Source organism: Rhodococcus sp. NPDC003382 (assembly GCF_053589135.1).
In genome coordinates this window covers 1-56,375 of record NZ_JBSFRH010000038.1, presented here as the reverse complement: position 1 = coordinate 56,375, position 56,375 = coordinate 1, and the positions used below count along the sequence as shown (strand labels likewise).

The 56,375-nt window shown below is 69.5% G+C and carries 52 protein-coding genes, 1 tRNA gene, 1 other RNA gene and 3 pseudogenes; 19 read left to right on the top strand and 38 right to left on the bottom strand.

Going from position 1 to position 56,375, the window contains the following annotated elements; genetic code table 11:
- Positions 1-22: 22 nt before the first annotated feature.
- From pgm to ACWDUD_RS22645, 6 genes are all read right to left on the bottom strand, one after another.
- Positions 23-1,651 carry a phosphoglucomutase (alpha-D-glucose-1,6-bisphosphate-dependent) gene (pgm, locus tag ACWDUD_RS22670; protein ID WP_450110746.1) on the bottom strand — a complete coding sequence of 543 codons (1,629 nt, stop codon included), beginning with the start codon at positions 1,649-1,651 and terminating at the stop codon, positions 23-25.
- Positions 1,652-1,754: 103 nt separating this feature from the next.
- Positions 1,755-2,102, bottom strand: a complete 348-nt coding sequence (gene crcB / locus ACWDUD_RS22665; RefSeq protein WP_450110745.1) for a fluoride efflux transporter CrcB — start codon at positions 2,100-2,102, stop codon at positions 1,755-1,757.
- On the bottom strand, positions 2,099-2,467 hold the full coding sequence (locus ACWDUD_RS22660; RefSeq protein WP_450110744.1) for a fluoride efflux transporter FluC: 369 nt from the start codon (positions 2,465-2,467) through the stop codon (positions 2,099-2,101). The genes crcB and ACWDUD_RS22660 overlap by 4 nt, the downstream gene beginning before the upstream one ends.
- 28 nt (positions 2,468-2,495) lie before the next feature.
- Positions 2,496-2,948, bottom strand: coding sequence for an SRPBCC family protein (locus tag ACWDUD_RS22655; protein WP_450110743.1), 453 nt, complete (start codon positions 2,946-2,948; stop codon positions 2,496-2,498).
- A gap of 64 nt (positions 2,949-3,012) precedes the next feature.
- A complete protein-coding gene (locus tag ACWDUD_RS22650) occupies positions 3,013-3,726 on the bottom strand; it encodes a hemerythrin domain-containing protein (protein WP_197254348.1) in 714 nt (237 codons plus the stop codon).
- 41 nt (positions 3,727-3,767) lie between these two features.
- A complete protein-coding gene (locus tag ACWDUD_RS22645) occupies positions 3,768-4,451 on the bottom strand; it encodes a TetR/AcrR family transcriptional regulator (protein ID WP_231611143.1) in 684 nt (227 codons plus the stop codon).
- A gap of 92 nt (positions 4,452-4,543) precedes the next feature.
- Between ACWDUD_RS22645 and ACWDUD_RS22640 the strand changes: the two genes are divergently transcribed.
- Together ACWDUD_RS22640 and ACWDUD_RS22635 are read left to right on the top strand one after the other, a co-directional pair.
- Entirely contained in the window at positions 4,544-4,672 is a 129-nt protein-coding gene (locus ACWDUD_RS22640; protein ID WP_269437665.1) for a hypothetical protein, read from the top strand.
- A 192-nt stretch (positions 4,673-4,864) separates the two neighbouring features.
- Positions 4,865-5,239, top strand: coding sequence for a hypothetical protein (locus ACWDUD_RS22635; RefSeq protein WP_450110742.1), 375 nt, complete (start codon positions 4,865-4,867; stop codon positions 5,237-5,239).
- 67 nt (positions 5,240-5,306) lie between these two features.
- On the opposite strand, the gene ssrA is transcribed toward ACWDUD_RS22635, so the two are convergent.
- Positions 5,307-5,678: a transfer-messenger RNA gene (gene ssrA, locus ACWDUD_RS22630) on the bottom strand.
- 109 nt (positions 5,679-5,787) lie between these two features.
- Positions 5,788-6,723 carry an NAD(P)/FAD-dependent oxidoreductase gene (locus tag ACWDUD_RS22625; RefSeq protein WP_450110741.1) on the bottom strand — a complete coding sequence of 312 codons (936 nt, stop codon included), beginning with the start codon at positions 6,721-6,723 and terminating at the stop codon, positions 5,788-5,790.
- 76 nt (positions 6,724-6,799) lie between these two features.
- Here ACWDUD_RS22625 and ACWDUD_RS22620 point away from each other — a divergent pair, with 76 nt between their 5' ends.
- Positions 6,800-7,384 (top strand): helix-turn-helix domain-containing protein, encoded by a 585-nt coding sequence (locus ACWDUD_RS22620; protein ID WP_197254345.1) that lies wholly within the window; start codon positions 6,800-6,802, stop codon positions 7,382-7,384.
- Between the two features lie 13 nt (positions 7,385-7,397).
- Here ACWDUD_RS22620 and ACWDUD_RS22615 read toward each other — a convergent pair whose 3' ends face one another.
- The 7 genes from ACWDUD_RS22615 to prfB form a co-directional block, all read right to left on the bottom strand.
- Positions 7,398-8,240 (bottom strand): EamA family transporter, encoded by an 843-nt coding sequence (locus ACWDUD_RS22615; RefSeq protein ID WP_450110750.1) that lies wholly within the window; start codon positions 8,238-8,240, stop codon positions 7,398-7,400.
- A gap of 8 nt (positions 8,241-8,248) precedes the next feature.
- The gene (smpB, locus tag ACWDUD_RS22610) at positions 8,249-8,725 is read right to left on the bottom strand and encodes an SsrA-binding protein SmpB (RefSeq protein ID WP_450110740.1); all 477 of its coding nucleotides are present in this window, start codon (positions 8,723-8,725) and stop codon (positions 8,249-8,251) included.
- A 69-nt stretch (positions 8,726-8,794) separates the two neighbouring features.
- Positions 8,795-9,700: a permease-like cell division protein FtsX gene (ftsX, locus tag ACWDUD_RS22605; RefSeq protein WP_197254343.1), complete on the bottom strand. Its 906-nt coding sequence runs from the start codon at positions 9,698-9,700 to the stop codon at positions 8,795-8,797.
- A 54-nt stretch (positions 9,701-9,754) separates the two neighbouring features.
- The gene (ftsE, locus tag ACWDUD_RS22600; protein WP_450110739.1) at positions 9,755-10,444 is read right to left on the bottom strand and encodes a cell division ATP-binding protein FtsE; all 690 of its coding nucleotides are present in this window, start codon (positions 10,442-10,444) and stop codon (positions 9,755-9,757) included.
- A gap of 35 nt (positions 10,445-10,479) precedes the next feature.
- On the bottom strand, positions 10,480-11,022 hold the full coding sequence (locus ACWDUD_RS22595) for a hypothetical protein (RefSeq protein ID WP_450110738.1): 543 nt from the start codon (positions 11,020-11,022) through the stop codon (positions 10,480-10,482).
- Positions 11,019-11,876, bottom strand: a complete 858-nt coding sequence (locus tag ACWDUD_RS22590; RefSeq protein WP_231611151.1) for a mechanosensitive ion channel family protein — start codon at positions 11,874-11,876, stop codon at positions 11,019-11,021. The genes ACWDUD_RS22595 and ACWDUD_RS22590 overlap by 4 nt, the downstream gene beginning before the upstream one ends.
- 87 nt (positions 11,877-11,963) lie before the next feature.
- Entirely contained in the window at positions 11,964-13,082 is a 1,119-nt protein-coding gene (gene prfB, locus ACWDUD_RS22585; protein ID WP_248673365.1) for a peptide chain release factor 2, read from the bottom strand.
- Between the two features lie 32 nt (positions 13,083-13,114).
- Between prfB and hisN the strand changes: the two genes are divergently transcribed.
- From hisN to ACWDUD_RS22570, 3 genes are all read left to right on the top strand, one after another.
- A complete protein-coding gene (gene hisN, locus ACWDUD_RS22580; protein ID WP_450110737.1) occupies positions 13,115-13,909 on the top strand; it encodes a histidinol-phosphatase in 795 nt (264 codons plus the stop codon).
- A gap of 101 nt (positions 13,910-14,010) precedes the next feature.
- Positions 14,011-15,426 carry an acyl-CoA dehydrogenase family protein gene (locus ACWDUD_RS22575; RefSeq protein WP_248673381.1) on the top strand — a complete coding sequence of 472 codons (1,416 nt, stop codon included), beginning with the start codon at positions 14,011-14,013 and terminating at the stop codon, positions 15,424-15,426.
- 29 nt (positions 15,427-15,455) lie between these two features.
- A complete protein-coding gene (locus ACWDUD_RS22570; protein WP_248673367.1) occupies positions 15,456-16,667 on the top strand; it encodes an acyl-CoA dehydrogenase family protein in 1,212 nt (403 codons plus the stop codon).
- A gap of 72 nt (positions 16,668-16,739) precedes the next feature.
- On the opposite strand, the gene ACWDUD_RS22565 is transcribed toward ACWDUD_RS22570, so the two are convergent.
- From ACWDUD_RS22565 to ACWDUD_RS22555, 3 genes are read right to left on the bottom strand one after another with little or no spacing between them, the layout of a single operon-like run.
- A complete protein-coding gene (locus tag ACWDUD_RS22565) occupies positions 16,740-17,150 on the bottom strand; it encodes a hypothetical protein (RefSeq protein ID WP_450110736.1) in 411 nt (136 codons plus the stop codon).
- Positions 17,151-17,192: 42 nt separating this feature from the next.
- Positions 17,193-18,008 (bottom strand): TspO/MBR family protein, encoded by an 816-nt coding sequence (locus ACWDUD_RS22560; RefSeq protein ID WP_450110749.1) that lies wholly within the window; start codon positions 18,006-18,008, stop codon positions 17,193-17,195.
- 47 nt (positions 18,009-18,055) lie between these two features.
- On the bottom strand, positions 18,056-19,270 hold the full coding sequence (locus ACWDUD_RS22555; RefSeq protein ID WP_450110735.1) for a winged helix-turn-helix domain-containing protein: 1,215 nt from the start codon (positions 19,268-19,270) through the stop codon (positions 18,056-18,058).
- A 136-nt stretch (positions 19,271-19,406) separates the two neighbouring features.
- Between ACWDUD_RS22555 and ACWDUD_RS22550 the strand changes: the two genes are divergently transcribed.
- A complete protein-coding gene (locus ACWDUD_RS22550; protein ID WP_450110734.1) occupies positions 19,407-21,029 on the top strand; it encodes an acyl-CoA synthetase in 1,623 nt (540 codons plus the stop codon).
- Between the two features lie 129 nt (positions 21,030-21,158).
- Here ACWDUD_RS22550 and ACWDUD_RS22545 read toward each other — a convergent pair.
- Positions 21,159-21,235: transfer RNA gene (locus ACWDUD_RS22545), tRNA-Met, on the bottom strand.
- Positions 21,236-21,744: 509 nt separating this feature from the next.
- Between ACWDUD_RS22545 and ACWDUD_RS22540 the strand changes: the two genes are divergently transcribed.
- Positions 21,745-22,263 (top strand): transglycosylase family protein, encoded by a 519-nt coding sequence (locus tag ACWDUD_RS22540; protein WP_450110733.1) that lies wholly within the window; start codon positions 21,745-21,747, stop codon positions 22,261-22,263.
- Between the two features lie 65 nt (positions 22,264-22,328).
- On the opposite strand, the gene ACWDUD_RS22535 is transcribed toward ACWDUD_RS22540, so the two are convergent.
- Positions 22,329-25,319 (bottom strand): UPF0182 family protein, encoded by a 2,991-nt coding sequence (locus ACWDUD_RS22535; protein WP_450110732.1) that lies wholly within the window; start codon positions 25,317-25,319, stop codon positions 22,329-22,331.
- A gap of 206 nt (positions 25,320-25,525) precedes the next feature.
- Between ACWDUD_RS22535 and ACWDUD_RS22530 the strand changes: the two genes are divergently transcribed.
- Entirely contained in the window at positions 25,526-26,125 is a 600-nt protein-coding gene (locus tag ACWDUD_RS22530) for a PPA1309 family protein (RefSeq protein WP_450110731.1), read from the top strand.
- A 10-nt stretch (positions 26,126-26,135) separates the two neighbouring features.
- Here ACWDUD_RS22530 and ACWDUD_RS22525 read toward each other — a convergent pair whose 3' ends face one another.
- Positions 26,136-27,161, bottom strand: coding sequence for a YlbL family protein (locus ACWDUD_RS22525; protein ID WP_450110730.1), 1,026 nt, complete (start codon positions 27,159-27,161; stop codon positions 26,136-26,138).
- A gap of 87 nt (positions 27,162-27,248) precedes the next feature.
- On the opposite strand from ACWDUD_RS22525, the gene ACWDUD_RS22520 reads away from it, so the two are divergent.
- The 3 genes from ACWDUD_RS22520 (at position 27,249) to ACWDUD_RS22510 (ending at position 31,052) form a co-directional block, all read left to right on the top strand.
- Entirely contained in the window at positions 27,249-28,736 is a 1,488-nt protein-coding gene (locus ACWDUD_RS22520; protein ID WP_450110729.1) for a zinc-dependent metalloprotease, read from the top strand.
- Between the two features lie 94 nt (positions 28,737-28,830).
- Positions 28,831-29,712 carry a TOMM precursor leader peptide-binding protein gene (locus ACWDUD_RS22515; protein WP_450110728.1) on the top strand — a complete coding sequence of 294 codons (882 nt, stop codon included), beginning with the start codon at positions 28,831-28,833 and terminating at the stop codon, positions 29,710-29,712.
- Positions 29,709-31,052 carry an ABC1 kinase family protein gene (locus ACWDUD_RS22510; protein ID WP_450110727.1) on the top strand — a complete coding sequence of 448 codons (1,344 nt, stop codon included), beginning with the start codon at positions 29,709-29,711 and terminating at the stop codon, positions 31,050-31,052. The genes ACWDUD_RS22515 and ACWDUD_RS22510 overlap by 4 nt, the downstream gene beginning before the upstream one ends.
- A gap of 47 nt (positions 31,053-31,099) precedes the next feature.
- Here ACWDUD_RS22510 and ACWDUD_RS22505 read toward each other — a convergent pair whose 3' ends face one another.
- The 3 genes from ACWDUD_RS22505 to ACWDUD_RS22495 form a co-directional block, all read right to left on the bottom strand.
- Positions 31,100-31,384 carry a WhiB family transcriptional regulator gene (locus ACWDUD_RS22505; protein ID WP_307846392.1) on the bottom strand — a complete coding sequence of 95 codons (285 nt, stop codon included), beginning with the start codon at positions 31,382-31,384 and terminating at the stop codon, positions 31,100-31,102.
- A 146-nt stretch (positions 31,385-31,530) separates the two neighbouring features.
- Positions 31,531-31,674, bottom strand: a complete 144-nt coding sequence (locus tag ACWDUD_RS22500; protein ID WP_450110726.1) for a hypothetical protein — start codon at positions 31,672-31,674, stop codon at positions 31,531-31,533.
- Positions 31,675-31,818: 144 nt separating this feature from the next.
- Positions 31,819-33,951: an ATP-dependent DNA helicase UvrD2 gene (locus tag ACWDUD_RS22495; RefSeq protein WP_197254313.1), complete on the bottom strand. Its 2,133-nt coding sequence runs from the start codon at positions 33,949-33,951 to the stop codon at positions 31,819-31,821.
- A 123-nt stretch (positions 33,952-34,074) separates the two neighbouring features.
- On the opposite strand from ACWDUD_RS22495, the gene mrx1 reads away from it, so the two are divergent.
- Positions 34,075-34,326: a mycoredoxin Mrx1 gene (gene mrx1, locus ACWDUD_RS22490; RefSeq protein ID WP_450110725.1), complete on the top strand. Its 252-nt coding sequence runs from the start codon at positions 34,075-34,077 to the stop codon at positions 34,324-34,326.
- A gap of 94 nt (positions 34,327-34,420) precedes the next feature.
- Here the strand turns inward: mrx1 and nudC are convergent, their stop codons facing one another.
- Entirely contained in the window at positions 34,421-35,320 is a 900-nt protein-coding gene (nudC, locus tag ACWDUD_RS22485; protein ID WP_450110724.1) for an NAD(+) diphosphatase, read from the bottom strand.
- 34 nt (positions 35,321-35,354) lie between these two features.
- Positions 35,355-36,422, bottom strand: coding sequence for a potassium channel family protein (locus ACWDUD_RS22480; protein ID WP_450110723.1), 1,068 nt, complete (start codon positions 36,420-36,422; stop codon positions 35,355-35,357).
- 93 nt (positions 36,423-36,515) lie between these two features.
- On the opposite strand from ACWDUD_RS22480, the gene ACWDUD_RS22475 reads away from it, so the two are divergent.
- Positions 36,516-36,926, top strand: coding sequence for a DoxX family protein (locus tag ACWDUD_RS22475; protein WP_197254309.1), 411 nt, complete (start codon positions 36,516-36,518; stop codon positions 36,924-36,926).
- Here ACWDUD_RS22475 and ACWDUD_RS22470 read toward each other — a convergent pair.
- The 3 genes and pseudogenes from ACWDUD_RS22470 to ACWDUD_RS22460 all read right to left on the bottom strand — a co-directional run bounded on the left by ACWDUD_RS22470 (position 36,905) and on the right by ACWDUD_RS22460 (position 39,084).
- Positions 36,905-37,759, bottom strand: coding sequence for an ABC transporter permease (locus ACWDUD_RS22470; protein WP_197254308.1), 855 nt, complete (start codon positions 37,757-37,759; stop codon positions 36,905-36,907). The genes ACWDUD_RS22475 and ACWDUD_RS22470 overlap by 22 nt on opposite strands.
- 17 nt (positions 37,760-37,776) lie before the next feature.
- Positions 37,777-38,517 (bottom strand): annotated as a pseudogene (locus ACWDUD_RS22465) (ABC transporter ATP-binding protein); the annotation flags it as partial.
- 48 nt (positions 38,518-38,565) lie between these two features.
- The gene (locus ACWDUD_RS22460) at positions 38,566-39,084 is read right to left on the bottom strand and encodes an EXLDI protein (RefSeq protein ID WP_197254298.1); all 519 of its coding nucleotides are present in this window, start codon (positions 39,082-39,084) and stop codon (positions 38,566-38,568) included.
- Between the two features lie 114 nt (positions 39,085-39,198).
- Between ACWDUD_RS22460 and ACWDUD_RS22455 the strand changes: the two are divergent.
- Positions 39,199-39,560 (top strand): annotated as a pseudogene (locus tag ACWDUD_RS22455) (GNAT family N-acetyltransferase); the annotation flags it as partial.
- Positions 39,561-39,609: 49 nt separating this feature from the next.
- Here ACWDUD_RS22455 and ACWDUD_RS22450 read toward each other — a convergent pair.
- The 7 genes from ACWDUD_RS22450 to ACWDUD_RS22420 form a co-directional block, all read right to left on the bottom strand.
- Positions 39,610-43,011 carry an ATP-dependent helicase gene (locus ACWDUD_RS22450; protein WP_450110722.1) on the bottom strand — a complete coding sequence of 1,134 codons (3,402 nt, stop codon included), beginning with the start codon at positions 43,009-43,011 and terminating at the stop codon, positions 39,610-39,612.
- Positions 43,008-46,340 carry an ATP-dependent helicase gene (locus ACWDUD_RS22445; protein WP_450110721.1) on the bottom strand — a complete coding sequence of 1,111 codons (3,333 nt, stop codon included), beginning with the start codon at positions 46,338-46,340 and terminating at the stop codon, positions 43,008-43,010. Before ACWDUD_RS22445 ends, ACWDUD_RS22450 begins: the two co-directional genes overlap by 4 nt.
- 104 nt (positions 46,341-46,444) lie before the next feature.
- Positions 46,445-47,251 carry an ATP-binding cassette domain-containing protein gene (locus tag ACWDUD_RS22440; protein WP_450110720.1) on the bottom strand — a complete coding sequence of 269 codons (807 nt, stop codon included), beginning with the start codon at positions 47,249-47,251 and terminating at the stop codon, positions 46,445-46,447.
- Entirely contained in the window at positions 47,248-48,297 is a 1,050-nt protein-coding gene (locus ACWDUD_RS22435; protein ID WP_450110719.1) for an ABC transporter ATP-binding protein, read from the bottom strand. The genes ACWDUD_RS22440 and ACWDUD_RS22435 overlap by 4 nt, the downstream gene beginning before the upstream one ends.
- A complete protein-coding gene (locus ACWDUD_RS22430) occupies positions 48,284-49,174 on the bottom strand; it encodes an ABC transporter permease (RefSeq protein ID WP_450110718.1) in 891 nt (296 codons plus the stop codon). The genes ACWDUD_RS22435 and ACWDUD_RS22430 overlap by 14 nt, the downstream gene beginning before the upstream one ends.
- Positions 49,171-50,112 (bottom strand): ABC transporter permease, encoded by a 942-nt coding sequence (locus ACWDUD_RS22425; protein ID WP_450110717.1) that lies wholly within the window; start codon positions 50,110-50,112, stop codon positions 49,171-49,173. The genes ACWDUD_RS22430 and ACWDUD_RS22425 overlap by 4 nt, the downstream gene beginning before the upstream one ends.
- Positions 50,113-50,156: 44 nt before the next feature.
- Complete coding sequence (locus ACWDUD_RS22420) at positions 50,157-51,731, bottom strand: ABC transporter substrate-binding protein (protein WP_450110716.1); 1,575 nt, start codon at positions 51,729-51,731, stop codon at positions 50,157-50,159.
- A gap of 724 nt (positions 51,732-52,455) precedes the next feature.
- Here ACWDUD_RS22420 and ACWDUD_RS22415 point away from each other — a divergent pair.
- The 3 genes from ACWDUD_RS22415 to ACWDUD_RS22405 all read left to right on the top strand — a co-directional run bounded on the left by ACWDUD_RS22415 (position 52,456) and on the right by ACWDUD_RS22405 (position 54,386).
- A complete protein-coding gene (locus ACWDUD_RS22415) occupies positions 52,456-53,193 on the top strand; it encodes an IclR family transcriptional regulator (RefSeq protein ID WP_450110715.1) in 738 nt (245 codons plus the stop codon).
- A 107-nt stretch (positions 53,194-53,300) separates the two neighbouring features.
- On the top strand, positions 53,301-54,089 hold the full coding sequence (locus ACWDUD_RS22410) for an alpha/beta fold hydrolase (RefSeq protein ID WP_450110714.1): 789 nt from the start codon (positions 53,301-53,303) through the stop codon (positions 54,087-54,089).
- Positions 54,090-54,386: an MGMT family protein gene (locus ACWDUD_RS22405; RefSeq protein WP_450110713.1), complete on the top strand. Its 297-nt coding sequence runs from the start codon at positions 54,090-54,092 to the stop codon at positions 54,384-54,386.
- 7 nt (positions 54,387-54,393) lie between these two features.
- Here ACWDUD_RS22405 and ACWDUD_RS22400 read toward each other — a convergent pair whose 3' ends face one another.
- The gene (locus ACWDUD_RS22400; RefSeq protein WP_450110748.1) at positions 54,394-54,987 is read right to left on the bottom strand and encodes a DedA family protein; all 594 of its coding nucleotides are present in this window, start codon (positions 54,985-54,987) and stop codon (positions 54,394-54,396) included.
- A 99-nt stretch (positions 54,988-55,086) separates the two neighbouring features.
- Positions 55,087-55,227, bottom strand: coding sequence for a hypothetical protein (locus tag ACWDUD_RS22395; RefSeq protein ID WP_450110712.1), 141 nt, complete (start codon positions 55,225-55,227; stop codon positions 55,087-55,089).
- Between the two features lie 294 nt (positions 55,228-55,521).
- Here ACWDUD_RS22395 and ACWDUD_RS22390 point away from each other — a divergent pair.
- A pseudogene (locus ACWDUD_RS22390) lies at positions 55,522-56,375 on the top strand (transposase); the annotation flags it as partial.

The following is a 56,375-nucleotide window of genomic DNA, read 5'->3' as shown; positions in this document are numbered from 1 at the left end:
TCGAGCACGACCGGCGTACGGGTCAGCCGAGCACGCTCGACACCAGTTCGCGCGCGGCGTCCTGCACCTGCTTCAGATGGTCGGCGCCGAGGAACGATTCCGCATAGATCTTGTAGACGTCCTCGGTGCCGGACGGCCGGGCCGCGAACCACGCGTTCTCCGTGGTGACCTTGAGTCCGCCGATCGCGGCGCCGTTGCCCGGCGCCTCGGTCAACGTCGCTGTGATCGGCTCCCCGGCCAGCTCGGTGGCACCGACCTGGTCCGCGGACAGCTTCGCGAGCACCGCCTTCTGGGCGCGGTCCGCCGGGGCGTCGACGCGCGCGTACGCGGGGCTTCCGTAGCGGGCCGCCAGATCCGCGTACCGCTGCGACGGGGTCTGCCCGGTCACCGCGATGATCTCGGAGGCCAGCAGCGCCAGCAGGATGCCGTCCTTGTCGGTGGTCCACACCGAGCCGTCCTTGCGGAGGAACGACGCGCCGGCGCTCTCCTCCCCACCGAACCCGAGGCTGCCGTCGAGCAGACCCGGCACGAACCATTTGAACCCGACGGGCACCTCGAGCAGGTCGCGGCCCAGACCGGCGGCGACCCGGTCGATCATCGAGGAACTGACCAGCGTCTTGCCGACCTTCGCGTCGGTCGGCCACCCGGGCCGGTGCCCGTAGAGGTAGTCGATGGCGACGGCGAGGTAGTGATTGGGGTTGAGCAGGCCACCGTCGGGGGTGACGATGCCGTGCCGGTCGGCGTCCGCGTCGTTGCCCGTCGCGACGTCGAACTTCGCGCGCGCACCGATCAGCGACGCCATCGCGTTCGGCGACGAGCAATCCATCCGGATCTTGCCGTCCGTGTCCAGGGTCATGAACCGCCAGGTCGCGTCGACGAGCGGGTTGACGACCGTCAGGTCCAGGCGGTGCCGTTCGGCGATCGCGGCCCAGTAGTCGACGCTCGCGCCGCCGAGCGGATCGGCGCCGATCCGCACCCCGGCCTCGCGCACCGCGTCGAGATCGACGACGTTCGGCAGGTCGTCGATGTACGCGGCGAGGAAGTCGTGCCGGCCCGCGGCCGCGAGGGCGCGCGTGGCGGGCACCCGGCGGACCCCGTCGATGCCCCCTGCGAGCAGCTCGTTGGCGCGGGCCGCGATGACGGAGGTGGCGTCGGTGTCGGCGGGACCCCCGTGCGGCGGGTTGTACTTGAAGCCGCCGTCGCGCGGCGGATTGTGCGAGGGCGTCACGACGATGCCGTCGGCGCGCGGCCCGGTGCCGGCGTTGTGCTGCAGGATCGCGTGGCTCACCGCGGGGGTCGGGGTGTAGCGGTCGCGGGCGTCGACGACGACCTCGACGCCGCCCGCGACGAGCACCTCGAGCGCGGTCGTCCATGCCGGCTCGGACAATGCGTGGGTGTCGCGCCCGAGGAACAACGGCCCGGTGATGCCTTGCGCGGCACGATATTCGACGATCGCCTGCGTGGTCGCGAGGATGTGCTGTTCGTTGAACGCGCCGTCGAGGCTCGATCCCCGATGCCCGGAGGTGCCGAACACGACCTGCTGCAGCGGATCCTGCGGATCGGGCTGCACGGTGTAATAGGCGGTGACCAGATGCGCGAGGTCCTCGAGGTCGCCGGGTTCTGCCGGTTGTCCTGCTCGTTCGTGCACCATGGGGTCCTCCTCGTCGACGGCGGTGTCGCTCTGTTCCCGGCCGCTCTCATCGTGGTCGCTCTCATCTTGCACGGGGCCGACCGGCCGCGCGCGACAACACGGATCAGGCAGTGAGGGTGTACCCACCCCACGCCGCGGCAAGCCCGGCGACGACGCTGACGACGACGTAACCGATGCCGGTGAGCGGGCGCCGGATCCGGGTGAGGCCGACGGCTTCGACCGCGAACGTCGAATACGTCGTGAGGCCACCGCAGAAGCCGGAACCGAGCAGCGCGAACAGATCCAGGGACAGTGCGGCGGCCCCGGCCAACGCCCCGAGCAGGGCGCACCCGAACACGTTCACCGCGAGCGTCGCGAGCGGAACACTGCGGTACGACCGGATGTACCGTCCCGCCAGGTAGCGGACCACGGCCCCGGCCCCGCCGCCCAGCGCGACGAACAACACGGTCACCGTGCCGCCCTTCGCCGGTGCAACCGCTCGCCGACGGCCATTCCGCACCGCGCCGCGATCAGGGCTCCGGTGAGCGTGCTCGCCACGTAGGCGGCCGTGATTGCCGGATTGCGGACCGCGTCGACCGCGAAGGTCGAGAACGTGGTGAAGCCGCCGAGCACACCGATTCCGAGGAACAACCGCAGCAACCGGTCCGGGCCGACCATCGCGGCGAGAATGCCGAGCAGCAGCGAGCCGACGATGTTGATCGCGGCGATCGTCCACACGCCGGGGAACGCCGTGGACAGGCCGTAGCGCGCGACCGCGCCGAGTGCTCCCCCGGCCGCGACCACCGCGACCGCTCGGGGACTTGGGGACAGGGGCACAAGTCAGGGACGTTACCCCGCCGGCCGGTTATCGCACGCCGGGACGCCGCGCGTGGGTGCTGCTGGGATGCCGCACACCCGACCGTGCGACCTCCCCGAGCCGAACCAGGTCCGCGGCCAGGTCTTCCGAGCGGTCGCGGTGCGGCGGAATCAGATTGACGACGATCAGCTCGAGCACACGCGGCATCACCAGGAGCCGGTACGACATCGTGATGCGGGTCCTCCGGTCGCCGACCGGTTCGAGATGCAGGATCCAGGCCGTCGAGTCGCGGAAGATCGCGCCGCGGGTCCGGTACGCGAGCACGCGGGGCGCGGCGGCCTCGGTGATCGTGCACACGCGCGTCCAGCGGATCGGGCCGACCCGATTGCGGCCGCGGAACTTCGCTCCGAGCCTCGGACTCGTTGCGCCGTCCAGCCACTCGGCGCCGCGGCATTCGCTGCTCCACTCGCCGATGCGGGTGACGTCGCGAGCACCGCCCAAATTTGTTCGGGGGTCGCATCCACCACGGTGTCGACACTGCCGCCGGGCGGGATCCGTGCCGTGCTCACGGCAGCCGTCCCGGGGTGCGGGTGATCGGCTGGGACGGGACGGCCGCCGCGTCGGTTCCGGACCAGATCGCGGCGAAGTGGCGGCGATTCGCGATACCGAGGACGTGGAGCAGGAAGAACCGCGGGATCGCCGACACGAGGTGGACGACGTGGTCGCGGTCGTCGGCTCCGAGTCCGTCGATGAGCCAGATCCCTTCCTTGCCCAGGGTCACCATGCTCTTGGGGGCGATGTTGGCGTCCTCGTCCCAGGTGCGCCATTGCGCGTCGGTGAGGGTTTCCGACACGACCGGCATCATGTCGAGTTCTTCCCGTTCGAGGTGTGGCAGCAGCACGTCGGTCAGTGCTGTCAGGGCGGCACTCAGCCTCGCCTGCGAATCGCTGTCGGGGTAGGTGAAAAGTGATGCCGCCGATTCGAGTTCGGTAATTGCGGGCTCGATCCTGCGGTGGTCGTCGTCCATGCTGTGGACGAGGGCCGCGGCGTCGGGGTTGAGGCGGACGACGAGCGGATAGAGCGCGGTGTCCTCCCCTTCGTGATGGTGGCGCAGAAAGTCCATCATCCACAGGATGTGGTCCGCGAGCGGGCCGCGGCGGTTGTCTGGGACGGGTCCTGCTTCCAGGACCGTGCGTGTGCGGAGCAGGTCGCGCCTGAGCGCGGAGTGGACGATGCCCATGATCCGGGTGTCGGCGGGGCCTGCGGGGTCGGAGATCATGACTTCTCCTGTATTCGAGGAGGATCAGTGTTCGAGGAGGATCAACCGGGATCCGCCGGAGCGTCGACGACGGTGCGCGGGTCCGGTCCGAGCAGTCGGATGATCGCGTCGGCAATCCAGTCGCGGTATCGCTGCGGCGTCCACCCGGAGTTCTCGACGAGGAGCAGGTAGACGTCGGGGCTGCCGACGGCCCAGAGACCGTCGACCTGGTCGGGTTCGGGATCCCGGCCGAGAACGAGTGCGGCCGCCTGCCGGAAATTGACGCGGCGACGTTCGTGCAGTGCGCGCTGCCGAGCGGCGAGATCGGCGTCTGCGGCGGCAGCGTGCGCGAAGGTGCGTTCGAGCGGGGCGACCCTGCCGTACTGGGCTGTCAGCAGGTCGGCGGCGGCGCCCGCGCGTTCCGCGAGAGTGCCGACGCCCAGTGCCAGGAACTCGGGGCGCTCGGCCACCGGGATCGGTTCGTCGTCCCCCGCCACCGCCACGTCGATCACCCGCAACAACAGGTCGGTCTTGGTTCCTGCGGTGGCATAGACGGTTTCGACGGCCACGCGGGCACGGCGTGCGATGTCGCGCATGCCGGTCGCGGACCAGCCTCGTGTGGCGAACAACTCCGCCGCCGCGTCGAGCACGGCCTGCCGGGTGTCCGCCGCGTTCGCGCGGCGGCGGGGCGAGTTGTACGCCCGTCGCGGTGAGGCCGGGGGTGCCGACGATTCCGACTTCGGCATGCACCCATTCTGGAACAGCCATGAATTCAATACAAGGCTGTTCCAGTGCCAAAACGCTGCGAAACCGGCCGACCGGCCCGTTTCATGGATGTATGGACAAGGCGAATTGGGATTCCGAGACCCCGCTGTTCACGGAAGAGTGTGCAGCCGGCGGAGCCACCCTCGCGATCGGGCTCGGGGTGGTCGTCACCCTGTTGTTGTTGGTGTTCCTCGTTCCCTGAATCGAAAAGTTGCACCCCGCTTCTCCGGGTACAGGGGTCGGAAAAGCGGGGCGCGAAAGTGGCCGCGGCGAGCGTGTCGGGGGCGCGTCTCCACGACCACGACAGTTGAATCGACAACCACGGATCGAGCGTTACGCCCGTTTCCCACTTTTCTTTTTTCGTATGTCACGGACCGAATGGCATGATCCGGGCGTGAAAATTCGCGCACTCGCCCTGGCCCCTCTGCTGCTTCTCGCCGTCGCCTGCGGATCCTCCGACCCGGATCCCGCACCGTCGACGCCGGACGCAACCCCCTCGACGACGAGCTCGGCTCCAGCGGCCGATGCCACCGGCACGGCAAGCAACGTGGTGACGATCGACGGCGACGCCGCGGAACCGAAGACCGCCGAGGCGATGTGCGCCGAGCTCCTCCCGATGTTCGAGACCCTGCGACAGACCCCCGGATACAACGTCGAGACCGCGGCCGAGCAGTTCCTCACGGCGACGATGAACGGCGAGAGCCTCCCCGAGGATCAGCGGGAGAACTACCGCGAAGCAGTCCGGGCCGCCGCGACGGGTGAGTGCTGACCGCTCTTCCCCCGGACGAAAAAAATACCCCAGGTGAGAGACCGTATTCGGTCTCTCACCTGGGGTTTGGTGGAGCTGCCGGGAATCGAACCCGGGTCCTCCGCCGCCTCACCAGGGCTTCTCCGTGTGCAGTTCGCTAAGCCTCTACTTGGATCTCCCGGTCTCGCGAACAAGCCGAGATGACGATCCCAGTCACTGTTTGATGTCCCGCCCGACTCCGTGACCGAGTCGAACGGTAGAGCTCCCTAGTCGATGCCAGTATCCGGGTCGAGAGCAAACCCGGGCTGACAGAGACGCGATCGCTGATCAGGCAGCGAGGGCGTACTCGCGCTGAGTAGACTCGGCGCTTAATTGGTTGCAATGACGCTTACGGTGGTCTCTTGCCTGCACCGACACGCTTCCCCTAGTTGAACGTACGCAGTCGAAACCGTTCAGCCCCGTACGTACCTGCGACCTTCGCAGGACTACCGACTATAACGTCCGATTCGGGTGCTGTCATTCCCATTTTTCGGTGCGTTCACATGACGCGCCTCACAGCAGCGCGCGCCTCACAACAGTTGGAGCGCCTCCCGGCAGTCGGCTTCGACCAGCTCCATGTTCAGCGCGGCGGCGACGCTCGCTCCGGCCGCGGCGCTGACGATCAGATTCGCCATCGGATCGACGACGTTGCCGGCCGCCCGCACACCCGGAACGCTGGTGGCACCCTGCGCGTCGACCGCCACGTAACTGCCGGCCGGGGTGTCGGTCCGCGCGCACCCCAGTTGCCGCAGCACCGCGTCCCGCGGGGTGAACACGAGCGCCCCGCCCACGAACAACCGTGCCCGCTCGAGCACCCGGCCGCCGGACAGGGTGACCTCGATGTCGTCGGCGCCTCCGGCGACCGAGAGCACCGGGCCGTCGACGACCACGACGCTGCGGGCCTCGAGCCGTTCGAGTTGTTCGCCGGTGAGATCGGTCTCGGTGCGGTCCCAGCCGCGGACCAGCGTCACGTCGTCGGACCACTGCCGCAGAAGGAGCCCCTGGTGGGCCGCCATGTCCGGGGTGTTCGCCAGGACCGCGACGGGTCGGCCCTGCACCTCCGAACCGTGGCAGTAGGGACAGTGCACGACCGTGCTGCCCCACCGCTGCGCGAGTCCGGGAATGTCGGGCAGTTCGTCGGCGAGTCCGGTCGCGACGAGCAGCCGCCGGGCGGTGACGGCGCCACCGTCGTGGTCGACGACGAAGCCGTCGTCACCGGCTCGGACGCCGCGCACCCGGGCGTGTTCGATGCGGCCGCCGTAGCGCCGGACCTCGTCGCGGCCCGTCGCGAGCAACTCCGCCGGCGACCGGCCGTCGAATCCGAGATAGCCGTGCAGGTGCGCGGCGGGCGCGTTGCGCGGCGTGCCGTCGTCGAGGACCAGCACCGACCGGCGGGCCTGTGCGAGGACGAGTGCGGCATTGAGACCGGCGGCGCCGCCGCCGAGGACGATCACGTCGAATTCCATCCACCCAGACTCCCAGCGGCCAACGAATCCGGCAATGTTCTTTGCCGTATCGGCAACGGGAGGTCATGCTGGACGCATGGATCTCACCGCCCGCCTCGCCGCGATCGGACCGCGCCTGAAGGCGTTGCGCCAGGACCGGGACATCACGTTGCAGGACCTGTCGGACGACACCGGCATCTCCGTGAGCACCCTCTCCCGGCTCGAGTCGGGGCTCCGGCGGGCGACGCTCGACCTGCTGCTGCCCATCGCCATCGCCTACCGGGTCACGCTCGACGAGCTGGTCGGACCGGAGGTCGGGGATCCGCGGGTGACGGCCCGGCCGCGCACCGTCGGTTCGATGACGGTCATCCCCCTGACGAGGCAGCCCGGCAATCTGCAGGCCTACAAGATGATCCTCACCCCCGACGACGCACTACCCGAGCCGCGCACGCACGAGGGTTTCGAGTGGTTCTACGTGCTCTCGGGGCGTCTGCGGCTGATCCTCGGCGACCGCGAGCTCACCATGAGGGCCGGGGAGGCGGCCGAGTTCGACACTCGCATCCCGCATTGGCTGGGCCCGGCCGACGACCGCCCAGTCGAACTGCTCACGCTGTTCGGTAAGCAGGGCGAACGCATCCACCTGCGGGCCAGCAGCCGCGGTGCCGGTTCCACGCGAAGCTAGTGCGCAGCGACGTTCAGCTCGCGAATGTGATCATCGCGACCGCAGCGACCGCCAGCACCATGCCGATCCGTCGATCGGGGCCGACGCGCTCGCCGAGAACCGTCGTCGCCAGCAGCACCGTCGCCGCGGGGTAGAGCGCGCCGATCACGCTGACCATCGACAGCATGCCGTGCTGGAACGCGAACATCAGCGCCGCATTGGCGACGACGTCGAGCACCGCCACCCCGGCGATGAACGGCCACAGCTGCCGTGGTGGCCGCAGCAGCATCCCGGCGCCCAGCGCGACTGCGCCCACCACCACCGATGCCGTCAGCCGCGCCATCGCCAGCGGCCACAACCAGGTTCCCTCGGGGACCTGATTCATCGCCACGAACATCAGGGCGAAGGTGAGCCCGGACACGAACGTCAGCCACGCCACCCGAGCGGTGAACCGCGGGTGCGCGCTGCCGCCGACGTCCTCGTCGGATTCGCGGCTGACCAGGACCACCGCGAGCAGCGCGAGGGCGATACCGGCATAGGCGAGCGGGCCCGGCCGCTCCCCCAGCACGAGCCCGACGAGCACGGGTATGCCCGCCACGAGCAGCGCGGTCACCGGAGACACCACGGACATCGGTCCCTCGGCGAGCGCCTGGTAGAACCACCAGATCGCCACCCCGCCGGCCACCCCGGCGACCGCACCCCACACCAGGGACGAGAGGGTGATCTCCCCACCCACCAGCGGGGCCACCGCGAGCACCAGCAGCAGCGACAACGGGTACGACGCGACGACGAACCGCAGCGCCGCGATGCGCCGGGAGGCGACACCCCCGACGAAGTCGCTCACGCCGTAGCCGACCGCGGCGACCAGAGCGAGCAGAACCGCAGTCAGCGGCGCATTCCCTTCACGCGGCGGCCGAGCTCACGCGTGACCTCCCGCTCGGCGGTGCGACGCGCGATGTCCTGACGCTTGTCGTAGTCCTGCTTGCCCTTCGCCAGGGCCAGTTCGACCTTGACCTTGCCGTCGGAGAAGTACATCGACAGCGGCACCAGCGTCTGGTTGCCCTCCCGGGACTTGCCGACGAGCGCGTCGATCTGACGGCGGTGCAGCAGCAGCTTGCGGGTGCGTCGCGGCGCATGGTTGGTCCATGTGCCGTGGCCGTACTCGGGGATGTGCAGTCCGCGCAGCCAGACCTCACCGTCGTCGACGGTCGCGAACGCGTCGACGAGCGAGGCCTTGCCCTCGCGCAGGCTCTTGACCTCGGTACCGACGAGGGCGATGCCCGCCTCGTAGGTGTCGAGGATGGTGTAGTTGTGGCGTGCCTTGCGGTTGGTCGCGATGACCTTCCGGCCCTTCTCCTTCACGTGCAGGCCCTTCCGGTCCACGAGCGATCGAACAGAACACCGTCCAGCATAGGAACCTCCGGCAACCGGTTATTCACGCACGTACAGGCGCAGCGTGACGTACGCGGTGATCGCGGCCATGCCGACCCCGACGATCACGAGGATCGGCGAGACGAGCACCACGTCGCTGGTGGTGATGCGGGCGACGATGTTGGCGTCGTACACGTCGGCGAGCACATCGTCGACGAAGGCGCTCTTCGCGGTGAACAACGCCGCGATCGCGAGCACCGCGCCGATCACCGCGGCGACGACCGCTTCGAGCAGGAACGGCAGCTGGGTGTACCAACGGGTGGCGCCGACCAGGCGCATGATGCCGACCTCGGTGCGGCGGGTGAACGCCGCGATCTGCACCATGTTCGCGATGAGCAGGATCGCGGCGATCGCCTGCACCACCGCGATCGCGAACGCCGCGTTGCGGACACCGGAGAGCACGCTGAACAGCCGCTCGACGAGGTCCTTCTGATTGAGCACGCTCTCCACGCCGGGCCGGTACCCGAACTCGTCCTGGATGATGCCGAACCGGTCCGGGTCCGACAGCTTCACCTTGAACGACGCCGGGAAGCTCTCCGCGCTGACCAGCTCCGCCAGCTCCGGCTGGTCCTTGAAGACACGTTCGGTCGCGTCGGCGACGGCGTCCTCACGGTTGAGGTACTGCACCGACACCACCGACGGCGTGTTCTCCAGGTCGCTGCGCAGGGTGCGGCAGATGTCCTGTTCGCAGTCGGGGTCGAGGGTCGAGACGTCGTCGGTGAGGAACAGCTGCACCTCCACCCGATCGAGGAAGATGCTCTGGGTCTTGTCGGCCATCTGCACGACGAGCAGACCGGCACCGAACAGGCCGAGGGAGATCGCGGTGGTCAGGATCATCGCGACGGTCATGGTGAGGTTGCGGCGCAGGCCGGTCACGACCTCGCTGAACAGGAAGCTTGCTCGCATCGGGTGGGAAGTCCTTCGGTTGCCGGGCGGTCGAGAGCTGGGGGCCGGCGCCTGCTAGCGGCCGACGCCGTAGACGCCGCGCGCTTCGTCGCGGACCACCCGGCCGAGGTCGAGTTCGACGACGCGCCGGCGCATGGAGTCGACGATGTGGTGGTCGTGGGTGGCCATCAGGACCGTGGTGCCGGTGCGGTTGATCCGTTCGAGCAGCATCATGATGTCCTGGCTGGTGTCGGGGTCCAGGTTGCCGGTCGGCTCGTCGGCCATGAGCACCAGCGGACGGTTCACGAACGCCCGGGCGATCGCGACGCGCTGCTGTTCGCCGCCGGACAGTTCGCCGGGCAGCCGGTCCGCCTTGCCGGAGAGACCCACCAGGTCGAGGACCTCGGGCACCGTGCGTTCGATGATCGCCCGGGGCTTGCCGATCACCTCGAGGGCGAACGCGACGTTCTCGGCGACCGTCTTCTGCTGCAGCAACCGGAAGTCCTGGAACACACAGCCGAGGGACTGCCGCAGCTTCGGCACCCGTCGCCCGGAGAGCTTGTTGACGTGGAAGTCCGCGACGTGGACGTCGCCGGACGTCGGTGTCTCCTCGCGCAGCAGCAGCCGCAGGAACGTCGACTTGCCCGAGCCCGACGGTCCGATGAGGAACACGAACTCGCCTTTGCCGATCTCGACACTGACGTTGTCCAGTGCGGGACGGGTGGACGTCTTGTACGACTTGGACACATTCTCCAGGCGGATCACGACGCCATGCTAGCTGTTTGTTACCGGACGGTGACCTACTGGCCTGGAGCGACGGTGGGTTCGGTGGTGTTCGCGGTCGTGGTGTTACCGCTGTCGCCGCCCTCGAGACCGGGGATGCCGGGGATCTCGGGCAGACGGAACCGCGGCGTCTCCGTCGTCGTGGGCGCGGTCGTGGTCACCGACGGCTCCGGGACGGCCGGTACCGAGGTGGGGGCGTCCGTGGTGGTCGTCGGCGTGCTGGACTGCGGCACGGTGGTCTCCGCGGTCGTCGCGGGCGTCTCGGCGGGCGCCACGAACGGCACGTACGGCGTCTCCGAGATCACGACTGCACCCGGCTGCGCCGGGACCGCCGGTTCCTCGTCCTGGTTGAGATAGAGATACAGCATCCACAGACCGAGCCAGGTCACGCACATCGCCACGGTCGTGGTGCGCATTCGGCCGCCGAACAGCTTGGGCGGGATCTTGATCTGCGGTCGCGTCTTCCCGGCCGCGGTCTCGGTGGTCGTCACCTTGCCGGTCGCTTCTTCGGCGGGGGTGCCCGGCTTCGCCCGATCTCCGGTCTTGTTCGCGTCGCTCATGCGTCCACCTCCTCCGCCCGGTTGACGACGGACACGGTGTCGAGTTGCGGTGTCACCGTGATGCCCTTGCGTCGCAGCGCGGCGGCGATGCGTGCCCGCAGCGCGCGGCCCACCTGGAACTGCTTGCCGGGCAGTGTCCGCGCGACGACCCGGATGCTGACCTGGTCGACCTCGAGGCTCTCGACACCCATCACGCTGGGTTCGTCGAGCAGCAGTTCCCGCAGCTTCCCGTCCTTGTAGGCGGCGACACCCACGTCGTGCAGGATCTCGTTGACCTCGGAGATGTCCGCAGTGACCGGCACCGGCACGTCGATGACCGCCCGCGCCCAGTCCTTGGACAGGTTGATCGCCTTGTTGATCTGGCCGTTGGGCACGATGATCACCTCACCGGCCGAGTTGCGCAGCCGCGTCACCCGCAGCGTGACGTTCTCGATGGTGCCGACCGCGTCCTGTGAGGAACCGGTGACCGAGATCTGCACGGTGTCGCCGAAGCCGTACTGGCGTTCGGTGATGATGAAGAACCCCGCGAGGATGTCCTGCACGATGCGCTGCGCGCCGAAGCCGAGCGCCGCGCCGAGCACGGTCGCCGGCGCGACGAGACTGCCGATCGGCAGCTGCAGGTAGTCGAACACCTTCAGCGTCGCCACGATGTAGACGAAGGTGATGACCACCCACCGCACGACCTGGGCCACCGAGTGCCGGTGCTTGGACGCCTCCGACCGCACCAGGTCGTCCGACTCCTGGTACTTCTCGTCGATGTTCCGGGTGATCCGGTTCCCGACCCAGCTCACGAACCGGGCGATGATGACGGCGCCGAGCACCGTCAGGGCGATCAGCAGACCGTTGGTGGTCAGCCAGTCGAGCAGCGTTCTACCGGGAAACAGAGGGAGACCTCCCTGGGTCTGTGAAGTGTCGGGTCGAGCGATTACCGGGTCGGGCGGTTACTGGTTCTGGTTCTCGCGCATGCGCCAGCGGATGCCCTCTTCGAGGAATCCGTCGATCTCACCGTCGAGCACCGCCGACGGATTGTTGACCTCGTACTCGGTGCGCAGGTCCTTGACCATCTGGTACGGGTGCAGCACGTACGAGCGCATCTGGTTGCCCCACGAGCTGCCGCCGTCGCCCTTGAGTGCGTCCATCTCGGCGCGCTCCTCCTGACGCTTGCGTTCGAGGAGCTTGGCCTGCAGCACGCGCATGGCCGAGACCTTGTTCTGCAGCTGCGACTTCTCGTTCTGGCAGGTCACGACGATGCCGGTGGGAATGTGGGTCAGGCGCACCGCGGAGTCGGTGGTGTTGACGGACTGGCCACCGGGACCGGACGACCGGTACACGTCGACGCGCACGTCGTTCTCGTCGATGTCGATGTGGTCGGTCGTCTCGACGACCGGCAGGACCTCGACCTCGGCGAAGGAGGTCTGGCGACGTCCCTGGTTGTCGAAGGGGCTGATGCGCACGAGGCGGTGGGTGCCCATTTCGACGGACAGCGTGCCGTACGTGTAGGGCGCCTTGATCGCGAAGGTCGCCGACTTGATGCCGGCTTCTTCCGCGTAGGACGTGTCGTAGACCTCGACGCCGTAACCGTGCTTGTCGGCCCAGCGGATGTACATGCGCATGAGCATCTCGGCCCAGTCGGCGGCGTCGACCCCACCGGCACCGGCCCGGATGTTCACCAGGGCGTCGCGCTGGTCGTACTCACCGGACAGCAGGGTGCGCACCTCCATCGCCTCGATGTCGGCGCGCAGCGCCGCGCGTTCGGCGTCGGCGTCGGCGAGCGCGGCCGCGCGGTCGTCGCCCTCCTCGCCCTCGGCGAGCTCGTAGAGCACCGGCAGGTCGTCGAGCCGCGAGCGCAGCTCCTCGACACGGCGCAGTTCGCCCTGGGCGTGCGAGAGCTGGCTGGTGACCTGCTGCGCGTGCTCCTGGTCGTTCCACAGCTCTGGGTCGGCGGCCTGGTGCTCGAGTTCGTCGATTCGACGGCGCAGCTCCTCCACGTCGAGGACCGTTTCCACGGTCTCGAGGGTGGTCGCGAGCTCGGCCAGGTCTGCGGAAACATCGGGATGCACGATTTCCAAGGTTACCGGCTAGCGTTCTGGGCATGACCACCGACTTCACCGCCGACCTGGACCTCGCCCTGCGCATCGCCGACGAGGCGGACGCCGTCACCCGCGCCCGCTTCGGTGCGCTGGACCTCAAGGTGAGCGACAAGCCGGACCTGACCCCGGTGTCGGACGCGGATCTCGCGGTGGAGCGACTGGTCCGCGACGTGCTGGGTGCCGAGCGGCCGGCGGACGCGGTGCTCGGCGAGGAGTTCGGCGGCGATGCGGTGTTCTCCGGCCGCCAGTGGGTGGTGGACCCGATCGACGGAACCAAGAACTTCGTGCGCGGGGTGCCGGTGTGGGCCAGCCTGATCGCGCTGCTCGACGACGGCGTGCCGGTGGTCGGAGTGGTCAGCGCCCCGGCCCTGAACCGCCGGTGGTGGGCGGTCGCGGGGCAGGGCGCGTGGACGTCCTTCGAGGGCGGGGCGCCGCGCCGGATCGCGGTGTCGGAGGTGACCCGCACGGAGTCGGCGTCGCTGAGTTTCTCGAGCCTGTCGGGCTGGCGCGACCGCGGCCTGCGCGACGAGTTCATCGCCCTGACCGACGAGGTGTGGCGGGTCCGCGCGTACGGCGACTTCTTCTCCTACTGCCTGCTCGCGGAGGGCGCCCTGGACATCGCGCTCGAGCCGGAGGTCTCGCTGTGGGACCTGGCCGCGCTCGATGTGCTGATCCGCGAGGCCGGGGGCCGGTTCACCAACGTCGAGGGCGTGGACGGCCCGCACGGCGGCAGCGCCGTCGCGACCAATTCGGCCCTGCACGACGACGTGCTCGCGAGGTTGCGTCCGGCTCACTGACCTGCGTCGGCGCGGTCGCCGGAAGCTTCTTACTCCGTAGTAGACACTCTTCTTACTCCAGAGTAAGGTTGGTGGGGTCCGATCCCCTCGAGAGACTTCTGGTGATCATGAGCAAGCAAGACAGTGTGGCCCGGACCCCCCGACGCGATACGTCTGCGGTCGGCCTGAACCCGGTGAAGCGGGACGTCATGGGCGCCGCGATGCGCGTGCTCACGCGAATCACCGGTTCGGAGCTGGCGGATCGCTACAACTTCCGTCAGACCATCGACCGGGCCACGTACCAGTCCACCAAGACCGGCTTCAAGACGCTCGGTGCCGCCACCCGCGCGTTCAAGAAGGTCTCCGGCGGCGGTGCGCCGCAGCGCCTCGACGCACCGAAGAGAAGCGACTTCTTCGATCTGACCCCAACCGACGATCAGCAGATGATCGTCGAGACCGTCCAGGAATTCGCGGCCGAGATCCTCCGGCCCGCGGCCCACGACGCCGACGAGGCCGCAGCGGCGCCCGCCGACCTGCTGGCCCGCGCCGCCGAGCTCGGCATCACCCTCGTCAACGTCCCCGAGGCGTTCGACGGCGCCGCCACCGAGCGCGGCACCGTCACAAACGCACTCGTCGCCGAAGCACTCGCGCACGGCGACATGGGCCTGGCGCTGCCGATCCTGGCGCCCAGCGGCGTCGCCGTCGCGCTCACCCAGTGGGGCAGCGACGAGCAGCAGAAGACGTACCTGCCCGCCTTCGCGAGCGACGACGTGCCGCAGGCCTCGGTCGTGATCGCCGAGCCGCGCGCCCTGTTCGATCCGTTCGCCCTGCAGACCAAGGCCGTGCGCTCCCCCAGCGGCTACCGCCTCAACGGCGTCAAGTCGTTCGTCCCGGCCGCGGGCAGCGCCGAGCTCTTCGTCGTCGCCGCCGAACTCGACGGCCGCCCGGCCCTGTTCATCGTCGAGGCCAAGAGCAAGGGCGTCGTCGTCGAGGCCGATCCCAGCATGGGCCTGCGCGCCGCCGGCCTCGGCCGGCTGCACCTGAACGACGTCGCGGTACCGCAGTCGGCGTTGCTCGGCTCGGACGGAACCGATTCGCTCGACACCGCCGCCGCGGACCTGCGTGCCGAGCAGTACGCCGACGCCGTGCGTCTGGCCCGTCTGGGCTGGGCCTCGCTCGCAATGGGCACCGGCCAGGCCGTGCTCGACTACGTGATCCCCTACGTCAACGAGCGCCAGGCGTTCGGTGAGCCGATCAGCCACCGTCAGGCGGTGGCCTTCATGGTCGCCAACATCAAGATCGAGCTCGACGGCATCCGCCTCGTCACCCTGCGCGGCGCCTCCCGCGCGGAACAGGGCCTGTCGTTCGCCCGCGAGGCCGCGCTGGCCCGCAAGCTCGCGACCGACAAGGGCATGCAGATCGGCCTCGACGGCGTGCAGTTGCTCGGCGGCCACGGTTTCACCAAGGAACATCCCGTCGAGCGCTGGTACCGCGACCTGCGTGCCGTCGGCGTCGCCGAGGGCATCGTCCTCATCTGAGCGGTCCGACCCGAACAAGGAATCTGTAGATGATCAATCTCGAACTTCCGAAGAAGCTCAAGGCCTCTGCGAATCAGGCTCATCAGGTCGCCGCGCAGATCTTCCGCCCGGTCTCCCGCAAGTACGACCTCGCCGAGCACGTCTACCCGGTCGAGCTCGACACGATGGCCGCGATGGTCGAGGGGCTCAACGACTCCGGGCAGGGCGCGGCCGGCGCCGCCCTCGGGCGCGACGCGAAGAAGCAGGACGCCAAGGGCGGCAACGCCAACGGCGGCAACATGGCCGGACTGCTCAACGTCATCGAAACCTGCTGGGGCGATGTCGGACTGACCTTGTCCATCCCCTACCAGGGCCTGGGCAACTCGGCGATCGCCGCGGTCGCCACCGACGAACAGCTCGAACGGTTCGGCAAGGTGTGGGCCTCGATGGCGATCACCGAACCGAGTTTCGGCTCCGACTCGGCGGCCGTGACCACCACCGCCGTGCTCGACGGCGACGAGTGGGTCCTCAACGGCGAGAAGATCTTCGTCACCGCCGGTGAGCGTTCGACGCACGTCGTCGTCTGGGCCAGCGTGGACCGATCCAAGGGTCGCGCGGCGATCAAGTCGTTCGTGGTGCCGCGCGACGCACCGGGACTGAGCGTCGCCCGGCTCGAGCACAAGCTCGGCATCCGGGCATCCGACACCGCGGTCCTGGTTCTGCAGGACTGCCGAATCCCCAAGGACAACATCCTCGGTTCCCCCGAGGTGAACGTCGAACAAGGCTTCGCGGGCGTCATGCAGACCTTCGACAACACCCGGCCGATCGTGGCCGGTATGGCGATCGGCCTGGGACGGGCCGTGCTCGAGGAACTGCGCGCGATCCTGTCCGAGGCCGGGATCGAGGTGTCCTACGACATCCCGGCGAACAACCAGCACGCCGCGGCCGCCGAATTCCTGGCGCTCGAGGCGGATTGGGAAGCGTCCTACCTGCTCGCGCTGCGCGCCACGTGGATGGCCGACAACAAGAAGCCGAACTCGCTCGAGGCGTCCATCTCGAAGGCGAAGGCCGGACGCACCGGGACCGCGGTGTCGCTCAAGGCCGTCGAACTCGCCGGCACCTACGGCTACTCGGAGCGGCCGCTGCTCGAGAAGTGGGCACGCGACTCGAAGATTCTCGACATCTTCGAAGGCACCCAGCAGATCCAGCAGCTCATCGTCGCGCGACGTCTGCTCGGCAAGTCGTCCTCCGAACTCAAGTAAGCGGGTCGAACGCGAGAAACCGGTCCGGGGCGCCGCGGCGGCCCGGACCGGTTTCGTCCGACCTCGGGTGGCTCACGAGTCGAACCTGAAGGATTCGAGAACCCGCGGATCGCCGGTGGGAGCGTGGGTGAGGCACCAGGTGTCGAAGTCCTCACGACGGAAGCGGGATTCGGCGGGGACGAGGCGTATCTGAGGCCTCTCCGGGTCCATCCACCACACGAGGAAGTCCGTGACGGTCCCCTCGGCGGGCCAGCTGCCGGTGTCGCCGGGAAGCAGCAGAACGTCGACGAATCCGCCGACGGGAAGACCGAGGTCTACGAAGATGCCGATCGCGCCCGGCCGTGGGATCAGTGCGACGGTTCCGGACAATCGCTGCCCCGGAACGAGGTTGGCACGCACTCGATCCCAGTCGTCGGGGTCGGAGCGCGGAAGACTCCAGCCGTAGGGAGGGTGCGGTCGATTCTCGTCGGGCTGTTCGGGCATGCGACGAACCTACCTGCGGTGGAGCGAAAGATGCCGCCGTGATCAGAATCGCGGTTCCGGCCTCGACGTGGCGGTGCGGACGACGACAGCCGACACCGCCGCTACGACCGCGGCAACGGCCGCGGCCGCCGCGGCGGGTGTGGACTGCCAGCCGTCGGAGTCGATGCGGGCCAGCGCGATCCACAACAGTCCCCAGACGATCGCGGCCGTGACCGCGAGCCGGCCGCGTCCGACAACGGCCAGGAACACCGACACGACGGCCACCAGGGCGAGGACGACCACCGCCCATGTGTCCGCTCCCAGACCCAGCGGGTCGAGGCGATCGGCCTGCAGCGCGGCGGCGATGTTCGCCACCGTCGCGACCGCCACCCAGCCCAGATACACGAACATGGTGCCGTCGACCACCACGGCCTCGAGCCGGGACTCCGGCCGGGTTGCCGTGAGCAACACGAAAACCCTGGCCAGAACCCCGAGCAGCGCCGCGATGACCACGACGCTGAGCCGGATCAGATCGAACTGGACGGCCAGGATCCATGCGGCATTGAGCAGCATCGACGCGGCGATCCACCACCCTGACTGTCGCTGACGCGGATTCGCGCGCTGCTGCGGCAGCGCCTGCCACACCGCGAGCGCGATCAACCCGACGTAGATGAGCGTCCAGATCGAGAAGGCGGCGCCGCCGGGCGCGACGGCCGTCGCATCGGCCGACAATGCTCCTCCCGCCGCCTCCGAGATCGGGGTTCCGGCAACCGCTCCCGAGCCGAGGAACGAACAGAGCACCGCGACGACCGCACTCAGGGCGACAACCGTCGTGCGGATCGAGTCGGTGGGCGAAGTCGTGCCGACGTGGGGCGTCATGCGATGCAGATGCCCGTCCTGGCCGTTCACGAAACCCCGAACGGGGGTCAGAGGCGCGCCGCCAGCTCGGCGACCAGGTCGCCGCGGTCCCCGACCACGACATCGGACAGTCCCAGCCAGGTCGCCATCTCCCGCAGCTCGACGGCGAGGGATTCGGCGACCTCCCCGGCGTCGCGACCCGGTTCGACGAACGCGCCCGGCACGCGCAGGGCGTCGGCTCCGCGGTCTGCTTTGAGGTCGACCCGCCCCACCAGGTCACCGTTCTGCAGGAACGGGAAGACGTAGTAGCCGTGCACGCGTTTGTGGGCGGGCGTGTAGATCTCGATGCGGTACCGGAAGCCGAAGAGCCGCTCGGTGCGCGGCCGGCAGAAGACGAGCGGATCGAACGGGCAGAGCAGCGCCGTGCCGTGCGCGCGTCGCGGGATCCGGGCGGCGGCATCCAGGTAGGCAGAATCGGACCAGCCGCGCACGGTCACGGGTACGAGCGCGCCCTCGTCGACGAGATCGGCCGCGGCCGCCGCCGTCTGCTCGGCCGAGAGCCGGTAGTAGTCGCGCAGATCCGCGGCGGTGGCCACCCCCAGCGACCGTGCCGCACGACGAACGAGCTCGCGGATCGCGTCGCGCTCGTCGATCTCCACGCCGATCACGTCGTCCGGGAGCACACGTTCGGCCAAGTCGTAGTGCCGGGTGAAGCCGACCCGCCGGTCGACCGACAACGCGCCGGAGGCGAAGAGCTGTTCGCAGATCACCTTCGTCTCGGTGCGTCCCCACCACGGCCCGCCGCGGCCCTGCGGCGTGATCCGCAGGTGCCGTTCGATGTCCCCGGCGGTGGCAGCACCGACCTCCCTGACGACGTCGAGCACATCCCTGCCCAGCATGGGATTCTGCTCCACCACACGTCGTTCCCCGGCCCAGCGGCCGTGGGAGTAGCGGTTCATGCGCCACCGCATCAGCGGCCAGTCCTCGACGGGGATCAGCGCGGCCTCGTGCGTCCAGTATTCGACGAGGGCACGCGGTGACCGGCTCGTGTTCTGCCAGGCGGCGGCGTCGAGGAGTTCGCGGTCGTAACCACCGATCCGGCTGAACACCGGCATGTAGTGCGCGCGGACGGCGACCGACACCGAGTCGAGTTGAAGCAGCGACGTGCGCTGAACGGCGCGCAGCACGTGGCGGCGTGTGGCGCGGCCGGCGGGGCGGCGGTCCGCGAAACCCTGGGCGGCGAGGACGACGCGTCGGGCCGCGTCGGCGGTCAACTCGAGCACACCTCCACCCTGTCATCGACCCCCGACATCGGAGCTTCCTCCCCTACCCGGGGCGACGGTGAGCGCAAAGGCGCCCCCATCGACTGTGATTTGGGTCACGATGTGGGTGCATCCATCGGGCACAAGGAGGTGTCGTATGTCGGCGCAGGATCTCGTCCGGAAGGTCACCGACACCGTCGGATCGCTCATGGTCATGCAGCGCGCCGGGGTACTGTCGTTCCCCCGGGTCGACCACACGGTCTCCACGCTCCTCGCGGTGCGCAAGTACGGACCGTTCGCCGGGCCGGTGCACGCCGACGTCGCACGCGGCCTCGAGGCCATCGCGATCATCGACGAACGTGGCGCGGTCAGTTACCGGAACCTCGAAGGCATGTCCAACGCGCTGGTGCGGGCCTGGCAGGCCGACGGCATCCGCCCCGGCACCGTGCTGGGTGTGATGGCACGCAACCACCGCGGCCTGGTCCTGACGATGCTCGCGTCGGCGAAGCTCGGCACGAAACTCGTGCTGATGAACACCGGACTCGCACCCCGCCAGCTCGCCGACATCGCGGCCCGCGAGAACGTCGAGACGTTCGTGTTCGACTCCGAGTTCGCCGCCGCGGCCGCTGCCCTGCCCGAGGGCACCCGCACCTATCTGTCGTGGCAGGACGAGCTGGTTCCCGGCGCACCGGCCATCGACTCGCTGCTCTACAAGTTCGATCGGTCGCCGGTCCCCGCGCCGTCGGAGCCGGGCGGATTCGTGCTGCTCACCAGCGGTACCACCGGCACCCCGAAGGGCGCGCCACGCGGCCGGACCTCGCCGTTCACATCCGCCCAGTTCCTCGACCGGGTTCCGTTGCGTCGTGGCCAGAGGATGCTCATGGCCGCGCCCGCCTTCCACGGCACCGGCGTCTCCCAGATGGCGATGGCCCTGGCGCTGGGGCAGACGGTGATCATGGCGCGCCGGTTCGATCCGCTCGAAACCCTGCGGCTCATCGAGGGCGAACGGGCGAACGTGCTGGTCGTCGTGCCCACGATGCTGCAGCGCATCCTCGACCTCGGCATCGGGAAGATCGCGGAGTTCGACACCTCGAGCCTGAAGATCATCTTCGCTGCCGGGTCGGCCCTGTCCCCCGATCTGTGCCGGCGCACCCGCGAGGCGTTCGGCGACGTCCTGCACAACCTCTACGGGTCGACCGAGTGCGCGGTCGCGACGGTCGCGACCCCCGAGGACCTGCGGCGCGCGCCCGGAACCGCCGGCCGCCCACCCGTGTCGTGCCGGGTGGAGATCCTCGACGACGCGGGTAACCCCGTCACCGAACCCGGCGTGTCCGGCCGCATCTTCGCCGCCAGCGGACTGAGCTTCGAGGGCTACACGGACGGGCGGGACAAGGAACGCATCCGCGGTCTGCTCTCGACCGGCGACGTCGGTCACTGGGACGCCGACGGCTATCTGTTCGTCGACGGCCGCGACGACGACATGATCATCTCCGGCGGGGAGAACGTGTATCCGCTGGAGGTGGAGAACCTGCTGGTCGAACGCGACGACGTGCTCGACGCGGCGGTAGTAGGGGTGGAGGATCCCGAGTTCGGCGCCCGCCTGCGGGCGTTCGTGGTCCCCACACCCACAGCAGCCCGCGACCCCGAGGAGATCAAGGCGTACGTGAAGGCGAATCTGGCGCGCTACAAGGTGCCGCGCGATGTGATCTTCCTCGAGGAACTTCCCCGCAACACGACGGGCAAGCTGCTCCGCCGCGTGCTCGTCGACATGGAGATCTGACCGGTCCCCTCCGAGCGAATGTATCGCTCGGCTCCTTCAACCGAGCGAACGGTACATTCGCTCGGAAAAATTGGGCGGACGCGGGCAAAAGGAAAGGCCGGCATCCGAATTCGGATGCCGGCCTTCCAGTGGTAGCGGGGACAGGATTTGAACCTGCGACCTCTGGGTTATGAGCCCAGCGAGCTACCGAGCTGCTCCACCCCGCGTTGCAGAAACGAAGTTACACGAGCGTTCGAACCGAAGGCAAATCGCCTGCACCGCCACCTCCAGGGGACGGCACCCGCCGGCTCGCCGAACCGAAAATCGGCGTCCGCCACCCGAGACAACAGGCGAAAACTGGTGACCCGGACCACATTCCACGCATGATTCATTTCACATAACGGGCGTGTAACAGAACGGGTGGCTGACCGTTATTTTCGACCGTCGACCTGGGGAAATGCCGGTCGACGGTCTCACCAGTTGGACACGCGTCCGCCGAATCGGGTGGGTATACGCCGACGCGACCGCTCTGTACGGTCGGTCCCGGCCCGAAACCACCGGGCCAACACCGGACTGCCGCTGCTGACACCCTGCCCCGCAGGATCCGGTGCCTACGAATCCTTCGAGGGGCAGGGACGCGGCCACGACACGCGCCCGCTCCCGATCGACGCCGAATCCGGTGTGACGAGGATGCCAGGCCCGCCGCCGTCAGCGAGCGCGGAGAGGATCCACCCGCATGACCACTCTGTTCAGCAAGCGCGGCCTGGGCATGGCCGTCGTCACCGGCGCCCTCGTCGCCCTCCCCGTCGGCCTGGCCACCGGCACCGCCTCCGCAGCGACCCACAACTGGGACGGCGTCGCGCAGTGCGAGAGCGGCGGAAACTGGGCCATCAACACCGGTAACGGCTACTACGGCGGCCTCCAGTTCTCGCAGAGCACCTGGACCGCCAACGGCGGCACCGGCAGCCCGCACACCGCGTCGAAGGAAGAGCAGATCCGCGTCGCCGAGAACACCCTGCAGTCCCAGGGTCCCGGTGCGTGGCCGGTGTGCGGTCAGTACCTGACCACCGAGTCCGCGCCCGCGCCCGCTCCGGCGGCACCCGCCCCGGCGCCGGCCCCGGCTGCTCCGGTCGCGCCCGCGGCCCCCGTGCCCGGCGACCAGGTGCAGCAGGCCATCGACGCCGCACGCGTCCTCGCCGAGCAGAACGGTCTCGGCGCCCAGTTCCAGCAGCTGATCGACGTCGCCGGCCGCTGACCGAACGCAACGAAGCCGGGCCCCGCACTGAGTGCGGGGCCCGGCTTCGTGGTTGAACCTACCGATCAGCCGCCGGTCGCCTGGTAGGCGTCGACCGCCCGCTGGACCCGTTCCAGGGCCCGGCCGTAGGCCGCGAAGTCACCGCTGCGCTGCGCGTTGCTCAGCTCGGTCAGCGCGGCGTCGAGTTCGTTCACGGCGGCGGCCCGGTCCGCGGGCACCGGAGCCGGCGCCGCCGGCTGCGGTGCGGGCTGCGGCACGGACCCCTGCGCCTGTTCACCGTTCGCGCCCGGCTCCGCCGGTGCGGTCGGTGCCGATTCGCCGCCCGGCGCGGTGGCGGCATTGCCGACGCCACCGCCGAACACCTGATCCAGCGCGCCCGCCAGCGTCGGGGCGTAGCCGATGCGCACGCCGCCGCCCTGTCCCGGTTCGCGATAGCTCACCAGCACCCGCGACAGCTGCGGGAACGTGGACGTACTGCCACCGGTCGAGTTGCGTTCGGTGTACATCGGCTGGACGTACAGGATGCCGCCCTCCGCGATCGGCAGGGTGAGCAGGTTGCCGTAGTGGATGCGGTTCGACCGCTCGAGCAGCGTCCGTTCCGACGCCACCCGGGTATCGGAGATCATCGCGTTCTGCGTCTGCTCGGGACCGAACGTCTGGGTGTCCGTCGGCAACTGCAGGATCGTGAACTTCCCGTAGTCCTTCGGGTCGGCGTCCACCGAGATGTACGCCGACAGGAACTGCCGGTTGTAGCCGACCATCGCCGAGGTCAGCCGGAACGACGGCGCAGCCGTCTCCTCGTCGCCGACGAGCACGTAGTACGGCGGCTGGTTGGCGTTCGTCTCGACGGTGGGATCCGACGGCACCGACCAGAACGCGTTGTTCGTGAAGAACTCACGCGGGTCGTCCACGTGGTACTTCGCGAGCATCTCGCGCTGCACCTTGAACAGGTCCTCCGGGTACCGGAAGTGCGAACGCAACTCGTCGGTGATCGCCTCCTGCGGGGTCACCGCATCCGGGAACACACCCATCCACGCCTTCAGGACCGGGTCCTGATCGTCGACCTGGTACAGGGTGACCGTTCCGTCGTACGCGTCGACGGTCGCCTTCACCGAGTTGCGGATGTACGAGACCTCCTTGCGGGGCAGCAACCGGCCGGTGTTCTGGTCGATGCTGTCCTCGACCAGACCCTCGAGGGAACTGCGCTGCGCGTACGGATAGTTGTCGAGCGTGGTGTACGCGTCGACGATCCACACGATCCGCCCGTTCACCGCTGCCGGGTAGGCGTCGCCGTCGGCGGTCAGCCACGGCGCGACCTTGGTGACACGGTCGCGGGGGTCGCGATTGAACAGGATCTTCGAATCCTCGCCGATCGCGCCGGAGAACAGGATGTTGCGCTCGGCGTACTTCGCGGCGAACGCGAGCCGGTTGAACCAGTTCCCGATCGAGACACCACCGGAACCGTCGTAGGTGTACTTGTCGGTGTCGGTGTCGTACTCGCGCGGCCCGGAGTCGCCGGCGGCACCGACGATCGCGTAATCCGGATTCGCCTGCGCAATGACCTCACCGAAGTAGATCCGCGGCTGCTCGACCGGGATCACCTGGCTGTCGGTCTTGAGCGAGGCGAGGTCGCTGACCATGTACACGGGGTAGCCGCTGTTGCTGTTGGCGGCTTCCTCCGCCGATTCGCTGGCGGCCGCGTTGACCCGGTTCGCCGGCGCGGCGACCAGGCCGTTGCCGTGCGTGTACACGGTGTGCCGGTTGATCCAGTCGGTCTGGTTGCCGGTCAGGCTCGACGGGGACAGCTCGCGGGCGGCGACGATGTAGTCCTCGACCTTCCCGTCCACGCTGTACCGGTCGATGTCGAGCGACTGCGGGAACCCGTAGAAGTTCTTGAGCTGCTGCTGCTGGGTGAACGTGCGCGGCAGCACGTTCGGGTCGAGCAGGCGCGTGTTCGCGATGGTCGTCAGGTCTGCGGGCACATTGCTCGGCGACGCGGTGCCGACCCCCGGATAGTCCCGGTACTCCACCTTGTCGTCGGTGATGCCGTACGCCTCGCGGGTCGCGGCGATGTTCCGTTCGATGAACGGGGATTCCTTGTCCGCGGCGTTCGGGCGCACCGAGAACTGTTCGACGACCAGCGGGTACACCGCGCCGACGAGGATCGACGAAAGCACCAGCAGCGCGGTGGCCAGCGCCGGGATCCGCAGATCCCGCAGCACGATCGCGGCGAAGAAGGCGATCGCACAGATCACCGCGATGGCCAGCAGGATGAGCTTCGCCGGCAGCACCGCGTGGATGTCGGTGTAGCCGGGGCCGGTGAACGTGGGTTCCTTGCGGCCGCTCCACAGCAGCGTGTACCGGTCGAGCCAGTAGGCGATCGCCTTGAGCGCGACGAACACACCGGCGAGAACCGCGAGCTGGATCCGCGCGGCACGGCTGACGTTGCCGCCGCGGCCGGCGAGCCGGATGCCGCCGAAGATGTAGTGGGTGACCAGGTTCGCGATGAGCGCGAGGATCACCGCGACGAACATCCAGTTCAGCAGGAACCGGTAGAACGGCAGGTCGAACGCGTAGAACCCGACGTCGAGCCCGAACTGCGGATCCACGGTGCCGAACGAGCCGCCGTTGAAGAACATCTGCACGGTGACCCAACTGGCCTGCGCGACCAGACCCGACAGCAGACCCAGCACGATCGGGATGCCGAGCCCGAACATGCGCATGCGGGTCATCACCGTGGTGCGGTATCGCGCGACCGGGTCGTTGGGACCGGCCGTGGGCACGAACACCGGCCGCGATCGATAGGCCAGCAGCATCGCCAGCCACACGACGGCGCCGACGAAGAGCGCGGTGACCACGAACAGGACGATGCGGGTCACCAGCACCTTGACGTACACGTCGCGGTACTCCACCTCACCGAACCACAGCCAGTTGGTGTATGCGTCGACGAGCCGGGGACCGAGCAACAACAAGGCCGCCACCACCAGCGCGAGGATCAGCAGAACCTTGCTGCGTTTGGACAGGGTGGGTACCCCTGATGGGGGCCTCATTCCCACGTGTCACACTCCCAACTCTTCGGCGGCGCCGGATCACGCCGCAGTTGCTCGCCCCCCGTGCATCGCGCGCCGCGCGCGTACACCGGTGACCGTTTCGCCCCAACTCTACGGAACGAATCGCTCCTGCCGCCGAATCGACGGACTCACGGAACCGGTCCCGTGAGCCGCGGTGATTCACCGCAGGCTCACGGTGCAAGGATAGGACGGTGAGTGAGCATCTTCCCGTCCCCTCCGAAGAAGGCCTGCGCCGCTGCGTCGGCGAGATCGTCGACTTCGTCGACGCCGACGGCTGGGGCCGTCCGCCGGTGATGTTCGCGCTGGTCCCGACCGCGCTGCTGGCTGCGGAGGAACCATCGCTCGGTGACCGGCTCGACGAGGGCAGCGAATACACCCCGATCGAACAGGACGCCTTCCCCGAGGACGTCGAGGGTGGCAGTCCCGCGCTCGACGAATTCCTGGCGACGACCAGCTGGCCGTCGTCGGTGGCCGGGTGTGTGCTGGTCCAGGAGATCGTGGTGTTGCCGCCCAGCGCAGAGTCCGATCTCGACGACGCGCTCGCGCCGCGGCTGGCCGACGCGCACGCCGCGGACGAGGCGGCCCGGCTGGCGGCGCACAGTCATCCCGAACGGCGTGAGGCGCGCCTGATCGCGGGGGTGCTGCGCGACGGGCCGTCGCTGTGCCTGCTGCAGCTGCGCCCCACCGACGACGAGGATCCGTTCGCGGGCATCGAACTGCGCACCTACGAGAACCTGGCGCCGAACCTGGTCGCCGCGCTCTACGCGACGCTCGAACCCGACGAGGACTGACGTCCCGCGGTCACGTGCAGGTGGGTGCGTCGCCACCGGCGGCGACGGTCGCGAGAGCGTCGATCGCGTCGTCGAGCGACTCGACCCGGATCAGCTGCAGCCCGTCGGGGACGTCGGTGAGGGCCTCGGCGCAGTTGTCCGCCGGCACCAGGAAGTAGGTCGCGCCGTCGTCGACCGCGCCGTCGAGCTTGTGGGTGATGCCGCCGATCGGTCCGACCTTGCCGTCCGAGTCGATGGTGCCGGTGCCCGCGACGGCGAGCCCGCCGTTGAGCGGGCCGGGGCTGAGCTTGTCGACGACGGCGAGGCTGAACATCAGGCCGGCCGAGGGGCCGCCGATATCGGCGAGGTTGAAGGTGACGGTGAACGGCACCTCGGGCACCTCTTCGGTGGTGATCCCGAGGTAGCCCTTCTCCGGGTCACCCGGACGCGCCGCGACGGTGACCTGCACGTCCTCGTCCATGCCGTCGCGGCGGACCTGGACGGCCAGTTCCGTACCCGGTGCGACCGCCCCGACGGCGCGCTGCACGCTGCCGGCCGTGGTCACCGGCTCCCCCGCGACCGCGACGATCTGGTCTCCCTCGCGGAACACGCCGGTGGCGGGCGCGTCCTCGCCGACCTGCGCGACCCGCACCGTCACCGGCAGATCGAGGTGGTGCAGCGCGGCGAGTTCGGCGCTGCGTTCGGACTGGGTGAACAGCGCCTGGTCGGCGGCACGGACGTCGTCCTTGCTGACATTCGGCGGATACACGGTCTCGCGCGGGGCGAGCGCGTACCGGTCGCTGATCCACACCGTCAGTGCCTGCGCGAGAGTCAGCTGGTCGTTGACGCCGACAGTGGTCATCCGCAGCTGACCGGTGGTCGTGTCGGGTTCGATGCCGTCGATCTGTACGACGGGCTTGCCGTCCGCCTCGCCGAGTGTGTCGAACGTCGGCCCCGGGCCGAGCGCCACGTACGGAACCTTCACGTTGGTGGCGATACCCGCCAGAGCCAGAAGGGGGACCAGCACCGCGAGCGGCGTCACGAACCGTCGATTCACCCGGTCCAGGGTAGCGGCAGCCGATGTTCGCGATCAGCGTGACCACGCAGGACCGATCGCCGTCGGACGCCTTGTACCGTTGGATACATGAGCGACACGCCTTTCGGCTTCTCGAACTCCGACGACGACCCGGACCGGAAGAAAGACGACAGCTCCGGCACCGGCGGGTCCGGATCCGAGGGCGGTGCGTCCGGCGGCTTCCCGTTCGGCTTCGGGCTGCCGGGCGGTGCGAACCCGTTCGGTGGTGGTGACCCCGGCGCCAACCCGTTCGGCGCCCAGGGCTTCGACCCCGCCCAGCTCGGCCAGATGCTCTCCCAGTTCGGCCAGATGCTCAGCGGGATGGGCAACGCGATGGGCACCGGCGGCACCGGGCCGGTGAACTACGAGGTCGCCATGAAACTGGCCCGGCAGCAGGTCGGGTCCTTCACGCCGGTCTCCTCCGGGGAGGCCGACGCGATCCGCGACGCGGCGCACCTCGCGGAACTGTGGCTCGACGGTGCGACGACGCTCCCGGCGGGCGCGACCCGCACGGTCGCGTGGACGCCGGTCGAGTGGCTCGAGAACACTCTCGACACCTGGAAGCGGCTGTGCGATCCGGTGGCCGAGCAGATCAACGGCATGTGGATCCAGGGCCTGCCCGAGGAAGCCCGGCAGATGGCCGGCCCCATGCTCGGCATGTTCGGGCAGATGGGCGGGCTCGCGTTCGGTTCCCAGCTCGGTCAGGCGCTCGGCCAGCTGTCGAAGGAGGTACTGACCTCCACCGACATCGGCCTGCCGCTCGGCCCGGCCGGAACCGCGGCGCTGCTGCCCGAGGCGATCGACAAGTTCGGTGACGGCCTCGAACAGCCCGCGCAGGAGGTGCTGGTGTTCCTGGCCGCCCGCGAGGCGGCGCACCAGCGTCTGTACAGCCACGTGCCGTGGCTGCGGCAGCGGCTGCTCTCGACCGTCGAGGACTACGCCCGCAACATCCGCATGGATTTCTCGGCCATCGAGGATCTCGCGCAGGGTCTCGACCCGTCCGCGCTGACCGATCCGTCGAAGCTCGAGGAGATCCTCAAGCAGGGCGCCCTGGAACCGCAGACCACCCCGGAACAGAAGCAGGCGCTCGAACGGCTCGAAACACTGCTCGCGCTCGTCGAGGGCTGGGTGGAGACCGTCGTGTCCGACGCGCTCGGCGACCGGATCCCCGGGACGTCGGCGTTGAGCGAGACCCTACGTCGCCGGCGTGCGTCGGGCGGTCCCGCCGAGCAGACCTTCGCGACGCTGGTCGGCCTCGAACTGCGGCCGCGCAAGCTGCGGGAGGCCGCAACGCTGTGGCGGACCCTCACCGAACAGGCCGGTACGGACGCGCGGGACAAGGTGTGGGCCCATCCGGACCTGTTGCCCGAGTCGTCCGACCTGGACAGCCCGGCCGGATTCGTCGACCGGGTTCTCGGCGGCGACACCGGGGCGTTCGACGATCCGATCGCCCAGTTGCGGGCCGTCGAGGAACGCGAGCGCGCGGAGAAGGAGAAGGAGAAGGAGAAGGGCAACGGCGAGCAGGGCCGCGAGGCCGGTCCCGACGAATCGGCCTGACGTCCTGTTCCCGCAGGCAGCAACCGGTTTCTGCCTGTGGATAACCCGCTGATCGGGGGCGTTGCCGGACGCTGCGGCTGTCAGGCTCGACGTCATGACGTCACCTGCGCACCCGCCCGGCCCCACCCTGGACCCCTGCCTCGAACTGCTGCGCCGCCCGGACGGCACCGTCCAGCTCGGCTGGGGACCCGAGACGGGGGCCCTGCTGGCCCCACCGGAGGGCATCGACACGTTCGATCTGCTCACCGTGCTGCGGATGCTCGACGGTCGCCACCCGCGTGAGACGGTGCTTGCCCACGTCGCGGATCGCGGCATGGACGCGGCCGCGGTCGACGCGATCCTCGACGATCTCGTCGCGTGCGGGGCGCTGCGGGACCCCGCGGCGCACACCGGTCCGGCCCCCACGACGGAACCGCGCGTGCGGATCCACGGAGACGGTCCGATCGCCGATGCGGTCGCCGCACACCTGACGGTGTCGTCGGTGCGGGTGTCGCGGTCCGGTTCGTATCCGCAGACCAGCGACGTCACGACCTGGAACGTGCACTGCGTACTGCTCACCGACGATCTGACGCCGGATCCGAATCTCGTCCTGGATCTCATGCGGAACCGGATCCCGCACCTGCCGGTCCGGCTCCGGGACGGACGCGGTGTCGTCGGCCCGTTCGTGGTCCCCGGCCGGACCAGTTGCCTGCGCTGCGCGGACCTGGTCCGAACCGATCTGGATCCCGCGTGGCCGCACCTGGCGACCCAGCTGTGGGGCCGGGTCGGACGCGCCGATCCCGCCGTGGTCCTCGCGACTGCGGCGGTCGCGGTCGGGCAGATCGACGCCCTCGCGGCCGGCCGGCCGGAGAACGCGCCGATCCTGATCGACCGCACCCTCGAGGTGGACCTCGGCGCGCACCGGTTCACGACACGCCGTTGGTTCCGGCATCCGCGATGCACGTGCGCACCGATGACGGGGCCCGGTCGTGCATGATGGTGGGCGTGGCCGAGATTCCCCGTAAGAGCTCTTCCCGCACCGCCAAACTGGCGAGCATCCCGCTCGGGATCGCCGGACGCGCCGCAGTCGGTTTCGGACGCCGACTCGCCGGCGGCGACCGCGACGAGATCGACGCCGAGCTGGCCGCGAAGGCGGCCGAGCAGTTGTTCTCCGTCCTCGGCGAGCTCAAGGGCGGCGCCATGAAATTCGGGCAGGCACTGAGCGTCATGGAGGCCGCCGTCCCGGAGGAGTTCGCCGAGCCGTATCGCGAGGCACTGACCAAGCTGCAGTCCGAGGCTCCACCGCTGCCCGCGAAGGCCGTGCACCGGGTACTCGATCAGCAGCTGGGAACCCGCTGGCGCGAGCGTTTCTCCTCGTTCGACGACGTGCCGACGGCGTCGGCGAGCATCGGGCAGGTGCACCGGGCGGTGTGGTCCGACGGTCGCGACGTCGCGGTGAAGGTGCAGTATCCGGGTGCCGACGAGGCGTTGCGCGCGGATCTGCGCACGCTGCAACGATTCGCGGGTCTGTTCGGGACGGTCATGCCGGGGACCGACGTGCGTCCGGTCCTCGACGAGTTGACCGCCCGCACGGAGGAGGAACTCGACTACCGCATCGAGGCGGACAACCAGCGGGCCTTCGCCCGGGCGTTCGACGGCGACCCCCGCTTCGTGGTGCCGCACGTTGTCGCGAGCGCACCGAAAGTGGTCGTGACCGAATGGCTTTCGGCAACACCGCTGTCGGCGATCATCCAGAACGGCACCCGCGAGCAGCGCAACCGCGCGGGGGCGCTGCTCGCCGAGTTCCATTTCGCCTCGCCCGCAGTGGTCGGGCTGTTGCACAGCGATCCGCATCCCGGGAACTTCATGCTGCTCGACGACGGCCGCCTGGGCATCATCGATTTCGGGGCGACCGCGGCGATGCCCGACGGGCTGCCGCCGGTGCTGGGCCGGATGGTGCGCCTGGCCGTGGAGGAGCGGTTCGACGAGCTGACCGAACTGCTGTACTCGCATCGGTTCGTGTTGCCCGGCAAGGAGGTGACGGACCGCGAGATCGCGGACTACCTCCGGCCGTTCACCGATCCGATCCGCACCGAATCGTTCCACTTCACGCGGGCGTGGCTGCAGAAGGCCGCCGGCACGGCCACCGATTTCTCGAGCCCGCAGTTCCGCACCGCGCGGACGCTGAACCTGCCGCCGGAGTACGTGAGTGTGTTCCGGGTGCTGCTGGGCTCGGTGGGAATCTGCGCGCAGCTCGACGCGTACGCACCGTACATGCGCATCCTGTCGGAATGGTTGCCCGGTTTCACGGACGACCGGTCCGAGGTCCTCGAGTGATCCCCTGATCCCGAGGGCCCCGGACCGGGTCCGGAGTGGTCACGAATTCACGCGCACACCAACTGTTTCCGGGGGCGACCCCGGGGACGCTTGCGTGCGACGACGGTTCCGCGATCGAAGATCTCGCCGCCCCACACACCCCACGGCTCCGCGCGATCGAGTGCCGCCGCGAGGCAGCGCGTGCGGATGGGGCAGCCGGTGCACAGCGCCTTGGCCTGCTCGAGCTCGGCCGGGGTCTCGGCGAACCACAGGTCCGGGTTGTCCTGTCGGCACGGGAGTTCACGCACACGTGCCGCCCCGGTCCGGTCGATCGCGACGACGATCTCGGTCACGGTCGCGGTCGTCGTGGTGGGCACAGTTGCGGTCGGCACAAGGGCCTCCTTCTGGCTGGTTCGGATGATGTGAGCGAACCGGTGGCCGGAAAGAAGAACGGCCACGGTCCGCTGAGCGGGGTCCGTGGCCGAAACGATGGGGCTGGTTACCGGGGAATCTCCCGGAACCGGCTTCGGGCCACGGACGAGGCGGCGGCGGCGCGGCGGCGATGCGCCTGCCGTGCGGCAGCGAGCGGCGCCACGACGCGCGCGGCGGCCAGTGCTGCTGCAGCTGCCTTGAAGCCGATCATCGTGGCCACCTCCTCACATCGTTCGCGCACGAGCTCTTCCCGTGACAACATCGTCCAGCCTAGATTCGATGCCGTCGATCGCACAAGTTATTTTCTACCTGCGGTTTTGCGGTCAGAGGGTTTTGCGGTCAGAGGGTTTTGCGGTCAGAGGTCGAGAGTGTCCGCGGTGCGTTCGCCGCGCACGAGGGCCAGCACGTCCTCGCCGTACTGCTCGAGCTTCTTCGCACCGATCCCCGGGATCGCCACCAGTGATCGGGTGTCGCCCGGCCGCTGCTCGGCGATCGCGACGAGCGTGTTGTCGCTGAACACGACGTAGGCCGGCACCTTCTGCTCCTTCGAGCGTTCCCGCCGCCAGTTCTTCAAGGCCACCAGCAGGTCCTCGTCGAGGTTCGACGGGCAGGTCTCGCACCGGCCGAGCATCGTCGACGTCGACCCCATCAGCGGCTTGCCGCACACCCGGCACTGCGGCCGCTTCTTCTTCGAGGGCGGGGGTGTCGCGATGCGGGAGGCCGGCGAGTCCTCCGGGATGAGCCCGTGCAGGAACCGGGACCGGCGCCGCGTCCGGCGACCGCCCTCGCTGCGCGACAGCGCCCACGACAGGTGCAGGTGGACGCGGGCGCGGGTCACCCCGACGTACAGCAGGCGGCGTTCCTCCTCGATGCCCGCCTCGTCCGGCGGGGTGTTGCTGTCGCCGGTGACATGGCTGATGGGGAGCATGCCGTCCGTGAGTCCGACGAGGAACACGGCGTCCCATTCGAGGCCCTTGGCGGCGTGCAGCGATGCGAGGGTCACGCCCTGCACGGTCGGTGGCTGCCGAGCTTCGGCGCGTGCCGCGAGGTCGCGCAGCAATTCGTCGAGGGTGAGTTCGGGCTGGTGCTCGAGCAGTTCCTCGGTGAGCTGCACGAGCGCGGTCAGCGACGCCCAGCGTTCGCGGGCCTGCGCACCCGCCGGTTCGGTGTCGGTGAGGCCTAGCGGCACCAGGACCGCGCGGACGAGGGTGAGGAGCCCGGTGCCCCGGCCCGATTCCTCGGGCAGGTCGTCGCGATTGTGCACCTGCCGCAGCGCGTTGACGGCCTGCCGCACCTCGTCGCGCTGGAAGAACCCTTCACCGCCGCGCACCTGATACGGGATCCCTGCCTCGGTGAACGCCTGCTCGTACACCTCCGACTGCGCGTTGATCCGGTACAGCACCGCGATCTCCGCGGCGTCGACCCCGTCGCGCAGCAGCTTGGCGATCGCCTTCGCGACGGCGGTGGCCTCGGCCGGTTCGTCGTCGTACTCGGCGAAGTGCGGCTCGGGGCCGGGCGGGCGCTGCCCGATCAGCTGCAGCCGGGTGCCGGCGATGCGGCCGCGGGCCGCGCCGATCACCCGGTTGGCGAGGTCGACGACCTGCGGGGTGGAGCGGTAGTCGCGCTCGAGGCGCACGATCGTCGCATCGGGGAAGCGCCGGGTGAAGTCGAGCAGGTACTTCGGGGTGGCGCCGGTGAACGAGTAGATGGTCTGGTTGGCGTCGCCGACGACGGTGAGGTCGTCGCGGTCGCCGAGCCACGCGTCGAGGACGCGCTGCTGCAGCGGGGTGACGTCCTGGTATTCGTCCACGACGAAGCAGCGGTACCGGTCGCGGAACTCCTCGGCGACGGCGCTGTTCTCCTCGAGCGCGCTCGCGGTGTGCAGCAGCAGGTCGTCGAAGTCGAGGTACATCCCCTCCTCGCGGACCTTGAGTTTCTCGTAGATCTCGTAGACCGCTGCAACCCGGGAAGCCTCGGCAGGGGGTTCGCGGCGGACCCGCGCGACCGCGGCCGGATAGTCCTCGGGCGCGATGAGCGAGCCCTTCGCCCATTCGATCTCCGAGAGCAGGTCGCGCACCGTGTCCGTATCGGTCGCGAACTTGGCGCGGTGCGCGGCCTGGGACACGACCGCGAACTTGCGGTCGAGCAGCTGCCACGGGATGTCTCCGACGACCTGCGGCCAGAAGTAGCGCAGTTGCCGCAACGCGGCCGCGTGGAAGGTGCGGGCCTGCACCTGGGGGCCGGATCCGCCGACTCCCAGTGCACGCAGGCGGGACCGCATCTCCCCCGCCGCGCGGGCGGTGAAGGTCACCGCGAGGACTTGGCCGGCGGAGACGTGACCGGCGGACACGAGGTGCGCGATGCGCCGGGTGATGGTGCGGGTCTTGCCGGTGCCGGCGCCGGCGAGTACACATACCGGGCCTCGCGGGGCGAGTACCGCCGCCGCCTGCTCCGGGTCCAGCCCGTCCACCGCCGCATCCACTCGCATGGCCTCCATCATGGCAGTGCGTCCCGACAGGCGGTTGCCACGACTCCCTCGACGCCTGTGGCGCAGAACACATTCGGCACCCCGTCGGGAACAGATCCGCCTCGATGTGGTGTTCTCGCCAGCATGACGATCGAAACCCCCGCCCTCACGATGTACTCGACCACCTGGTGTGGCTACTGCCGCCGTCTGAAGACGCAGCTCGATGCGAACGGCATCGCGTACACCGAGATCGACATCGAGGCCGATCCGGCCGCCGCGGAGTTCGTCGGCAGCGTCAACGGGGGCAACCACGTCGTCCCGACCGTGAAGTATGCGGACGGCAGCACCGCCACCAACCCGTCGCTGGTCGAGGTCAAGGCCGCGCTCGGCCTGTAGCTTCTGTTCGTATCCGCTCGGTCGCCAGTCATCCGCCGACGCAATCGTCAGAGTGGACGACTGACGGCCGAGCGGATCCTGTAGGTCGGCGAACTCAGGCGTTCGCCCAGCCTTCGAGCATGCCGCGCGCGATCGAGATCGACCCGGGCAGCAGCAGCGGCGCGTCCTCGGGCGACGCCCAATCCCCGACCTCGAGGGCCGCGCGGACCTGTTCGCGGGTGAACCAGAACGCCTCGGCGATCTCCCCGTCCTGGAACTCGAACGGCTGGTCCGGGTCGGCGACCGCGGCGAACCCGAGCATCACCGACCGCGGGAACGGCCACGGCTGGCTGCCCAGGTAGCGGACGTCACGCACGTCGAGTCCGACCTCTTCTCGGATCTCCCGGACCACGCAGGATTCGAGGGATTCGCCGGCCTCTACGAATCCGGCGAGCACCGAGAAGCGTCGCTCCGGCCAGGTCGGTTGCCGGGCGAGGAGCACGCGGTCGCCGTCGTCGTGCACGAGACAGATGATTGCGGGGTCGGTGCGCGGGAACTCCTCGTGACCGGTGACGGTGCTGATGCGCGACCATCCCGACATCGTCGGTTCGGTCACGGATCCGTCGATCGCGCTGTACCCGGCCTGGTCGTGCCAGTTGAGCAGCGCGACTGCGCTGACCATCAGGTCCGCGTCGGCACTGTCGAGACGCTCCCCCAGCCGACGCAGGTCGGCGACCTTCCCGGTCTGCGCGAGCACGCGGACGGCCCAGATGTGCCGGTCCTCGCGCACCCCCAGGAACACCGCGCCCGGTTGCGGTTCGGGCCCGAGTTCGACGGCCTTGCCGAACACGATCTGGTCGCCGTCCACCGGCACCTGACCACGACGGTCGACGCGCAGCAGCCGGGCCTGCGCCCAGCCCGCGCGCAACGCCTCGGCGTCGGAGCGCAATTCCTCGGCACGGTCGACGACGGTGCGGGAGAGCAACGGGGTGCCGGACAGTTCGAAACGGGTCACGCCCTGCACCTTATCCGCGCCTCGCGCCGGCGGATCAGGCAGACACCCGGCGGATGTAGAGCAGTTTGTCGTTCGCCTCGACCGCATCGACCTCCGGGGCGCCGATGCGCAGCAGGCGGCCGTCGCGGACGACGCCGAGCACGATGTCGGACAGGTGCCGCGGCGATCCGCCGACCTCGCCCGGTTCGACGTCGCGCTCGGCGATCGCGAACCCGGCCTCCGGGGTCAGCAGATCCTCGATCATCTCCACGACATTCGGGGTGGTCGTCGCGATGCCGAGCAACCGTCCCGCGGTTTCCGACGAGATGACCACCGAGTCCGCGCCGGACTGGCGCAGCAGATGGGTGTTCTCGGATTCGCGGATCGCGGCGACGATCTTCGCCTTCGGCGCGATCTCGCGGGCGCTGAGTGTCACCAGCACGGCGGTGTCGTCGCGGTTCGCGGCGACGATGACCGCCGACGCGTGCTGCACCCCGGCCAGGCGCAGCACATCCGACTTCGTCGCCGACCCCTGCACCGTCACCAGCCCCTGCCCGGCCGCCGTCTCCAGCACCACCGGGTCCATGTCGACGACCACGATGTCCGACGGTGAAATGCCGTCACCGAGCATGGCGTCGACAGCAGTACGGCCCTTGGTGCCGTAGCCGATGACGACGGTGTGATTACGCACTTTGCGCCTCCAACGCTGAATCTTGAATGCCTGGCGGGAATTCTCGGTGAGCGCCGACAGGGTCGTACCGACCAGGACGATGAGGAAGAAGATCCGCAGCGGGGTGATCACCAGGACGTTGATCAGCCGCGCTTCCGGTGTGAACGGGGTGACGTCGCCGTATCCGGTCGTGGAGAGCGAGACCGTCGCGTAGTAGATGCAGTCGAGCAGGGACATCTCGTTGTCCTGCACGTCGCGGTACCCGTCGCGGTCGATGTAGACGACGAGAACCGCCAGCGCCAGTGCGGCGAGCGCGTACCCGATCCTCCGGGCGATCGCCACGCCGGGGCTCTGCTGTTCCTGCGGCACACGCAGGACGCCCACCAGCGCGAAATCCGGGCGCTCGGTGAGCTGATCGGAGCGGCTGAACCGCGCGCGCAACCTGCCGGGCATTGCGTGGACTCCACCTCTTCGTCGTCGGTTGCCCGCACCGGAACGTGCAGACATCGCGTCGCAGCCTACGCTCAGAGGGCTACCGTGGCTCACATGTCCACGCAACCGGCCCGCGCGCCCGCCCTGCGGCTCGCCGCGCTGCTGCTCGGCTCCGGAACACTGCACTTCGTTCGCCCGCAACCGTTCGATCGGATCGTGCCCAGGGCGTTGCCGGGCGACGCCCGTGCCTACACCTACGCGTCGGGTGCGGCGGAACTGGCCGTCGGTACCGCACTGGTCGTTCCGCGCACGCGCCGGCTCGGGGGTGCCCTCGCCGCGGTGCTGTTCGTCGCGGTGTTTCCCGCCAACATTCAGATGGCCGTGTCGTGGCTGCGCAGCGACCGACTCTTGCCCGCGGCAAAGGCAGCCGCGGTCGCGCGACTGCCCTTGCAGATTCCGTTGGTCACCGAGGCCGTGAAGGTGTGGCGACGCTCGCCCCGCACTCAGACGCGGGGCCGGCGGTAAGCGGCCCGCGCCCACAGCCAGCCGGCGAGGGTCAGGCCCACACACCACGCGACGGCGATCCCGGCGGTCGCCGCCTCCGGGCCGGTGCCGGCGAGGAGTCCACGGACGGTCTCGATGATCGGTGTGAAGGGCTGGTATTCGGCGAACACGCGCACCGCGGTGGGCATGGTCTCGACCGGCACGAACCCACTACCCAGGAACGGCAGGAGCAGCAGGATCATCGGGGTGTTCGACGCCGACTCGACGCTGCGCGCGGCCACGCCCATCGCGACCGACAGCGAGGTGAGCGCGAGCGCGACCAGAGCCAGGAAACCCACCAGCGCAAGCCATTCGGCAGCATCTGCGCCCGGGCGGAATCCCAGGGCGACGGCCACACCGAGCACCGCCGCGATGGCCGGCATGGTTTGCACGACGGCCGCCCCGGCATGGCCGCCGAGTACCGACACGGGTGCGACGGGCATGGTGCGCAACCGCGTGACGATGCCCCCGGTCATGTCCATCGCGACGCCGATCGCGGTGGACTGCGCGACGGCCGCCGCGGTCATCACGAGCATGGTCGGCGTGAGGTACTCGAGGTAGGCGGCACGACCCCCGGCTCCCGGTGAAACACCTTCGGCGACACCGGCTCCGAAGGCGCCACCGAAGACGAAGACGAACAGCAGCAACAGCACGACCGGCATTCCGACGACGGTCACGGTCAGCGACGGGTAGCGGACCATGCGCAGCAGGCCGCGCCTGGTCATCGTCATCAGATCGCGGATGGCGCGGGTCAGGCCGGACGGGCCCGCCGGAACGAGCGCGGGAGCGAATGCGGTGGCGTCGGCGGCGGTCATCACGCCACCTCCTTCGTGTCGGTCGGTGCAGTCAGGGTGAGGAAGACGTCGTCGAGCGAACCGGCGTCGTGAGCGGCCTTGAGTCCGGCCGGGGTGTCGTGGGCGACGAGGCGGCCGCCGTGCAGGACGGCGACGCGGTCGGCGAGATGGTCCGCCTCGTCGAGATATTGGGTGGTCAGCAGCACACTCGTGCCGCCGTCGACCAGGGTCCGCACCTGGTCCCAGAGGTCGCGGCGGGCACGCGGATCCAGGCCCGTGGTGGGTTCGTCGAGGAAGACCACCTGCGGATCGCCGACGAGGGTCATGGCCAGGTCGAGCTTGCGCTGCATGCCGCCGGACAACTGCTGCGCCTGCTGGCGCGCAGCCTCGGCGAGGCCGAATCGGTCGAGCAGATCCGCGATGCGGCTGAGGCTTTCGGATCGGGGCAGGTGGAACAGATCGGCCATGAGCCGCAGATTCTCGGTTGCGGTCAGCAGCGGATCGACCGCCGACAGCTGACCGGTCACCCCGATCAGCCTCCGCACGATGTCCGGTTCACGGGCGACGTCGTGGCCCAGAACCCGCGCGGTGCCGCCGTCGGCGGGAAGCAGCGTGGACAGGATCGAGACGGTCGTGGTCTTGCCGGCGCCGTTGGGCCCGAGCAGCGCCGTGACGGTACCGGCCGGCACCGTCAGGTCGAGGCCGTCGAGCACGGTCCGGTCGCCGTACTGTTTGCGGAGCCCGGCGATCTCGATCGCCGGGGCAGGGTGGGTGGACATGAACACTCCTCGCGGTGGGACCGGGTGCCCCCGGCACCGCCGGGAGCGTCAGATGTCGAGGTCCTCGACCTCGGGTTCGGTGGCATTGACCTCCACCAGAGCGGCCAGCTCGGCGGGGACCTCCGCCCGCAGGTCCTCGAAGGTGTCGTAGACCTCGAGGATCGCGGCCGCGGGGGTTTCCCCCCACTGCTGGTCGGTCGCGAAATGCTTGCGCCAGCCGGTCAGCTGGCCGTCCTTGCCGGCGGTGTGCACGAAGCCCTTCGGCCGGGAGACGTGGACGGCGAGTTTGCCGGTGCGCGTTCGATACACGCGGTAGTGCTCGGTCCCGGTGGCGGTGGATCGGTTCCAGTCGGCCAGCAGTACTCCCTGGAACCGCTGCAGTTTCCCGGCGCCGACACCGACCCGGACGGTGATCTCCTCGAAGCCTTCCAGACGCCCTTCCTCGACCTCGACGAGGCGGTGCAGAGCCTTGGAGATCGCCGCGGAGAGATTGCCCCCGGTGAGTTCCTGGGCGCGCTGGAACACCGGCAGGTCGGCATCGGAGACGTAGATCGTCTTGTTCGGCATGAGGCCATCGTAACCATGGCACGAGTATACGTATATGTCTACGTATAGCAATACCGCCGGTTTCGGCACATTCACGTCCGACGGGAATCGCCGGCTGTCGGTCACCATTCACGTGTGGATCCCGTTTTCGAACGTGCCGACTTCGACGATTCGAGCCTGGCGCTCTTCCTGCAGGCGCACTTGGACGACATCGCCCCCACCGCACCGGCGGAAAGTCGACACGCCCTCGATCTGTCGGAGCTCCGGAACCCGGCCGCATGCGCACCGCTCCCCACCTACGAGGACGAGGAATTGCACGCGCCCTGCTCGAGCACCTGATTCAGGAGGCCGAAGGCCGAGGGGTTACACGGCTCTCGTTGGAGACCGGCTCGATGGAATTCTTCGCACCGGCGCGTCGTCTGTATGCCGGAGCCGGTTTCGTCGAGTGTCCACCGTTCGGCGACTACCTCGACGATCCGAACAGCATCTTCATGACGCTGTCGCTCGCCCGACAATGCCGGCCGGCACCGGCGGAAGCGGACCCTGCTACGAAAGCTCCTGTGGTGCTTCGTCTTCGAGCGGCGGAGCCGGTTCACCGACCGCTCCGGCAGAGCGGATCAGCTGCTCGATCTCCCCGGCACCGGGCAGATCGGCGGGTGCGACGGTGCGGCCGGTGCGCACGTAGTGGAACGCGGCCCGCACCCGGTCGAGCGGCAGCTCGGCGGGCCGGCCGGTGTGCCGCGCGGTGCGGGCGGCCATGAGCTGCGCCCACGCGAGCCGGTAGGCGGCGAGCTGCATCGCCACCGACTTCAGCTTCTCGTCGGTCGGCTCGGCACCGGTCTTCCAGTCGATGACGGTCCAGCCGCCGTCGGGATCCTCGAACACCGCGTCGATGCGGCCGCGGATCACGGTGCCGCCGATCGACGTCTCGAACGGCACCTCCACCTCGACCGGGCTGCGCTGCGCCCACGGCGACCGCAGGAACGCCTCCTGCAACCGGTCGAAGTCGGTTTCGTCGCCGTCCTCGTCGTCGGCGCCGGGCAGTTCGTCGAGATCGAGCAACCGCGTCGCGCCGTACCGACGCTCGAGCCACGCGTGGAAGGCGGTGCCGCGGCGGGCCAGCGGGTTGGGACGGAACGGCAGCGGCCGCCGCAGCCGGGCCGCGAGGGCGTCCGGGTCGGTGGCGAGGTCGACGAGCTGACTGACCGACATCTGCGCGGGCAGCACCACCTCGGCGGCGCTCTCGGCGCGGCGTTCCCGTTCGGCGAGCAACGCGTCGACGTCGGCGGCCCACTCGTCGGGATCGTCCTCGAAGCTCGCCGGGGGTGGCGGTTCGGGTGCGTCGAGCGCCGCGAGGACCAGCGCCGCCCCGCGTTCGACGTCGGCCCGGCGGGCACCGAGCGGGTCGCGCGGCCACGGCGCCGTGCGCGGGGTCGCGGTCAGCGGGTTCTCGGTGCCGGCTTCCGGTGCGGGCGCCCAGGTCTCGATCATCCCGAGGTCCGGTTGCGCCTCCACGAGGTCGTGGAGTTCGGTCAGGAACGGCGACGGGCCCTTCGGTTCGCTTCCGGACTCGGCCCAGTGGTGGCCCGACACGAACAGGGCCCGTTCGGTGCGGGTCAGCGCGACGTAGAACAGGCGGCGGTCCTCGTCGAGCTTGCGCTGCTTGAGCGCGTCCTTGTGCGCGGAGATCGTGTTCTCGAGGACCTTGCGGTCGTAGACCTCGTCGAGGTGGAGTTGCGGGACCCCCTCCGTCGCAGTGCCGTCCGCAGCGATCTCGGAGCGATCGCCGCGCAACTGCGGCGGTAGTTCCGTGACCGAGCCGAGCCACGTCGCTGCCGCGGTCGACGACGGGAACACCCCGGCGCTGACGTGCGGTACGGCGACGACCTCCCATTCGAGGCCCTTGGCCGAATGCACGGTGAGAACCTGCACGCAGTTCGGGTCGACCTCCACCTCACCGGGTGCGAGGCCCTGCTCGATCTGTTCGGCGGCGGCGAGATAGGCGAGCAGCCCGGGAAGTGTGGCGTTGCCACGTCCGGCGTATCCGGCGACGACGTCGGCGAACGCGTCGAGGTGCTCGCGGCCGGTGACGCTGCCGCGGGTGTCGACGCGGGCCTGCGCTTCGATTCCGATGCCCAGTACCCGTTCGACCTCGGCGACCAGTTCGGTCAGCGGCTGCCCGAGCCGTTCGCGCAGCGACGCCAGTTCCTTCGCGAGCGCGGTGATGCGGGCATACCCGAACTCCGAATAGTTCTGCGGTGCACCGGGATCGGAGATCGCGTCGGCGAGCCCGGCCTGTTCGGCCTGCTCGCCCGGAAGAGCGGCGTCGAGCGCGTCGTCGAGGGCCGAGGTGTCGTCGACCGCCCCGGTCACCGCGTACCGGCCGCCGATCGCCAGCTCACGGGCCCGCCGCCACAGCGCCGTCAGGTCGGCGGCACCGAGCTGCCAGCGGGCGCCGGTCAGTACCCGCACCGCGGAGCTGCCGGCCATCGGGTCGGCCGCCAGCCGCAGCATCGCGATGACGTCGGCAACCTCCGGGGTGTGCAACAGACCCCCGAGGCCGACGACCTCGACGGGAAGCCCCCGGGCCCGCAGTGCCTCCGCGATCGGCGCGGCATCGGCGTTGCGACGGACCAGCACGGCAGCGGTCGGAGGCTTGTCGCGACCGTCCGCGGTGTATTCGGTGGCGATCCGGTCGGCGATCCAGTTCCGTTCGGTCTCGATGTCGGGATGCAGCGCCAGCCGCACGTCCCCGGGGTCGGCACCCGGCCGCGGGCGCAGCGTGCTCACCTCGACACCGCCGTATCGCAGCGGTTCGGTCACGTGATTGGCCAGGGCCAGCGCCTCCGCCGGATTACGCCAGCTGGTGAGCAGTTCCAGGACCGGCGCAGGCCGCCCCTGCACCGGGAAGTCGGCGGTGAACCGCGGCAGGTTGGCGGCGGAGGCACCGCGCCAACCGTAGATGGACTGCATGGGATCACCGACCGCGGTCACGGCGAGATCCGGATCCTGGCCGCCACCGAACAACGACGACAACAGGATTCGCTGGGCGTGCCCGGTGTCCTGGTACTCGTCGAGCAGCACCACCCGGAATCGTTCGCGTTCGGTGCGGCCCACCTCCGGGTGGTCCTGCGCGACCCTCGCCGCGAGCGACATCTGGCTGCCGAAATCGAGTGCGCCCTCGCGCCGCAGCGTCTCCGCGAGCCGTTGCACCAAGGGCAGCAACGCGATCCGGTTGTGCTGGGTCTCGAGGTAGCCGAGCAACGCCTTCGACGGTCCACCGCGCTGCCCCGGCCCCGCCGGCAAGGTGTGAATCAGCTTGTCGAGCTCGGTGTGGGCCTCACGCAGGTCGTCGGGTTCGACGAGGTGCTCGGCGAGCTGACCGGACAGCGCGAGCACGGCCTCGGTGACGGCCGCGGGGTTGCGGTCGGTGTCGAGGTCACCGTCCCATGCGCTGACGACCCGGTACGCGATCTGCCACAGCTCGGTTTCCGACAGCAGCGTCGCCGACGGCTCGATCGGCAACAGCAACCCGTGCTCGCCGAGCAGGCGTCCCGCGTACGCGTGGTAGGTGCTCACCTCCGGTTCGCTACCGAGAATGCGGCTGCGCAGCTCACCGCTGGGGTCCAGGTCGCGCACCAGCCGCGAGCCGGCGAGTTTCGCGAGGCGCGTGCGGATGCGGGTGGTCAGCTGCTGGGCCGCCTTGCGGGTGAACGTCAGGCCCAGCACCTGTTCGGGGGCGACGAATCCGTTCGCGACCAGCCACACCACGCGCGCGGCCATCGTTTCGGTCTTGCCGGCACCGGCTCCCGCGACGACGAGGGTCGGCCCGCGGTGCGCTTCGATGACCGCGACCTGCTCGTCGGTGGGCGGGAACTTCTGCCCCACCGCGGCGGCCAGTTCGACCGCCCCGACGGTGCGCCCCCGCAGATCCCGAGGCGTGCTCATCCGCCGGTCACCTGCCTGCCTTCGTCGTGCGCGGGGCAGCTCGACATCACCGGGCAGTGCCGGCATCCGTCGTTGACCTGCGCGAGGAACTGCGGGCCGCGGGTGGCCGCCGCGGCCTCGTGGATCACCGTGCGCCAACGCTCGAGCCCCTCCGCGTCCAGCGGTGGCTGCACCCGCTGGGTGGCGCCCTCCTTGTTGTGCGGCTTGGCCACGAACACCAGCCGCGCGCCGCCGGGTTCGGACGCCGGCTGCCCCTCGATCGCCCCGGCCGCGGCCGCGACCTGATAGGCGGCGAGCTGCGCGTGGTCACGGGCGGCGTCCTTGGTCACCGGGTTCTTGGCGGTCTTGACGTCGACGACGACGGGCCGTCCGTCCGGGTCGCGTTCGAGGCGGTCGATGCGGCCGCGGAGCCGGACCCGCGGCAGGTCGTCGGACGGCGGTTCGAGGATGCCGTCGACACCGACCTCGACGCCGACCTCGGTCAGCTCGTCGCGGGTGCCGCGCAGCCACGTCGTGAACGTGTCGAGCATCGTGCGGGTCCGCTCCAGCTCGCGGCGTGCGTACCACTGGGAACCGAGATCGACCGAGTCCCAGGCACGTTCGAGGGCGCGGTCCACCTGGTCGGGTGGGATCCGTCCGGCGAGCGCCTGCACCAGGGTGTGCACGAGCGTTCCCGCGACCGCGTGGCTGTTCTGGCCGTCGGTGCCGCCGTGCCGTTCGAACATCCACCGCAGCGGACACGTGGTGAGCTGCTCGATCGTGGACGGCGACAGCGGAACCGCCTCGGTTTCGGGATCCCACAGCGGCCGGTCGGTACTGGGGTCGGCGGTGCCGTACCAACGATCCGGATGCGCGCCGCGCACCCCCGCCCGGGCGAGCCGGGCCAGTTGCGCCGCGGCCCGTCGTTGCCGTTCCGGGTCGTGCGCGGCGACCACCGGATCGCACACCACGCTGCGCAGTTCGGCGACGAGCGCCGGCAACGCGAGCACCCGGATCCGGGCCTCGTCGGGGAGCCCGTCCGGTTCGAGCGCCTCGTCGTCGGTGTCCGTGTCGTCACCGTCCCGGCCGAGCAGTTCGTCGACGAACCGCGACCGCACCAGGTCCGTATCCGCGGAGGCCGCGTCGACTGCGGTGACGAGCAGCCGACGGCGGGCGCGGCTGCACGCGACGAGGAACAACCGGCGCTCGTCGGCGAGCAGCGGCGCGGTCCGCGACAGCCGGGTGGTGCCGTCGGCTCCCCCGTCGACCCCGGAGACCGCGTCGAGGAGCGCCTCGATCCCGAGCAGGGTGCCGCGCGCCCGCAGGCTCGGCCACAGACCTTCCTGGACTCCGGCGACCGCGACGACGTCCCATTCGCGGCCGACCGCCGAGTGCGCGCTGACCACTGTGACCGCTTCGGATTCGGCGGTGGCGCGGTTGCGGACCGTGCCCGGGATCTCCTGCTCGCTGAGGTAGTCGACGAACCCGGCGATGTGGGCGCGCGGCAGCCGGTCGACGTAGTCGGCGGCGGCGTCGAACAGCGCGACGATCCCGTCGAGATCCCGGTCAGCCTGCGCCCCGGCCGGTCCGCCGCGCGCGGACGCCGCCGCCCACTTGCGTTCGAGGCCGGTGGCCTGCCATGCCTCCCAGAGCACGTCCTCGACACCGCCACCGCGGTTCATCGCGGCGCGGGCCTTGCCGAGCACCGCGAGCGCGCCCTTCAGCGGCGCCGCTTCGACCTCGGTGAGCCCGCGCATCAGGTGCGCGGTGGTCTCGGCGTCCTCCCCGTCGACGAGCAGCGCACGCAGCAGTTCCGCGGAGTCGCGGTCTCCCCCGGCGGCGAGCTCGACGCGCCGCAGGCCCCGGCGCAGTCGCCGCAGGGTCACCGGTTCGGCGCCGCCGACCGGACCGGACAGCAACGCCAGGGCTTCCTCGCCGCCGAACCGCCGGCCCGACAGCGCCCGCAGCACCAGCAGCAGGCCGGCGACGCTGTGCTGACGGGCCAGTGGCAGTTCGGAGGCCGCGGTCGTCATGGGGACACCCGCCGCGAGCAGGGCGCGGCGCAGCGGCGCGAGGACCCGCGGCACCGAGCGCACCACGATGGCCATACGCGACCAGGGCACCTCGTCGATGAGGTGTGCGCGGCGCAGGGTGTCGGCGATCAGGGCCGCTTCCTTCGCTTGCGTCGACAACACCCGCACCCGGACCCGACCGGCTTCGGCTTCACCGGCGACCGCGGCGGCCCCGCGATGCGGCTGCAGGCCCGGCAGCCGCCGCGCGATCGAATCGGTGACCGCAGCGATGTCGGCGGCCGCGCGATGGTTGGCGGCGAGGACGATGCGCCGCTCGGGATCCGCCTCGGCCAGTTCGGTGAGGAACCTGCTGTCCGCGCCGCGGAAGGTGAACACCATCTGGTCGGGGTCGCCCGCGACGGTGGCGGTGCGGGTGCCGACGCCGATGGCCTTGATCAATTGTGCCGACTGCGGATCCAGGTGCTGGGCGTCGTCGACGAGCAGGTGCCGGATGCGGCTGCGCTCGGACGCGAGCAGATCCGGGTCGGTGGCGAACGCGGCGAGGGCGGCACCGACGAGTTCGGCGGCGTCGAGTGCCGGGGCCGTGGCCTCGGGGGCTTCGAGACCGACCGCGCCGCGCAGCAGCATCACCTGCTCGTAGCGGGCCGCGAACAGGCCCGCCGCGACCCATTCGGGCCGGTCGCGTTCCTCGCCGAGCGCGACGAGGTCCTCCGGTCCGAGACCGCGTTCGTTGGCACGCAGCATCAGGTCGCGCAGCTCGACCGCGAAACCGGTCATCCCCAGCGCGGGCCGCAGCCGCTCGGGCCACATGCCGGCACCGTCGTCGATGTCGCCGCGCAGCAGTTCGCGCAGCACCGCGTCCTGCTCGGCACCGGTGATCAGCCGCGGCGGCGGATTGCCGTGCCTCGACGCCTGCAGCCGCAGCACCGCGAAGGCGTAAGAGTGCACGGTCCGGACGAGCGGCTCCCGGGTGGCGCGGGCACCGGTGACGTTCCCCTCGCGCAGCAGGCCCGCGGTGATCTCCTCGCGCACCGCCGTTGCGGCGCGCCGCGAATGGGTGAGCACCAGCACCGATTCCGGTTCGGCTCCGGCCGCGATCCGGGAGACGGCCAGGTCGACGAGCAGCGACGTCTTGCCGGTGCCGGGACCGCCGAGAATCTGCCAGGGCCGCCAGCGCGGCAGCGGCGGGGCGTCCGCGAACACCTTCCGCACGTCGTCGGGCCATTCGCGGCGCGGTGGGGCGGTGTCCGGTCGCTGCACCAGCCGCGCGGCCGGACGGCGCGTCCGGTCGGGCATGCGGGTGTCGGCTGCGGTCATGACTGTCATCCCATCAGACGGGTCCGACATTTCCGGGCCCGCCCCAGCGGCGACCGACGCGCTCGGTCCGTTCGATCACGCAACGTGCGTGGTCGGCCCCGGGCTCACGTCGCGCGCACCGACCGGGGAACGGGGACGGGTATCGCATCGAGCAACTGTCGCGTGTACTCCTCCGCCGGATCCCGGTAGACCTGCTCGACGGTGCCGGATTCGACGACCGTCCCCGACCGCATCACCACGACCCGGTCTGCGATGACCTCGATGAGCGCGAGATCGTGGCACACGAACACGTAGGCGAGTCCGAGTTCTTCCTGCAGATCACGGAGCAAATTGAGTACCTGGGCGCGAACCGACACATCGAGCGCCGCAACGGGTTCGTCGCACACGATCATCCTCGGCTCGAGGGTCAGCGCGCGGGCGATCGCGACACGCTGCAACTGGCCACCCGACAGTTCGGCGGGATATCGGCCCAGGTAGCGGGAACCGATTCCGACCCTGTCGAGCAGTTCCTCGGCGCGACGACGACGCGACTCCCGATCCATGTCGGAGTGCACGACGAGCGGTTCGACGACGGCGTCGCGCACCGTCATCCGCGGGTCCAAGGAGCTGTGCGGGTCCTGGAAGATCATCTGCATGCCGCGACGTAGTTGCCGCAGCCGGGACGGTGACGCAGCGAGAACATCCTCGCCGTCGAACACCACACTGCCCGAATCGGGTTCGATCAGACGCAGCACCATCCGGCCCACCGTCGACTTGCCCGCGCCCGATTCGCCGACGACCGCCAGGCACTCGCCGGCTTCGAGGGTGAACGAGACGTCCGCGACCGCGTGGGTCCATCCGGTGCGGCGCCCCAGCAGGTCCCGTCCGGTGGGAAACGACTTGGTGAGGTTCCGCACTTCGAGCAGGCTCATGATTCCGTCACTCCTCGCAACTCCAGGTCTGCCACTCTCGAGCAGCGGGCCGCACGGCCCTCGGTGGTCGCGGCCAGTGGTGGGTGGGTGCGGTCGCACAGGCCCGCAACGGCGTGCCCGCAGCGGTCGTGGAAGTGGCAGCCGACCGGCCACTCCCCGGCCGGCGGGATCCGGCCTGGAATGGCGGTGAGCCGGCGGCCGGCACCGGGACGGGGAATCGACCCGAGCAACCCCGACGTGTACGGGTGCTGCGGTGCTGCGAAGACACCGTCGACGGGGCCGTCCTCGATGACCTCCCCCGCGTACATGACGACGACCCGCTCGCACAGTTCCGCGACGACACCGAGGTCGTGGGTGACGAACAGCAGCGCCACACCGGTCTGTTCCTGCAGGTCGCGCAGCAACTGCAGGATGGTGGCCTGCACGGTCACGTCGAGCGCGGTGGTGGGTTCGTCGGCGATGAGCAGCCGAGGACTGCACGCCATCACCATCGCGATCATCACGCGCTGACACATGCCCCCGCTGAACGCGTGCGGATACTCGTTCACACGGTCCGCGGCACGCGGGATCTGCACCATGTCGAGCATCTCGACGGCGCGGTCCATCGCTGATTTGCGGTCGAGACCGAGATGTCTCCGCACGGATTCGGCGATCTGGTCGCCCACGGTGTACGCCGGGTTGAGGCTGCGGATGGGCTGCTGGAAGATCATGCCCATCCCGGTGCCGCGCAACGCTCGCCACTCGGACGGCGGTGCACCCACGAGCTCATGCCCGTCGAACTGGACACTGCCACGAGCGATCCGGCCACCTGTGTCGCCGGTCAGTCCCATCACCGCAAGCGACGACACGGTCTTGCCGGATCCGGATTCGCCGACGAGTGCCACGGATTCACCTGCGGCGACATCGAAGGACACGTCCTGCACGGCAGTCACCCAGTTCTTGCGTCCCGACCGGAATTCGACGGTGAGGTCGCGGACCCGCACCAGCGGTGTCGTCGATTCCCCGGGCTTCTCGCCGAGTCGGATGAGGGTGTCAGTTTCCGGCATTGCGGCTCCTCGTCAGGGCGCGGCGTACACCGTCACCGAGGTAGGTGAAGGCAAGCACGGTCAGGAAGATCATCACACCGGGCGGCCACACCAGATAGGGCGCGAGCGCCATGTTCGAGGCAGCGGTGCTGAGCATCGCACCCCAGCTCGCGGCCGGCGGCGGAGCGCCCAGCCCCAGGAAACTCAGGCTGGCCTCGGCGGCCACCGCCGTCCCGAGCGACACGGAGATCACCAGCACGATCGGTGGCATCACGTTCGGCAGGATGTGTCGCCCGATGGTGCGGAATGTGCTGCATCCCAGCGCAACCGACGCCTCGATGTAGGTGTCTCCGCGTACGTCCATCGTCGAGGCCCGCGCCACCCGGAAGAAGCGCGGCGCCATCACCAGACCGACCGCGAGCATGGCGTTGGTGATCCCGGAGCCGAGAACCGCGACGATGGTGATCGCCAGCACCAGCGACGGCGCACTCATCAATGCGTCCATGATCCGGGTGAGAACGGTGTCGGCCCACCCGCCGCGGTATCCGGCGATCACGCCCAGCGGAAGCCCCAGGACGAGCGCGAGCGCGACCGCTTGCAGGGATGCTTGCAGCGAGATTCGGGTTCCGAAAATGATGCGGCTCAACACATCGCGACCGTAGTCGTCGGTTCCGAGGAGATGCGCCGACGACGGCGGCTGCAGGCGGTCGACGACCGCTTGGGTGTACGGATCGTAGGGCGCGAGAATCGGCGCGCAGATCGCGACGACGACGAGCAGCAGCACGAAGGCGCCGGCAACGACGGCCGCGGGCTGGTTCTTCACGAAAGCTGCTGCGCGCTGCGCGATCCCGGGAGCGGCGTCGGACGTCGTGACGGTGTCCGCGAGTGTGGTGGTCATGCGCGCACCTTCGGATTGAAGTAGCCGTACGAGATATCGACGAGCAGGTTCACCAGCACGACGACACATGTGGTGAACAGGACGAACCCGAGAAGGACCGGCACGTCGTGGTTCTGGACGCTGTTGACCGCGAGGCTGCCCATGCCCGGCATGCTGTAGATGATCTCGATGGTCACTGCACCACCGAGAACCTCGGCGACACGGAAGCCGAGCACCGTGACGACCGGGATGCACGCGTTCTTCAGGCCGTGCTTGAGGACGATGCTCGCGGGCGACAATCCCCTGGCCTTGGCGTTGAGAATGTAGTCACCGGCCATCACCTGCCCGAGCGCCGACCGCAACTGCACCGTCACTTCCGCCGCCGGCAGCAGAGCGAGCGCGATGCCGGGCAGCACCAGATGCTGGAACCACGGCACTACGCCTTCGGACAACGGCGCGTATCCGAACGCCGGGAAGATCTGGTTCGACACCGCGAACACCGACACGAGCACGAGCCCGAACCAGAACGCAGGGATCGCGATGGCGACGGATGCGACGACGTTGATCACGCGGTCGAGCAGGCCGCCGGGGCGCAACGACGCGAGCACCCCGAGCACCACGCCGATGATCACGGCCAGCACCATCGCGAATGCCACCAACGACAGCGTCGTCGCCATCCGGCGCAGCAGCAGGTCGCTCACCGACTGGTCGGACAGCAGCGACGTCCCCAGGTCACCCCGCAGAACCCCGCCCAGCCAGTCCAGGTAGCGCACGAACACGTTCTGATCGAGCATCAGCGTCGAACGCAGTTCGTCGAGCCGGTCCGGAGTGGGGTTCTCGCCGGCGAGGATCACCGCCGGATCCCCCGGCGCCAGATCGATCAACAGGAATATCAGCAACGGCACGACCAGCAGCAACGGAATCGCTGCGAGCAGGCGACGCCCGGCGTACAGCAACATCGTCTTCCTCCCGCATGTATCGGAGTGTCGACGTGGGTGGTCGGCTAGCCGACCATCCCCACGTGACGCACGTCGAAGATGCCCAGGTCGACCCACGGCATGTCGTCGAGGCCGGTGACCTTGCCGTTGGAGACGGAGGCGTTGGTCTGGTTGCAGATCGGCACGAACATCGCCTCCTTCAGCGTGAGATCCCAGATCTGCCGGTACAGCGGCGCCCGTTCGTCCGGCGTCAGCGCCGGGTCGGCAGCCTTCTCGGCGAGTTCGGCGATCTGCGGGTTGCCGTTGCCCAGGTCGTAGGGACCGGTGACGAACTGGTTGACGGTGTCGGCCGGATCGACCTTGGGGCTGAAGCTGTTCGCCACCATCGACTGGAAGTCACCGGCGATGTAGCGGGGTTCGTTCTGCACATTCGGCACGGGATTCAGTTCCGCGGTGATTCCCGCCTCCGCGAGCTGCGACTGCAGCACGTTCGCAGACTTCTCGGTGTTGGTGCCTGCCGCGAACGTCAACGTGACGGTCGGTCCGCCCGCCGCCTCGGCGAGACTGCGCGCCCTGTCCACGTCGTACTCGTACGGATACCGGTACGACTCGTCGACGGACCAACTCCCCGACGGGTACAGCTGCCGGTTCGGGGTGCACGTCCCGGAGAACAGCGCATCGATTGCTGCGGGATCGATCGCGGTCGCCACCGCCTGCCGGGCTTCCGGCTTCGCGAGGTCGCCCTGGGGCCGCATGTACAGCCCGAGCACGTTCCGGAACTTCACCTCGTCGACGTCGAACGAACCCGATGCACCGAGGTTCTGGGCTTCGACGACCTCGTTGGCCGAGCTGACCCACGTCAGGTCGGTGGCTCCGGTCTTCATGCCGTTGAGCCGGGTGCTGGCGTCGGAGATGGCCTCGAACCGGATCGATGCGACCTTGCCGGCCTCGGGATCCCAGTTCGTTCCCTCGGCGCGGACCAGCGTCAAGGATTCCTCGGGTACGTAGGAGTCGACGAGATAGGCTCCGGACCCGGCGTCGCCCGGCGCCGTCCGCAGGTCGGCTCCGGATGCGATGGCTTTGGGGCTGACCATCATCCCCACGTTCGTGGTGAACGTTCCGGGCAGCTGCACGCCGCTGCCCGGTGCGAGCATCAGACGAACCGTGTGCGCATCGACGATCTCGACGCCGGTGACGTCGGCGAGCGCCGACACGACCGTGCTGCCGGCCATGGTTTTTCCGCGTTCGATGTTCGCTGCGACGGCCGCGGCATCGAAGGGTGTGCCGTCGTGGAAAGTGACGTCGGTGCGCAGCCTCAGCTCGAGATACTTGCCGTCCGAAGCGAACTCCCACGACTCGGCAAGTGCCGGTTGCAGGTTCCCGTCACCGTCCACGACCATGAGCCGGTCGTAGACGGGCGTGATGTAGCCCCATCCGCCGTAACTGGTCTGCAGATACGGGTCGAGATTGCGGGTGGGGGCGCTGGCCGTGATGCGCAGCACCGCAGCCGGATCGAGTTCACCCGTCGGGCCACCCGCCGACGTCGAGGAGGTTCCACCGCCACCACAGGCCGCCAGGACAGCGGAAACCGAAGCTGCGACGGCGATCGTCCGCGCGGTGCGAACCCATGTGTTTTTCATCCTGTGTCCTCCTGGATATCGACAGCGGCCGAACTCGACCACGCAGTCACGCGTGTCGCGGGGAAGAATCGGCCGAGCGCGCACCCGGTAGCCGCACGATCGGACAGATTTCCGATCTCGGATACCGTAGAGATGCGCTCGAAAGTGAAGCGGCAGGAAGGTTTCCACCTCGCCTGTCACTGGGGACGACCATAGCAGCAACAGCGGCCGATTGTGCAACAGCACACACTGTCGGGATCGGGTGCGCCGCACCGTCCCTGCCACCGCCTCACGGCAGCGGCGAACGCCCGAAAGACGCACATCCCACGGATGTGCGTCTTACCGGAATGGTTGTTGTAGAACGGTTTACATCAGGTCACGCGACCGCCTTCCCGAATCTGCCGCGTTATCACGAGATGGGGCGCGACCACATCGACACGGATCCCGAGGGGACCCACCTCCGCGGAGAGTGACCGCGCGGGTCAGGCGCATCACGTGCACGCAGTCGACCTCGTGAGGGCCGTCGCACGCGTCGGCTCCGCCGGTGCCGCCGGCCACCACGGCGCGGCGGCCCACGAGCATTGCGCCCGGACTCGTGCACAGGGGATCAGACATACCTCGGATTACAACCACGCCGGAACCACATTCGAAACCACCGTTTCCGGTAGCCGGAAGTATCGGCACGCGCATGAGGCGGTTCTGTTACCCATGTGCCTACCCATGTGCCGGGAAGGAGTGGGATCGGATGGAAGGGCCAACCGGAACTCTGCAGCGTGCAGCGGTGATCCTCGATGCGCTCGAGAACGTCGGTCAGATGAACCTGTCCCAGGTCGCAGCGGCCACGGGGCTGCCACGCACATCCGTGCACCGCGCATTGGAGCAGCTCGTCGCGCTGCGTTGGGTGTCCCGCGACGGCATGGACTACCGGCTGGGCCTGCGCATGATCGTGCTGGGTGCCGCCGCCGCGCACCAGGACGAGCTACGTCGCGCCGCACTGCCCACTCTGCAGTGGCTGCATCGTGTCAGCGGCTGCGTCGTGCACCTCGGAATTCGCGACGGCACCGAAGCCGTCCATCTGGAGACGATCGGCGGTGAGTTCGCCCCGAGCGTGTGGTCCCGCATCGGCAACCGGCTGCCGCTGGCGACGTCGACTATCGGCAAGGCACTGCTCTCCGTCGACCCCGCGTCCCCGGCGGATTCACCGGAGATCACGCGGGTCCGCGAGCTGCGCATGGTCGCGGAGATGGACCGGTACGCGAAGGGGTTCGGTTGCGTGGCCGTGCCGATCGGCCGGATCGGCCGGTCCGGTTCGGCGGCGCTGTCGGTGTCCGGCCCGACGTCGCGGGTCCGTGATCGGCGGCTGCTGTCCTCGGCACAGACCGCGGCGGCGGAGATCCTGCGGCGCATCGACCCGGTCCGACTGGGCACGGCAGGCGGGTTCACCCGTAAACACAGTGACGGCGTCGACCCCGTTCCCTTGTGACGGACCGCGCCCCCTTGTGACGGACAGAGCCCGTCGTCGCTGCCGGGCACCGGCGCACCACGGCGCTCACCGGCTTCCCCGGACGTCGCTCTGCGATAGTGATCGACGTGAACACGCCTCCGTCACCGCTGCACACCCACCTGTTCGGACCTGCGGGCGGCCCGCAGATCCTGGCCCTGCACGGGTTGACCGGGCACGGCCGCCGGTGGGAACACATCGCGACCCGGCATCTGCCGGAGGCCCGGTTCGTCGCGCCGGATCTGCGCGGGCACGGCCGTTCGCCGTGGACGCCGCCGTGGAATTTCGAGACGCACGTGCAGGACCTGCTCGGAGTGCTCGACGCGCACACCACCGAACCGGTGCTCGTCGTCGGGCATTCGTTCGGCGGTGCCCTCGCGGTACATCTCGCGGCCACCGCGCCCGAGCGGGTGCGCGGGCTGCTGCTGCTGGACCCGGCGATCGGGCTGCCGCCCGACCGCATGCAGGAGATCGCCGATCTCACGGTCCGCTACCCCGACTACACCGACGCCGCGGAGGCCCGTTCCGAGAAGGTACACGGCTCGTGGGGTGACGTCGCCGAGGAACTGCTCGACGCCGAGATCGCGGAGCACCTCGTCGAGCTGGAGTCCGGGCGGGTGAACTGGCGCCTGTTCGTGCCGGCGCTGGTGACGTCCTGGAGCGAACTGGCCCGCGACTTCGTGCTCCCGCCCGCGCACATCCCGACCACGGTGGTGCGCGCGGCGAAGGTGCAGCCGCCGTACGTCACCGACGAGTTCCGCGCGGCGCTCGCCGAACGTCTCGGGGCGAACCTGACCGAACTCGAGATGGACTGCGACCACATGATCGACCAGGCACGGCCCGAGGAGACCGCTGCCCTGATCCGCAGGATGCTGTAGATGGCCGCGACCACCGACGCCCAGATCGAACGGGTCCGGGAACTGGTCGCGTCGATTCCCGCGGGCAAGGTCGCGACGTACGGCGACATCGCCGACGCCGCCGGCCTGTCGAGCCCGCGCACGGTGGGGTGGATCATGCGCACCGACAGCGCCGACCTGCCGTGGCACCGGGTGCTGCCGGCGTCCGGGAAACCGGCCGCGCATCTGGCTCACCGTCAGCTGGCGCGGCTCGCCCTGGAGGGCACACCGATCCGCGGGGACCGGGTCGATCTCGCGGCGGCCCGGCACCGGTTCTGAGTCCCGTTCATTCTTCGGCAGCGCGGTCAGGGGTGCGCCGCCGCCGGATCCGGCGGATCGCGAGGACAGCGACCACGACGACGGCCGCGACGATCACGATGCGCTGGAATCCCGACGCGTACGGCTCGATCCGCGACCAGTTGTTTCCCAGCTGGTATCCGGCCAGCACGAACACCGCATTCCAGATCGCGCTTCCGGCGGCGGTGAGAACCGCGAACCGCCACACCGGCATCCGGGTGATCCCGGCGGGAATCGAGACGAGGCTGCGGAACAGCGGGATCATCCGGCCGAAGAACACCGACTTGCCGCCGTGCCGGTGGAACCAGTCCGTCGTCCGGTCGAGATCGGCGACGTCGACCAGCGGCATCCGGTCCACGATCCGCCGGATCCGCTCCTGTCCGACCGCCCGTCCGATCGCATACAACCCCAGCGCGCCGAGCAGGGATCCGAGGGTCGTCCAGAACAGCGCCGACGCCAGCGTGAAACTGCCGAGTCCGGCCGCGAACCCCGCGAGTGGCAGGATCACCTCGCTGGGCAGCGGTGGGAAGAAGTTCTCGAGCGCGATCGCCAGGCCGGCGCCGAGGCCGCCGAGCCGATCCATCAGCGACAACGCCCATCCTGCGAGTCCGTCGGTGGGAACGTTCGATCCGGGCGGTACGGCGGCGATGACGGTCGGGCTCACCACCCCACCCTAGGCCGGTCAGTCCGGCTCGGCGGCCAGGTCTCTCAGCAGGTCCCGGGTGCGCCGCAACGAGGCGCGCGGATCGTCCCCGACCGGAAACGGTGCCGCCCACACGTCGGTCGCGCCGGCGGCGACCAGCGACCGTAACTGTGCCCGCACCGACGTCTCGTCCCCGACGACCGCGACATCGGCAGGCTCACAACAGTCGACGAGAAATCCGATACTCCGTCATACTCTCCGATTCTTCCTGCTGCCTTGCTGCGTGTCCCGGAGGAGCGGGATCGGCACGCACCGCAGGGCCGGTCACCGCGGCGGCACACACCCCGACCCGGTCGTGACGCGGACCGAACCGAATCTGTCGGTGCCCGACGATACGGTCGGAGCCGCAGTCGAGCACGACGAGATGTTCCCGGCAGGAACCGATCGACGACGACACAGGGCGGGGGTGAACGGATGAGCAACACCGCACCGATCGGCCGGCGCCCGTTCGCGTTCACCACCCGCCCGTACGCGGCGGTCGACGACAGCACCGGCGAGCAGATCGGACTCGACGACCTCGATATTCGCATCGCATGGCTGCTCGACCTGATCACCGGCGCCGAAACCGAACTGCTCACCCGACTGTGGCAGCCGAGCACCTTCGACACCCTGGCCGCCGGCCGTGACCGCGACGGCCGGGCACTGCCGAGGCACGGGCACGTCGCGGCGGCGCGTCTGGGCTGGACCCCGATCTATCCCGACGGGGTGTACGTGCCGTCGCGGGTGACGCGGGTGGTCACCGCCCACGCCACCGCGACCCTGCGGACCCTGGCGTATCGGGATGCGGCGATCGCGGCGCTGTCGGCCCGGTTCGATCCCGCTACCGGACGCATCGCCGCACCAAAGTGTGCTGCGGAGTACGTGCCGGCGGGGTTCGCGCGGGGTGTGCGCCGGCAACTGCTCGCCCGGACCCGCCGGAGCGGTGAAACGGACTCGGGGGCCGTGCAGTCCCCCCGGGTGCGGATCACCGACATCCAAACCCCGCCGCAGGTAAGTCCGATGGCCCGGCTCTCGGCCGCCGACACCCAACTCGCCCGGCTCACCGTCCTCGACGACACCATGGTGCTGACGGTGAAGCTGCCCACCACCGCCGCCCCGACCGGGCGGGCGCAGTGGCGCCCGGTGCGGATGACCGCGCCGCTCCCCCCGCACCTGACCGGCCGGACGGTCACACAGTGGCATCTGCCGACCCTGACCCTCGACGGGCGGGGTGTGCTGCTGCGGTGCGCCGCCACCGAAGCCGTCCCCGCCGGGGACCTCGCGGCGGG

Bases quoted from the DNA above. Each gene is read 5' to 3' on its own strand.
- pgm (WP_450110746.1), bottom strand. From the start codon at position 1,651: ATGGTGCACGAACGAGCAGGACAACCGGCAGAACCCGGCGACCTCGAG.
- ACWDUD_RS22650 (WP_197254348.1), bottom strand. From the start codon at position 3,726: ATGATCTCCGACCCCGCAGGCCCCGCCGACACCCGGATCATGGGCATC.
- ACWDUD_RS22645 (WP_231611143.1), bottom strand. From the start codon at position 4,451: ATGCCGAAGTCGGAATCGTCGGCACCCCCGGCCTCACCGCGACGGGCG.
- ACWDUD_RS22640 (WP_269437665.1), top strand. From the start codon at position 4,544: ATGGACAAGGCGAATTGGGATTCCGAGACCCCGCTGTTCACGGAAGAG.
- ACWDUD_RS22625 (WP_450110741.1), bottom strand. From the start codon at position 6,723: ATGGAATTCGACGTGATCGTCCTCGGCGGCGGCGCCGCCGGTCTCAAT.
- ACWDUD_RS22620 (WP_197254345.1), top strand. From the start codon at position 6,800: ATGGATCTCACCGCCCGCCTCGCCGCGATCGGACCGCGCCTGAAGGCG.
- ftsX (WP_197254343.1), bottom strand. From the start codon at position 9,700: ATGCGAGCAAGCTTCCTGTTCAGCGAGGTCGTGACCGGCCTGCGCCGC.
- ACWDUD_RS22595 (WP_450110738.1), bottom strand. From the start codon at position 11,022: ATGAGCGACGCGAACAAGACCGGAGATCGGGCGAAGCCGGGCACCCCC.
- hisN (WP_450110737.1), top strand. From the start codon at position 13,115: ATGACCACCGACTTCACCGCCGACCTGGACCTCGCCCTGCGCATCGCC.
- ACWDUD_RS22570 (WP_248673367.1), top strand. From the start codon at position 15,456: ATGATCAATCTCGAACTTCCGAAGAAGCTCAAGGCCTCTGCGAATCAG.
- ACWDUD_RS22565 (WP_450110736.1), bottom strand. From the start codon at position 17,150: ATGCCCGAACAGCCCGACGAGAATCGACCGCACCCTCCCTACGGCTGG.
- ACWDUD_RS22560 (WP_450110749.1), bottom strand. From the start codon at position 18,008: ATGACGCCCCACGTCGGCACGACTTCGCCCACCGACTCGATCCGCACG.
- ACWDUD_RS22550 (WP_450110734.1), top strand. From the start codon at position 19,407: ATGTCGGCGCAGGATCTCGTCCGGAAGGTCACCGACACCGTCGGATCG.
- ACWDUD_RS22540 (WP_450110733.1), top strand. From the start codon at position 21,745: ATGACCACTCTGTTCAGCAAGCGCGGCCTGGGCATGGCCGTCGTCACC.
- ACWDUD_RS22520 (WP_450110729.1), top strand. From the start codon at position 27,249: ATGAGCGACACGCCTTTCGGCTTCTCGAACTCCGACGACGACCCGGAC.
- ACWDUD_RS22515 (WP_450110728.1), top strand. From the start codon at position 28,831: ATGACGTCACCTGCGCACCCGCCCGGCCCCACCCTGGACCCCTGCCTC.
- ACWDUD_RS22510 (WP_450110727.1), top strand. From the start codon at position 29,709: ATGATGGTGGGCGTGGCCGAGATTCCCCGTAAGAGCTCTTCCCGCACC.
- ACWDUD_RS22500 (WP_450110726.1), bottom strand. From the start codon at position 31,674: ATGATCGGCTTCAAGGCAGCTGCAGCAGCACTGGCCGCCGCGCGCGTC.
- ACWDUD_RS22495 (WP_197254313.1), bottom strand. From the start codon at position 33,951: ATGCGAGTGGATGCGGCGGTGGACGGGCTGGACCCGGAGCAGGCGGCG.
- mrx1 (WP_450110725.1), top strand. From the start codon at position 34,075: ATGACGATCGAAACCCCCGCCCTCACGATGTACTCGACCACCTGGTGT.
- ACWDUD_RS22480 (WP_450110723.1), bottom strand. From the start codon at position 36,422: ATGCCCGGCAGGTTGCGCGCGCGGTTCAGCCGCTCCGATCAGCTCACC.
- ACWDUD_RS22475 (WP_197254309.1), top strand. From the start codon at position 36,516: ATGTCCACGCAACCGGCCCGCGCGCCCGCCCTGCGGCTCGCCGCGCTG.
- ACWDUD_RS22470 (WP_197254308.1), bottom strand. From the start codon at position 37,759: ATGACCGCCGCCGACGCCACCGCATTCGCTCCCGCGCTCGTTCCGGCG.
- ACWDUD_RS22460 (WP_197254298.1), bottom strand. From the start codon at position 39,084: ATGCCGAACAAGACGATCTACGTCTCCGATGCCGACCTGCCGGTGTTC.
- ACWDUD_RS22450 (WP_450110722.1), bottom strand. From the start codon at position 43,011: ATGAGCACGCCTCGGGATCTGCGGGGGCGCACCGTCGGGGCGGTCGAA.
- ACWDUD_RS22445 (WP_450110721.1), bottom strand. From the start codon at position 46,340: ATGACCGCAGCCGACACCCGCATGCCCGACCGGACGCGCCGTCCGGCC.
- ACWDUD_RS22440 (WP_450110720.1), bottom strand. From the start codon at position 47,251: ATGAGCCTGCTCGAAGTGCGGAACCTCACCAAGTCGTTTCCCACCGGA.
- ACWDUD_RS22435 (WP_450110719.1), bottom strand. From the start codon at position 48,297: ATGCCGGAAACTGACACCCTCATCCGACTCGGCGAGAAGCCCGGGGAA.
- ACWDUD_RS22430 (WP_450110718.1), bottom strand. From the start codon at position 49,174: ATGACCACCACACTCGCGGACACCGTCACGACGTCCGACGCCGCTCCC.
- ACWDUD_RS22425 (WP_450110717.1), bottom strand. From the start codon at position 50,112: ATGTTGCTGTACGCCGGGCGTCGCCTGCTCGCAGCGATTCCGTTGCTG.
- ACWDUD_RS22420 (WP_450110716.1), bottom strand. From the start codon at position 51,731: ATGAAAAACACATGGGTTCGCACCGCGCGGACGATCGCCGTCGCAGCT.
- ACWDUD_RS22415 (WP_450110715.1), top strand. From the start codon at position 52,456: ATGGAAGGGCCAACCGGAACTCTGCAGCGTGCAGCGGTGATCCTCGAT.
- ACWDUD_RS22405 (WP_450110713.1), top strand. From the start codon at position 54,090: ATGGCCGCGACCACCGACGCCCAGATCGAACGGGTCCGGGAACTGGTC.
- ACWDUD_RS22400 (WP_450110748.1), bottom strand. From the start codon at position 54,987: ATGGATCGGCTCGGCGGCCTCGGCGCCGGCCTGGCGATCGCGCTCGAG.